This window comes from Paenibacillus sp. J22R98 (genome assembly GCF_059383835.1).
Map to the genome: position 1 here is coordinate 692,058 of NZ_JBXENW010000002.1, position 56,076 is coordinate 748,133.

At 50.7% G+C, this 56,076-nt stretch carries 57 protein-coding genes, 1 riboswitch and 1 other annotated feature (2 of these 59 running past the window's edge); of the genes, 36 read left to right on the forward strand and 21 right to left on the reverse strand.

What is annotated here, in order from left to right; all coding sequences use genetic code 11:
* From AC50Y3_RS08540 to AC50Y3_RS08550, 3 genes are all read left to right on the forward strand, one after another.
* A protein-coding gene (locus AC50Y3_RS08540; protein WP_494818343.1) for a carbohydrate ABC transporter permease crosses the window boundary here: on the forward strand, positions 1–656 show its 3' portion. 235 nt of this gene lie to the left of the window's left edge; only the last 656 of its 891 coding nucleotides appear in the window; its start codon lies off the left edge, out of view; its stop codon occupies positions 654–656.
* A 106-nt stretch (positions 657–762) separates the two neighbouring features.
* Entirely contained in the window at positions 763–2,346 is a 1,584-nt protein-coding gene (locus tag AC50Y3_RS08545; protein ID WP_494818611.1) for an ABC transporter substrate-binding protein, read from the forward strand.
* A gap of 99 nt (positions 2,347–2,445) precedes the next feature.
* Positions 2,446–4,524 carry a right-handed parallel beta-helix repeat-containing protein gene (locus tag AC50Y3_RS08550; RefSeq protein ID WP_494818344.1) on the forward strand — a complete coding sequence of 693 codons (2,079 nt, stop codon included), beginning with the start codon at positions 2,446–2,448 and terminating at the stop codon, positions 4,522–4,524.
* A 435-nt stretch (positions 4,525–4,959) separates the two neighbouring features.
* Here AC50Y3_RS08550 and sdaAA read toward each other — a convergent pair whose 3' ends face one another.
* The 3 genes from sdaAA to AC50Y3_RS08565 all read right to left on the reverse strand — a co-directional run bounded on the left by sdaAA (position 4,960) and on the right by AC50Y3_RS08565 (position 7,513).
* Positions 4,960–5,844: an L-serine ammonia-lyase, iron-sulfur-dependent, subunit alpha gene (sdaAA, locus tag AC50Y3_RS08555; RefSeq protein WP_494818345.1), complete on the reverse strand. Its 885-nt coding sequence runs from the start codon at positions 5,842–5,844 to the stop codon at positions 4,960–4,962.
* Positions 5,841–6,539, reverse strand: a complete 699-nt coding sequence (gene sdaAB, locus AC50Y3_RS08560) for an L-serine ammonia-lyase, iron-sulfur-dependent subunit beta (RefSeq protein ID WP_494818346.1) — start codon at positions 6,537–6,539, stop codon at positions 5,841–5,843. The genes sdaAA and sdaAB overlap by 4 nt, the downstream gene beginning before the upstream one ends.
* A gap of 119 nt (positions 6,540–6,658) precedes the next feature.
* Complete coding sequence (locus AC50Y3_RS08565; protein WP_494818347.1) at positions 6,659–7,513, reverse strand: AraC family transcriptional regulator; 855 nt, start codon at positions 7,511–7,513, stop codon at positions 6,659–6,661.
* Between the two features lie 86 nt (positions 7,514–7,599).
* On the opposite strand from AC50Y3_RS08565, the gene AC50Y3_RS08570 reads away from it, so the two are divergent.
* From AC50Y3_RS08570 to AC50Y3_RS08580, 3 genes are all read left to right on the forward strand, one after another.
* Positions 7,600–8,385 carry a sugar phosphate isomerase/epimerase family protein gene (locus AC50Y3_RS08570; protein WP_494818348.1) on the forward strand — a complete coding sequence of 262 codons (786 nt, stop codon included), beginning with the start codon at positions 7,600–7,602 and terminating at the stop codon, positions 8,383–8,385.
* Positions 8,386–8,413: 28 nt separating this feature from the next.
* Positions 8,414–9,433: a Gfo/Idh/MocA family protein gene (locus tag AC50Y3_RS08575; protein WP_494818349.1), complete on the forward strand. Its 1,020-nt coding sequence runs from the start codon at positions 8,414–8,416 to the stop codon at positions 9,431–9,433.
* A gap of 223 nt (positions 9,434–9,656) precedes the next feature.
* Complete coding sequence (locus tag AC50Y3_RS08580; RefSeq protein ID WP_494818350.1) at positions 9,657–12,491, forward strand: alpha-mannosidase; 2,835 nt, start codon at positions 9,657–9,659, stop codon at positions 12,489–12,491.
* Between the two features lie 65 nt (positions 12,492–12,556).
* Here the strand turns inward: AC50Y3_RS08580 and AC50Y3_RS08585 are convergent, their stop codons facing one another.
* Positions 12,557–13,399 (reverse strand): phytanoyl-CoA dioxygenase family protein, encoded by an 843-nt coding sequence (locus AC50Y3_RS08585; protein ID WP_494818351.1) that lies wholly within the window; start codon positions 13,397–13,399, stop codon positions 12,557–12,559.
* A gap of 158 nt (positions 13,400–13,557) precedes the next feature.
* Here AC50Y3_RS08585 and AC50Y3_RS08590 point away from each other — a divergent pair, with 158 nt between their 5' ends.
* Positions 13,558–14,496 (forward strand): helix-turn-helix domain-containing protein, encoded by a 939-nt coding sequence (locus AC50Y3_RS08590; protein ID WP_494818352.1) that lies wholly within the window; start codon positions 13,558–13,560, stop codon positions 14,494–14,496.
* A gap of 80 nt (positions 14,497–14,576) precedes the next feature.
* Here AC50Y3_RS08590 and AC50Y3_RS08595 read toward each other — a convergent pair whose 3' ends face one another.
* Both AC50Y3_RS08595 and AC50Y3_RS08600 read right to left on the reverse strand, forming a co-directional pair.
* Positions 14,577–15,434, reverse strand: a complete 858-nt coding sequence (locus tag AC50Y3_RS08595; protein WP_494818353.1) for a CAP domain-containing protein — start codon at positions 15,432–15,434, stop codon at positions 14,577–14,579.
* Positions 15,435–15,512: 78 nt separating this feature from the next.
* A complete protein-coding gene (locus tag AC50Y3_RS08600; protein ID WP_494818354.1) occupies positions 15,513–17,543 on the reverse strand; it encodes a beta-galactosidase in 2,031 nt (676 codons plus the stop codon).
* A 99-nt stretch (positions 17,544–17,642) separates the two neighbouring features.
* Here AC50Y3_RS08600 and AC50Y3_RS08605 point away from each other — a divergent pair, with 99 nt between their 5' ends.
* From AC50Y3_RS08605 to AC50Y3_RS08630, 6 genes are all read left to right on the forward strand, one after another.
* Positions 17,643–18,524: an AraC family transcriptional regulator gene (locus AC50Y3_RS08605; protein WP_494818355.1), complete on the forward strand. Its 882-nt coding sequence runs from the start codon at positions 17,643–17,645 to the stop codon at positions 18,522–18,524.
* 27 nt (positions 18,525–18,551) lie between these two features.
* A complete protein-coding gene (locus tag AC50Y3_RS08610) occupies positions 18,552–19,517 on the forward strand; it encodes an HNH endonuclease (RefSeq protein ID WP_494818612.1) in 966 nt (321 codons plus the stop codon).
* A gap of 115 nt (positions 19,518–19,632) precedes the next feature.
* Positions 19,633–20,331, forward strand: coding sequence for a CAP domain-containing protein (locus AC50Y3_RS08615; RefSeq protein ID WP_494818356.1), 699 nt, complete (start codon positions 19,633–19,635; stop codon positions 20,329–20,331).
* Between the two features lie 145 nt (positions 20,332–20,476).
* Positions 20,477–21,103, forward strand: coding sequence for a TetR/AcrR family transcriptional regulator (locus tag AC50Y3_RS08620; protein ID WP_494818357.1), 627 nt, complete (start codon positions 20,477–20,479; stop codon positions 21,101–21,103).
* Positions 21,104–21,182: 79 nt separating this feature from the next.
* Positions 21,183–22,322: an ATP-binding protein gene (locus AC50Y3_RS08625; protein WP_494818358.1), complete on the forward strand. Its 1,140-nt coding sequence runs from the start codon at positions 21,183–21,185 to the stop codon at positions 22,320–22,322.
* 66 nt (positions 22,323–22,388) lie between these two features.
* A riboswitch (cyclic di-AMP (ydaO/yuaA leader) is annotated at positions 22,389–22,593 on the forward strand.
* A gap of 109 nt (positions 22,594–22,702) precedes the next feature.
* Positions 22,703–23,485, forward strand: coding sequence for a 3D domain-containing protein (locus AC50Y3_RS08630; protein WP_494818359.1), 783 nt, complete (start codon positions 22,703–22,705; stop codon positions 23,483–23,485).
* A 47-nt stretch (positions 23,486–23,532) separates the two neighbouring features.
* On the opposite strand, the gene AC50Y3_RS08635 is transcribed toward AC50Y3_RS08630, so the two are convergent.
* A complete protein-coding gene (locus tag AC50Y3_RS08635; protein ID WP_494818360.1) occupies positions 23,533–24,447 on the reverse strand; it encodes a polysaccharide deacetylase family protein in 915 nt (304 codons plus the stop codon).
* 168 nt (positions 24,448–24,615) lie between these two features.
* Here AC50Y3_RS08635 and AC50Y3_RS08640 point away from each other — a divergent pair, with 168 nt between their 5' ends.
* Both AC50Y3_RS08640 and AC50Y3_RS08645 read left to right on the forward strand, forming a co-directional pair.
* Positions 24,616–25,575 (forward strand): alpha/beta fold hydrolase, encoded by a 960-nt coding sequence (locus tag AC50Y3_RS08640; RefSeq protein WP_494818361.1) that lies wholly within the window; start codon positions 24,616–24,618, stop codon positions 25,573–25,575.
* 15 nt (positions 25,576–25,590) lie between these two features.
* A complete protein-coding gene (locus AC50Y3_RS08645; RefSeq protein WP_494818362.1) occupies positions 25,591–26,250 on the forward strand; it encodes an SGNH/GDSL hydrolase family protein in 660 nt (219 codons plus the stop codon).
* A 91-nt stretch (positions 26,251–26,341) separates the two neighbouring features.
* Here AC50Y3_RS08645 and AC50Y3_RS08650 read toward each other — a convergent pair whose 3' ends face one another.
* Complete coding sequence (locus AC50Y3_RS08650) at positions 26,342–27,601, reverse strand: methyl-accepting chemotaxis protein (protein WP_494818363.1); 1,260 nt, start codon at positions 27,599–27,601, stop codon at positions 26,342–26,344.
* A 248-nt stretch (positions 27,602–27,849) separates the two neighbouring features.
* Between AC50Y3_RS08650 and AC50Y3_RS08655 the strand changes: the two genes are divergently transcribed.
* Positions 27,850–28,266 (forward strand): O-methyltransferase, encoded by a 417-nt coding sequence (locus tag AC50Y3_RS08655; protein ID WP_494818364.1) that lies wholly within the window; start codon positions 27,850–27,852, stop codon positions 28,264–28,266.
* Positions 28,267–28,335: 69 nt separating this feature from the next.
* Here AC50Y3_RS08655 and AC50Y3_RS08660 read toward each other — a convergent pair whose 3' ends face one another.
* The 3 genes from AC50Y3_RS08660 to AC50Y3_RS08670 all read right to left on the reverse strand — a co-directional run bounded on the left by AC50Y3_RS08660 (position 28,336) and on the right by AC50Y3_RS08670 (position 29,914).
* Positions 28,336–28,557 (reverse strand): alpha/beta-type small acid-soluble spore protein, encoded by a 222-nt coding sequence (locus AC50Y3_RS08660; RefSeq protein ID WP_494818365.1) that lies wholly within the window; start codon positions 28,555–28,557, stop codon positions 28,336–28,338.
* A gap of 93 nt (positions 28,558–28,650) precedes the next feature.
* Positions 28,651–28,977 carry a DUF1980 domain-containing protein gene (locus tag AC50Y3_RS08665; RefSeq protein ID WP_494818366.1) on the reverse strand — a complete coding sequence of 109 codons (327 nt, stop codon included), beginning with the start codon at positions 28,975–28,977 and terminating at the stop codon, positions 28,651–28,653.
* 16 nt (positions 28,978–28,993) lie between these two features.
* Positions 28,994–29,914: a permease gene (locus AC50Y3_RS08670; RefSeq protein WP_494818367.1), complete on the reverse strand. Its 921-nt coding sequence runs from the start codon at positions 29,912–29,914 to the stop codon at positions 28,994–28,996.
* A gap of 167 nt (positions 29,915–30,081) precedes the next feature.
* Positions 30,082–30,339 (forward strand) — a binding site (T-box leader).
* A gap of 98 nt (positions 30,340–30,437) precedes the next feature.
* On the opposite strand from AC50Y3_RS08670, the gene trpS reads away from it, so the two are divergent.
* Complete coding sequence (gene trpS / locus AC50Y3_RS08675) at positions 30,438–31,427, forward strand: tryptophan--tRNA ligase (protein ID WP_494818368.1); 990 nt, start codon at positions 30,438–30,440, stop codon at positions 31,425–31,427.
* A 43-nt stretch (positions 31,428–31,470) separates the two neighbouring features.
* On the opposite strand, the gene AC50Y3_RS08680 is transcribed toward trpS, so the two are convergent.
* Entirely contained in the window at positions 31,471–31,647 is a 177-nt protein-coding gene (locus AC50Y3_RS08680; RefSeq protein WP_494818369.1) for a DUF5325 family protein, read from the reverse strand.
* 117 nt (positions 31,648–31,764) lie between these two features.
* Here AC50Y3_RS08680 and AC50Y3_RS08685 point away from each other — a divergent pair, with 117 nt between their 5' ends.
* On the forward strand, positions 31,765–31,995 hold the full coding sequence (locus AC50Y3_RS08685) for an alpha/beta-type small acid-soluble spore protein (protein WP_494818370.1): 231 nt from the start codon (positions 31,765–31,767) through the stop codon (positions 31,993–31,995).
* A 182-nt stretch (positions 31,996–32,177) separates the two neighbouring features.
* Here the strand turns inward: AC50Y3_RS08685 and AC50Y3_RS08690 are convergent, their stop codons facing one another.
* On the reverse strand, positions 32,178–33,164 hold the full coding sequence (locus AC50Y3_RS08690) for a metal-dependent hydrolase (RefSeq protein ID WP_494818371.1): 987 nt from the start codon (positions 33,162–33,164) through the stop codon (positions 32,178–32,180).
* A 281-nt stretch (positions 33,165–33,445) separates the two neighbouring features.
* Between AC50Y3_RS08690 and AC50Y3_RS08695 the strand changes: the two genes are divergently transcribed.
* Positions 33,446–33,763, forward strand: coding sequence for a hypothetical protein (locus AC50Y3_RS08695; RefSeq protein ID WP_494818372.1), 318 nt, complete (start codon positions 33,446–33,448; stop codon positions 33,761–33,763).
* On the opposite strand, the gene gerQ is transcribed toward AC50Y3_RS08695, so the two are convergent.
* Both gerQ and AC50Y3_RS08705 read right to left on the reverse strand, forming a co-directional pair.
* Complete coding sequence (gerQ, locus tag AC50Y3_RS08700) at positions 33,720–34,238, reverse strand: spore coat protein GerQ (RefSeq protein WP_494818373.1); 519 nt, start codon at positions 34,236–34,238, stop codon at positions 33,720–33,722. The genes AC50Y3_RS08695 and gerQ overlap by 44 nt on opposite strands.
* Before the next feature lie 45 nt (positions 34,239–34,283).
* Positions 34,284–34,706: a cell wall hydrolase gene (locus AC50Y3_RS08705; protein ID WP_210656411.1), complete on the reverse strand. Its 423-nt coding sequence runs from the start codon at positions 34,704–34,706 to the stop codon at positions 34,284–34,286.
* A gap of 316 nt (positions 34,707–35,022) precedes the next feature.
* Here AC50Y3_RS08705 and cyoE point away from each other — a divergent pair, with 316 nt between their 5' ends.
* From cyoE to AC50Y3_RS08720, 3 genes are read left to right on the forward strand one after another with little or no spacing between them, the layout of a single operon-like run.
* A complete protein-coding gene (gene cyoE, locus AC50Y3_RS08710) occupies positions 35,023–35,883 on the forward strand; it encodes a heme o synthase (RefSeq protein ID WP_494818374.1) in 861 nt (286 codons plus the stop codon).
* Positions 35,884–35,894: 11 nt separating this feature from the next.
* Positions 35,895–36,515 (forward strand): SCO family protein, encoded by a 621-nt coding sequence (locus tag AC50Y3_RS08715; protein ID WP_494818375.1) that lies wholly within the window; start codon positions 35,895–35,897, stop codon positions 36,513–36,515.
* Between the two features lies 1 nt (position 36,516).
* Positions 36,517–37,443, forward strand: coding sequence for an AEC family transporter (locus AC50Y3_RS08720; RefSeq protein ID WP_494818376.1), 927 nt, complete (start codon positions 36,517–36,519; stop codon positions 37,441–37,443).
* Between the two features lie 45 nt (positions 37,444–37,488).
* Here the strand turns inward: AC50Y3_RS08720 and AC50Y3_RS08725 are convergent, their stop codons facing one another.
* The 3 genes from AC50Y3_RS08725 to AC50Y3_RS08735 all read right to left on the reverse strand — a co-directional run bounded on the left by AC50Y3_RS08725 (position 37,489) and on the right by AC50Y3_RS08735 (position 39,435).
* Positions 37,489–37,863 carry a DNA primase gene (locus tag AC50Y3_RS08725; protein ID WP_091221147.1) on the reverse strand — a complete coding sequence of 125 codons (375 nt, stop codon included), beginning with the start codon at positions 37,861–37,863 and terminating at the stop codon, positions 37,489–37,491.
* Between the two features lie 110 nt (positions 37,864–37,973).
* Entirely contained in the window at positions 37,974–38,102 is a 129-nt protein-coding gene (locus AC50Y3_RS08730) for a hypothetical protein (protein WP_494818377.1), read from the reverse strand.
* 127 nt (positions 38,103–38,229) lie between these two features.
* Positions 38,230–39,435 (reverse strand): MFS transporter, encoded by a 1,206-nt coding sequence (locus tag AC50Y3_RS08735; RefSeq protein ID WP_494818378.1) that lies wholly within the window; start codon positions 39,433–39,435, stop codon positions 38,230–38,232.
* 184 nt (positions 39,436–39,619) lie between these two features.
* On the opposite strand from AC50Y3_RS08735, the gene AC50Y3_RS08740 reads away from it, so the two are divergent.
* The 12 genes from AC50Y3_RS08740 (at position 39,620) to AC50Y3_RS08795 (ending at position 52,349) form a co-directional block, all read left to right on the forward strand.
* A complete protein-coding gene (locus AC50Y3_RS08740) occupies positions 39,620–40,075 on the forward strand; it encodes a hypothetical protein (protein WP_494818379.1) in 456 nt (151 codons plus the stop codon).
* Positions 40,076–40,135: 60 nt separating this feature from the next.
* Positions 40,136–41,317 (forward strand): transglutaminase domain-containing protein, encoded by a 1,182-nt coding sequence (locus AC50Y3_RS08745; protein WP_494818380.1) that lies wholly within the window; start codon positions 40,136–40,138, stop codon positions 41,315–41,317.
* Positions 41,318–41,342: 25 nt separating this feature from the next.
* The gene (locus AC50Y3_RS08750; protein WP_494818381.1) at positions 41,343–43,433 is read left to right on the forward strand and encodes a peptidoglycan D,D-transpeptidase FtsI family protein; all 2,091 of its coding nucleotides are present in this window, start codon (positions 41,343–41,345) and stop codon (positions 43,431–43,433) included.
* Positions 43,434–43,862: 429 nt separating this feature from the next.
* Positions 43,863–44,615, forward strand: coding sequence for a Cof-type HAD-IIB family hydrolase (locus AC50Y3_RS08755; protein ID WP_494818382.1), 753 nt, complete (start codon positions 43,863–43,865; stop codon positions 44,613–44,615).
* A 7-nt stretch (positions 44,616–44,622) separates the two neighbouring features.
* Entirely contained in the window at positions 44,623–45,099 is a 477-nt protein-coding gene (locus AC50Y3_RS08760; protein WP_494818383.1) for a DUF456 domain-containing protein, read from the forward strand.
* 19 nt (positions 45,100–45,118) lie between these two features.
* Entirely contained in the window at positions 45,119–45,841 is a 723-nt protein-coding gene (locus AC50Y3_RS08765) for a ThuA domain-containing protein (RefSeq protein WP_494818384.1), read from the forward strand.
* A gap of 21 nt (positions 45,842–45,862) precedes the next feature.
* Complete coding sequence (locus AC50Y3_RS08770) at positions 45,863–47,506, forward strand: putative polysaccharide biosynthesis protein (protein ID WP_494818385.1); 1,644 nt, start codon at positions 45,863–45,865, stop codon at positions 47,504–47,506.
* A 119-nt stretch (positions 47,507–47,625) separates the two neighbouring features.
* Positions 47,626–49,266: a copper amine oxidase N-terminal domain-containing protein gene (locus AC50Y3_RS08775; RefSeq protein WP_494818386.1), complete on the forward strand. Its 1,641-nt coding sequence runs from the start codon at positions 47,626–47,628 to the stop codon at positions 49,264–49,266.
* An 80-nt stretch (positions 49,267–49,346) separates the two neighbouring features.
* Complete coding sequence (locus AC50Y3_RS08780; protein ID WP_494818613.1) at positions 49,347–49,697, forward strand: thioredoxin family protein; 351 nt, start codon at positions 49,347–49,349, stop codon at positions 49,695–49,697.
* Positions 49,698–49,857: 160 nt separating this feature from the next.
* Positions 49,858–50,784 (forward strand): COX15/CtaA family protein, encoded by a 927-nt coding sequence (locus AC50Y3_RS08785; RefSeq protein ID WP_494818387.1) that lies wholly within the window; start codon positions 49,858–49,860, stop codon positions 50,782–50,784.
* A gap of 44 nt (positions 50,785–50,828) precedes the next feature.
* On the forward strand, positions 50,829–51,533 hold the full coding sequence (locus AC50Y3_RS08790) for a Cthe_2314 family HEPN domain-containing protein (protein ID WP_494818388.1): 705 nt from the start codon (positions 50,829–50,831) through the stop codon (positions 51,531–51,533).
* Between the two features lie 27 nt (positions 51,534–51,560).
* Complete coding sequence (locus AC50Y3_RS08795; protein WP_494818614.1) at positions 51,561–52,349, forward strand: SDR family oxidoreductase; 789 nt, start codon at positions 51,561–51,563, stop codon at positions 52,347–52,349.
* 86 nt (positions 52,350–52,435) lie between these two features.
* On the opposite strand, the gene AC50Y3_RS08800 is transcribed toward AC50Y3_RS08795, so the two are convergent.
* The gene (locus AC50Y3_RS08800) at positions 52,436–52,681 is read right to left on the reverse strand and encodes a NifU family protein (RefSeq protein ID WP_090578360.1); all 246 of its coding nucleotides are present in this window, start codon (positions 52,679–52,681) and stop codon (positions 52,436–52,438) included.
* A 90-nt stretch (positions 52,682–52,771) separates the two neighbouring features.
* On the opposite strand from AC50Y3_RS08800, the gene AC50Y3_RS08805 reads away from it, so the two are divergent.
* Entirely contained in the window at positions 52,772–53,044 is a 273-nt protein-coding gene (locus tag AC50Y3_RS08805) for a YuzB family protein (protein ID WP_090984765.1), read from the forward strand.
* 35 nt (positions 53,045–53,079) lie between these two features.
* Here AC50Y3_RS08805 and AC50Y3_RS08810 read toward each other — a convergent pair whose 3' ends face one another.
* Together AC50Y3_RS08810 and mqnE are read right to left on the reverse strand one after the other, a co-directional pair.
* Positions 53,080–54,147: an NAD(P)/FAD-dependent oxidoreductase gene (locus AC50Y3_RS08810; protein WP_494818615.1), complete on the reverse strand. Its 1,068-nt coding sequence runs from the start codon at positions 54,145–54,147 to the stop codon at positions 53,080–53,082.
* Between the two features lie 159 nt (positions 54,148–54,306).
* On the reverse strand, positions 54,307–55,410 hold the full coding sequence (gene mqnE / locus AC50Y3_RS08815; protein WP_494818389.1) for an aminofutalosine synthase MqnE: 1,104 nt from the start codon (positions 55,408–55,410) through the stop codon (positions 54,307–54,309).
* Between the two features lie 287 nt (positions 55,411–55,697).
* Here mqnE and trhA point away from each other — a divergent pair, with 287 nt between their 5' ends.
* A protein-coding gene (trhA, locus tag AC50Y3_RS08820) for a PAQR family membrane homeostasis protein TrhA (protein ID WP_475836169.1) crosses the window boundary here: on the forward strand, positions 55,698–56,076 show its 5' portion. 266 nt of this gene lie beyond the right edge of the window; 379 of the gene's 645 nt are visible here — the first part of the coding sequence; its start codon is at positions 55,698–55,700; the stop codon falls past the right edge of the window.

The following is a 56,076-nucleotide window of genomic DNA, read 5'->3' on the forward strand; positions in this document are numbered from 1 at the left end:
CGATTACGGTGATTGGTACCGTGATTGCGCTGCTGCTTACCGCGCTGACCGCGTACCCGATCTCTCGGCGAGATTTTCGATATAACCGCCCGCTTACTTTCTATGTGTTCTTCACCTTATTGTTCAATGGCGGATTAATCCCGTTCTATATGCTGATGACTCAATATTTGCATCTCAAAAACACGCTCGGCGCGCTTATCATCCCGCTGCTGCTCAGTCCCTACAATATTCTCATTATGAAGGGCTTCTTGGACAAGATCTCGCTTGAAATCATTGAATCTGCAAAAGTAGACGGTTCCAGCGAAACACGGATATTTGTCCAAATCATACTTCCCTTATCGACGCCTGCACTTGCGACGCTTGGACTGTTCATTTCTTTCGCCTACTGGAATGATTGGTTCACATCCTTGCTCTTTATTGATAACGATAAGTTTGTGCCGCTGCAGCTGCTGCTTGTTCGGATTTTGTCGCAGATCGAGTTTCTCGCCAATTCACCGCTGGCTGAAGCGGCAAGCAAGCTGCAATTTGCCAATTTCCCTACGCTGTCAGTTCGAATGGCGATGGCGATTCTGGCAGGTGGACCGATGCTCGTGATCTTCCCCTTCTTCCAGAAGTTTTTTGTGAAGGGCATCACAGTAGGATCCTTGAAAGGGTAACGGTATTTCTTGAGAGGGGGTGAGCAGGAAAGGGACTGTGAAGTTTGTTATTGCTTAAATACAAGGTATGGGGTTAACTAAAAACGGAGGTGTCTTTCAAGTGAAAATGAAATCATCGTCTACTGTGCTTAAATGGTGTTTACTACTTCTATGCTTCAGCATCATTGCAGCTTGCTCCAGCAATAACAACGGGAATAACAAGAACACGAATGCGAGTGAGAATACGGCTGCAACGGATACAACCAATACAACTACAGAACCGGCTGCGAACAATACGGCAGAAGAGCCGGCCAAAGAAGAGCTGCCGGAAGTTAAATTGACGTTCTACTATCCGAGTAACCCGCCAGGTCCGGATCAACAAGCCGTCAATGATGAAATCAATAAATATTTGAAAGAGAAAATTAACGCAACGGTTGATTTGAAGCCGCTTTCTTTCGATGAATACGATCCGAAGCTGAATACAATCATGGCTGCCGGAGAAGAATTCGATGTCGCATGGGGCTCCAAGTACTGGCTGCTCAGCTATCAAGCGAATATTGATAAAGGCGCATTGCTTGAGCTTACCGACGACATGATCAGTAAATATGCACCTGAAGCACGCGCCAATATTCCGGATAAATTCTGGCCGGATATGAAAGCCAATGACGGTAAAGTGTATGGCTTCCCGGTTTACCAGGTTGCAGCTAAAACGAAGAGTTTGGTCATTCAGAAACGTTTTGCCGACAAATACAACCTCGACGTGAGCACCATTCATACGTACAAAGACATCGAACCATTCCTGAAACAGATTAAAGAAGGCGAACCGGATGTTATTCCGTTCGGTATGGGCATGAACTCATGGGGCATCTATACAAGTCCTGACTGGGTTGGCACGGATGGATTGGCCGTTTCGTACAAGAAAGACGACCCGAACTATTCCATTTTGACAGGTGAAGAGCAAATCAATACGAAGAAAGAATACTACGAAACGATGCACAGATGGTATAAAGCAGGCTACATCAATGAGGATGCTCCGATTCTCAAAAACTTCGGGGATCTGGAGAAGAAAGGCAATGTCGCGGTCGGTATCGAATTTACAACTAAGCCGGGCGGCGAGATTGATGAAATGAACAATAATGGCGGCAATGAAGTCGTCTATGCTCCGATTTCCGACAGCTACTTCACGGGGATTGCCAGCGCTATGCAAGTCATCAGCAAAACAAGCAAAAACCCTGAACGCGCTTTGATGTTCATCAACCTGTTAAACACAGATAAATACCTGTACAACTTGATTTGCTACGGTATTGAAGGCAAACACTACACGAAGAAAGACGGCGACTACATCGAGCCGATCAAAGATTCCGGCTATGCGCCGAATGTAGACTGGGTATTCGGTAACCAGTTCAATGCTTACCTGAAAGCGCCGCAAACGCCTGATGTATGGCAAAAAACGATCGACCTGAACAACAGTGCCATGGTTGCGGCATCGTATGGCTTCTCCGTTAATCAAGATCCGATTAAATCAGAGCTTGCTAATACAAATGCGGTAAACAATGAATTTGCGCAAGCACTGGAAACCGGTGCTGTGGATCCTGCTGAAATTATGCCGAAATATATCGAGAAGCTGAAAGCGGCAGGTCAAGAGAAGATCGATCAGGAAATTCAGAAGCAATGGGATGAGTTCCTCGTGAAGCAAGGCTTAAAAAAATAATACGGATGATTAGTTAGTAAGAAGTAAAAAAGCCAAAGAGGCAGAGGGAGCAGTCGTGTACCTTTGCCTCTTTTTACATGGAACGGGAGGGCTATTCAGATGGAGTTGTTTGTTTCGGTTAAGAATGGCGCTGATGCCAACACGGGAGCGACTGCTGAGGCGGCTGTTCGAACAGTTGAACGTGCCAGAGAGCTGGTACGGATGAAGCTGGCTGAAGGCTATAACCAGGACGTTACCGTTTGGATTGGCGGAGGGCGGTACGAATTGACGGAACCGCTGCGTTTGGATGAACGAGACGCTGCCTCGGATGGCTGCACGGTGACTTATCGGAGTGCAGCGGGAGAGGAGGGGGCCACGATTAGTGGCGGTAGCGCGATCACGGACTGGGAGCCTTATGAAGGCAATATCTATCGTGCCCGGATTGGTGCCGGAAGCGCAATTCATACGCTCTATGAGAACGGTGAACGCGCATTGGCAGCCAGAAGTCCGAAGCAAGGCTACCATGTCGTAGCAGGCAAAGGAGAAGGCGATTCGAGAAGCGGTTTCCGATTTCATACGGATGAGATTCCGAGATTCAATGATGTTCCAGGCGATGCTCAGGTTCATATTTGGCCCGGGGAAGGCGAGTGGAATTGGTTCACCGAAACGAAAACGATCGACCGAATTCGCTGGGAGGAAGGTCTGGTTTCGTTTAAAGAGCCGGCACCATGGGGGATCGACCAGGGCTCGCGGTACAGGTTTCAAGGCGCTTTGTCACTCTTGACGGAGCCGGGAGAATATTACTTCGATTCGTCTAACGGTGAATTATATTATTACCCGAGGCAGCTGCCAATCGATGAGCAGCTAATTGTCGCTCCGGCCGTGAAGCGGGTAATCGAGCTGGTTGGAAGCTCGCCCGGCCACCCGGTGAAAGGCATTGTGCTGGAAGGTTTAACGGTGGAGTGCTCCGATTATGCACAGGAGTATCGCATGCCGGATAGCAACTGCGAGCATACGGAGAGCAGGCATGGACTCATTTATCTAGAAAATGCTTGCGGCATTTCAATACGGGGCTGCCGGCTTCGGAACAGCGGCTTCAGCGGCATCGTGCTGAACGGGTATTGTGAGAGAAATCAAATCACGGGCAATCTGATCGAGCACACCGGCTACAACGGAATTTATGTGATCGGCATCGCTCCCGGGGAAGGCGACTATGCTAGCGCTGAGCAGGCTAATGTGAGCAAAGGGAATCTGATTTCGAATAATTTGATCCGGTTTGGCGGTGAGCTGGTAGGTCACAGCTCCGGCATACAGCTCTATCAAAGCGGAAGCAATGAAGTGTCACATAACGAAATTCATGGTATGCCGAGGTACGGCATTTCACTGAAAGGCTTAAGGCAGGGAGCGATGGCTTCATCCTATTACGGAACGGAGGTTACGTGGGAGAATCATTGGCGTTTCACGCATACGCGGGATAATCTGATTACCCGCAATAACATTTGGGATGTGATGAAGGACAGTCAGGATGGCGGGATGCTGGAATCTTGGGGAGCGGGAACCGGCAACCGCATTATTGCCAATCGGTTTCATCACAGCGGTATCTATTTCTCCTTCGGCTTCTGTATTTATTTGGACGATGCTTCGGATTACTTCCATGTTTCGCACAACGTCGTCCATGATTTGTACAGCGCCGGCAGCGGCGTGCTGTGGTTCGTCATTTTCTCCAAAGGCATTGGCAACCGGATCGAAAATAATCTGCTCGTGCACAATGATGCGCGGGCTGCTTTCGGCACGCAAGAGATGGCAGGCGAGGAGAATCGAGAGATTACGATCTTGCGTAATCTTGCAGTGAACTCGGGCGATCAGCTGTACCATTTCGTCAATTGGAAGGATGATCGACTGCAGGAAGCGGACTTCAATCTCTATGATAATGGGGCAAAGGAGCTTACGGTAAGCGGAATCTACGGAGATGATAAAAGAGGGCTGGTACCTATTCCATGGGAAGCATGGCGCAATGTACTCGATGGGAAATTTGATGCGCATACCTTGAACGCGGATCCGATGCTGATCGCGGAAGGGGAAGGCGGCAATGTGCAATTTACGCTGGATCCCGCGTCGCCTGCCTATGGCCTTGGCTGGGAAGCGATCGATATGAGCAGCATTGGTTTAAAGGCGAGTTTTCCGCTTGCGCGGGATTGAGGCGGGCGTGGGGAGGACGAGAGTGCTAAGCCATGAGGCGGCGGGGAGTGGAGCTCGCCGTCCTTCGCCACGCTCAAGGTAACTTTTCGCCCGGCCTCACCGCACGAACGCTAACCTCACACCCGACCCTCACCACGCTAACGAATCGTGGGGGTCTTATTTTGGAGAAATAGGCACTTTCATTAATCTAACGAATAACAGAGGTCTTATTTGGACCGAAACAGGTAGAAATGCATGATTTTCGAGCGAATTAGACCTGTAGGATTCGTTAGAATTTCAAATCGATGTTTTTGGATCAAATAAGGCTCCTACGATTCGTTAGCGTGGAGATATCTAACATTGTGCTACCGAACAACTATCGACGACCGGAAATTGCCAAAAACCAGCGCTAGCCAACCACCATCGAAAAACATTGCACCAAGCAATTTACTGCGGTTACGGTTTCTTCTTATTCTTCAGATCGCTCATAATCTTTCGGCCTGTTGGGGTCTGAGCTAAGCCGCCTCCGGCTGTTTCGCGGTGGATCTCCGGCATGGCAGAGCCGACTTCGAGCATAACTTGAATGACTTCGTCAGATGGAATCACGCTGCGGACACCGGCAAGCGCCATATCCGCGGCAGCCAATGCCGTAACGGCGCCGAAGCCGTTGCGCACGATGCACGGGATTTCAACGAGCCCCCCGACGGGGTCGCAAATTAACCCGAGCGTATTCTTCAGCGCCAGGCCTACGGCATGAATCGCTTGCGCGGGTGTGCCGCCCCTAAGCTCCACAAGCGCGCCGGCCGCCATGCCGATGGCGGAGCCTACCTCCGCTTGGCAGCCGCCTTCGGCGCCGGAGACGAAGGAATTGTTGGCGATGACATAGCCAATGGCGCCGGCGGCGAATAAGGCATTGACCATTTCTTCGTCAGCCAGGCCAAAGCGCTCCTGGGTGCTGACGAAGACGCCGGGGATGATGCCGCAGGAGCCCGCCGTTGGCGTTGCGATGATGCGGCCCATGGAGGCGTTAACTTCAGAAACCGCGAGCGCATAGGCCATCGCATCGCTGGCTGATCCGCCGAGGCTCGGCTCGAGCTCTTGCCGCTTCGCCAGCACGCGCTGCGCATCAAGGCCGGTCAACCCGCTGCGCGAAGTGGTATTCTCATGCAGGCCGCGGCGAACGGCTTCTTTCATGACGCCGTAGTAGGCGTTCATTTTGGCGAACTCGTCCTTAGTCGACTTGCCAGACTCAGCGCTTTGCTCCTCCAGCATCAGTCTGCCAATGGAAAGTCCGCGCTGCGCGCACAGCTCGCCAAGCTCCGATAACGTCCGAAAATTCATGATGTACCCGTCCCCTCTGTTTGACTAAGATCTACGGTATAAATGGTTTGCACATGGTTGATTTGTTTGATTGTCTCCAGCAGCGGAGCGGGCAGAGCCGCATCCAGCTCAATGACCGTCAGTGCATCGCCGCTTCGGCCTTTGCGATCAACGGACATATGACCGATGTTGACGCTTTCCGATTTCAACAAGGAAGTCAGATCGGCGATAACCCCAGGGCGGTCAGCATGCCGGATAACGAGCGTCGGATAGTTACCGGTAAGCTTAACGGAAAACTCATTTAATTCGACGATTTCGATATTACCGCCTCCAATGGAGGTTCCTATCAACGATAGCTGCTGCGGGACAGGCTGATCGACGGATAAAACCAGTTTGACCGTATTGGGATGGGAGAAGAGTCCTTTTCCCTGTTCGAACGAAATAGCAACGCCTCGATCACTCGCGATATCGAGCGCCTGTGGAATGCGATAATCATCCGTGGCGAATCCAAGCAATCCGCTGACAATCGCTACATCCGTACCGTGCCCTTGATAGGTAGCGGCAAAGGAGCCATAGAAAATAATTTCTGCCTGATCCGGAACGCCGCCCAGAAGCTGACTGGCAACAAGTCCGATTCGGACTGCGCCAGCGGTATGAGAGCTGGAAGGTCCCACCATGGAGGGGCCGATAATGGAGAATACGTCTTTGAATCGCATGCGGGCAGCGACCTCCCGAGTAGTATGAATAAGGTGTAAACAGGCTGTTCGGACATAGGCTTACGCTATTGTTTCCAAGTAGAGCCCAGCGAACTCATTTCCAATTTAGTCCCGGGCGGTTAGCTCAGCCGATAGGCTGCGGGGGACACGCCGTACTTCTGACGGAACACGCGATAAAAATAAGAATAACTGCCGAAACCGCAAGTGACCGCGATTTGCTCCAAGGTCATGGTACTGTATTTGATGCGGTCGATGGACATGGATAATCGAACATTTTGGGTATACTGAATGATGGTCATGCCATAGCATTCCTTGAACAGATGGACGGTGCGCGATACGCTGAGGCGAGCACAGTCGGCAACCTCGGCAATCGTAAAGGATCGTGCGGCGTTCTCGTCGATGAAGTTTTTCATGCGTGTGGCGACGAAGGATTTCCCTTGAAACACCGACTGCGTTGTAATCGCGCGGTCAATGCAGAGGCAGAGCGAGCGCAGCAAGTAATCGGCCAGCTCGCGATCCTCTGCTTCAAAGCGCCGTTTCTCTAAGATAAGGGCCTGCCAGACCGACAGCCAGCGCTCATCCGGTACAACCTTTACCCGCTGAGGGCGATCCTTGCGGCTCCACCACTCGTCGAGCCAGCTCCCTCGGCAGATGACGTAGTAATCGCCGCTGGAGATCTCGGTTTGCGCTTCCGCTTCATCTTGCGTATGACTTGGCGCAATATTCAGCTGATAGTAATCACCGGGCTTGAAAAGCAGCAGATCACCGGCTTCAATCCGCTGCATATGTCCGTCGACGAGCGCTTCACAGCTGCCATCCACCTGCAATCGAAACACATAGGCGCGTAGTCCGTCCCGATTGATGATTTGAAAGGGCTGTGAATGATAGGAGTAATTGCAGCTCATAATTTCGGTAATCAAATGTCTCTCCCCATTTTGCAGCAAAATTGTACATGTCACTGTTATATAATACATCTACGAACGCCTCTATATCCACTATAATGATTGTCAGATTGGTCAACTAACCGGGCTTGACGCCGACCAGGCGTTCATCCGTCATCATGAAAGGAAGATCACTAGTGAAAATCGGATTACAATTGTTTACACTGCGTGACGATACAGCTAAAGATTTCAGAGGCACGCTTCGCCAAGTAGCGGCAATGGGCTATGAAGGTGTTGAATTTGCAGGCTACGGCGATATTCCGGCTGAAGAAATGCGCGACCTTCTGCAAGAGCTTGGCCTTGAAGCTTTCGGCAGCCATGTCGGCTTGCAGCAGCTAGAAGAGAACTTGGAAGAACAAATCCAATATCTTAAAACAGTCGGCGCACGTTATGTGATCTGCCCATGGTTATCCCCTGAGCAATTGGCTGGCGGAGAAGCGTTCTGGCGCGAGCTGATCGCGAAATTCGCAACTTTCGGCGCTCGTCTGCGCGAAGAAGGCCTGCAATTCTGCTACCACAACCATGACTTCGAATTTGCTGCGGAAATCGACGGCGAATATATTTTCGATGCGATGTACACGAAAGTGGATGCAGATCTGCTTAAAGTGGAAATGGACATCGGTTGGGTGCAATATTCCAATCAAGACCCGCTAGCTTATATTGCAAAATATGCTGGCCGTCTGCCTTTGCTTCATTTGAAAGACTTCCGCAAAGAAACTTCTGTAAACCATATCGATACGGTTGAGCTTGGCAATGGCGACCTTGCGCTTAACGATATTATCGACGCGGCTAACAAAGCAGGCGTGGAATGGCTGGTTGTTGAACAAGACAGCTGTGCAAACCCGCCGCTTGAATCGGTACAAACGAGCATGAACTGGCTGAAAGCAAACGGCCATAAAGCATAATTATGGATCAAAGGGAGAGTTACTCAACATGAAGAAAATTAAAGTAGCCGTTGTAGGCTGCGGTGCGATCGCTCAGCGCCGTCATATTCCGGAATACGCTGCTAACCCGAACGTAGAGTTCGTGGCATTCGTAGACCCCGTTATCGAACGTGCAGAAGAATTTGCAGAGAAATACAATGCGAAAGCATTCACAAGCTACGAAGAAATGCTTAGCGTAATTAAGCCGGAAGCAGTCAGCGTTTGTACACCAAACTATCTGCATGCTCCGGTTACAATTGCTGCGGCAAACGCAGGCGCTCACGTGCTTGTTGAGAAGCCGATGGCTTCCACAGACGAAGAAGCGGCTGCAATGATCGAAGCAGCCAGCAAGAACGGCGTTTACCTGATGGTTGGCCACAACCAACGCTTGATGCCTCCGCACGTGAAAGCGAAGCAGCTTCTTCAAAGCGGCGCGCTTGGCCGCGTGTTGACGTTCCGCACTTCCTTCGGCCATCCCGGTCCTGAAGGCTGGAGCGTAGACGGCAAAGGCAGCTGGTTCTTCCGTAAAGAAGAAGCGATTATGGGCGCTATGGGCGACCTTGGCGTACACAAATCCGACTTGATCCGTTACCTGCTTGACGATGAAGTTGCACAAGTAACCGGTTATATCGGTACGCTTGATAAAGAAGGTACGGATGTCGACGATAACGCAACTTGCTTGCTTCGCATGAAGAGCGGCGCAATCGGCACGCTTGTAGCAAGCTGGACGTACTACAAAGGCGAAGACAACTCCACTGTATTCTGGTGCGAGAACGGCGTGATGAAGATCGGTACCGATCCGAAGGATCAAATCATCGTGGAGCTTCGCAACGGCACAGTTGAACGCTATAACGTGGGTGCAATCAGCACAAACGATAAGCAAGAAACAAGCGGCGTTGTAGATGCGTTCATCGATTCGCTTCTGACGAACACCAAACCAAGCATCTCCGGCGAAGAAGGTCGCAAATCGCTTGCAGTTATTCTGGCTGCATTCGAATCCCAAGCGACTGGCCGCGTAATTTCTCTCTAAATTAGCACTTACACCCACGATGACCCGCAGGCAGCACACTTGAACATCAAAGTGACTGCTTGCGGGTCATTTTTTCGTCGGAACACGCTAAGATTACCTCATCATAGTTTAATAATTCCTAATTGTAGGCTTGGACTTGGAGCGCTATGCTAGGCTTGTGCCGTTTGTGTGCTGATTTCTTCATTTTTCTTCAAATCCATTTCAGAGAGGAAAGGAATTGAAAATGAACGAAACGAGAATTAGACGACTGATCGGACCGGAGCCGCACTCTTATTGGGATGACCTCGAAAATAGCGGCCGCAACGAATGGAATGACCGTATTCTCTCGCAGCTGGTATTCGCGCAGGAGCTGTCGAAGGTGAATGCATTAAAGTATGATGCGGTGATTGCAAGTACGCTTGATTACATAGAACAGCGCATCGCGGAGGATGGAGCCATCGTGAAGCAAGCAGCGCTTGAGGCGGAGCGTATGCTGGAAAGCTTAGCTGCCGATGCGAAAAGCTACGATGTGATCGCAGTGTCCCATGCGCATATTGATATGAACTGGATGTGGGGCTGGGATGAAACGGTTTCCGTTACCATTGACACGTTCCGGACGATGCTCAATCTAATGGAGGAGTACCCGGAGTTTACGTTCTCCCAATCCCAAGCCTCGATTTATCGGATTGTGGAGCAATACGCGCCTTCAATGCTGGAGGAGATTAAACGCCGAGTGAAGGAAGGCCGCTGGGAAATTACGGCGTCGCACTGGGTGGAAGCGGATAAGAACATGCCAAGCGGCGAGAGCTTAGCACGGCATATCCTCTATACGAAACGCTACCTTAGCCGCTTATTTGATATTGCGCCGGATAGCTTGAATTTGGATTTTGAGCCGGACACGTTCGGACATAGCCTGCAGGTACCGGAAATACTGGCGAATGGCGGTGTGAAATATTACTACCATTGCCGCGGTGCTGAAGGAGACCCGCTGACACGCTGGGAAGGTCCTTCCGGCAAATCGGTCATCGTCTACCGCGAACTGACTTGGTATAACGATTTTGTTCGTCCGGTCTTCACCTCTTACGTACCGGACATTTGCCGGAAAACCGGCTTGAATTCCTATTTGTATGTCTATGGGGTAGGCGATCATGGCGGCGGGCCGACTAGACGCGACTTGAATCGTCTGCGGGCGATGCAGGAATGGCCGATCTGCCCGACGATACGGTTTGGCGGTTATGCGGATTATTTCAAAGAGGTGGAGCGTGTTGCGGATCAACTGCCTGTCGTGAAAGGCGAGATGAATGTCGTCTTTACGGGCTGTTACACATCCCAGACACGTATTAAGAATGCCAATCGGGTATCGGAGGCTACGCTTAACGAAGCCGAATTGTTCAGCTCGGTAGCGGCGTCAGCACATGGGTCGGTTTACCCGGGAGCCGCATTCGAGGAAGCATGGCGCGGTGTCTTGTTTAATCAGTTCCATGATATCCTGCCGGGGTCCGGTGTTATCGAAACGCGCGAGCATGCACTGGGGTTGTTTCAGAATACGATGGCGATTGCCGGAACGAACCGAAAGCTCGCCTTGGAGCGAATCGCAGCCGATATCGATACATCGGAGATTGAAATCGGCCATACGGCCTCGAATACGGCGCAAGGCGCAGGTGTCGGCTTCGGGACGCGCGATTTTAAAATTACGCAGGTAGAACGCGGGGCCGGAAGTACGCGTATCGTCCATCTCTTTAATTCCTCGCTTCAAGCGAGAGAGGAAACGGTCGAGATTTTGCTGTGGGATTGGAAGAGCCCAATTAAGGCGATCGTCGTGAAAACCGCTGCGGGCGAGATCGTGCCAAGCCAGGTGCTGGATAGCGGCCGAAATGCCTATTGGTCGCATGATTACTTACGTTTGCTTGTGCGTGTGCAGGTTTCGGCATGCGGCTACAGTACATTGATCGTTGCTGAAGGCGAGGGCTACTCTTCGCAAATTGTTATCGCGGATCCGAGGGTCGACCGAGATGAGGATTATGTGCTCGAGAATGAGTTTGTTCGCGCTGTTTTTGATTCGAAAGACGCTTCAGTCATTTCCTTAATCGACAAACGCTCCGGCGAGGACTTGATCGATCCTGCCAGACCGGCAGGGTTATTCCGACTTATTCAAGAGGATCCGAGCAAAGGAATGGCGGCATGGTGGGTCGGCCGGTTTATGCAAATCGACAGCATTCATGAGCGGGTACTATTGAAAAAGACGGTATCCGGCGATCTGCGGCAAACGATCAGTTACGAAATGAAGTTCAAAGCCTCGTCGCTTCATGTTAGCGTTTCCCTTGATGCAGGCAGTACAAGCCTTGATTTCCATGTAGAATGCGACTGGCAGGAAGCGGGCAGCAGAGAGGCTGGTATTCCGCAGCTGCAGTTCCATTTCCCGATAGGTTATTCGAGCGATGCTTACAAGTATGATGTGCCGTTTGGGACGATTGTACGTGAAGCCAGAGATATGGAATTGCCGGGCAATAGCTTCGTGCAAGCACTGCGTAGCGATAATGAGCGCAAACCAACGCTGTTTATCGTGACGAGTAACAAATATGGTTTCCGTGGAACGGATAATTCGATGTCCGTCTCGCTTATTCGCGGATCTTACGAACCGGATCCCTATCCGGAGCTTGGCAATCATCATCGCATCAACCTGTCGGTCTGTATCGCGGAAGCATCGGCGTCAAGCCGCGATGTGATCGAGCAGGCTTACCGGCGCAACCATCCGATGAATGTGCTGTCAGGTACGAAACGACTGGGTTCAAAGCCGGCGGATGCGGGGTATGTGGAGCAGTTGGATGACGCAGTTGCGGTGTCAGCAATTAAAGTTCCGGAAGGAAACAGCGGGGCAAGCTGGATTATTCGCATGTATGAAGCAGATGGGAAACGCGCAACGGCTTCATTTAAGCTCTTTACAGGAGCGGTAAGGGCTTATGCGGTTGATGTAAACGAAAACCTGATTCCGGACGATAACGCTGTGACGCTTGCGGGCGATCGACTGAACGTGGAAGTAGCGCCATATTCGCTTGCTGCGGTACGCATCGATTTCTAAACGAACTCATAACTAAAGGCTAGCCCCGCAGCATCGAGATGATGCTTGAGGGCTAGCCTTTTCATTTATTTCTTATACACAAGCGGATTGAGCGGGGATACGGCAGGCTCACCTGCTTTGACGCCCGGGAACCACGACTTCAAATCGGATTCGCGTGCACTGCTGTCGGGATTTGCCATCGTATTCACGCCGTCAGCCACATAGATGATTGTCATGACTTCGCGCATTGTATTCGTTGGATTGCCCGGTGCGGAATGCAGTGTCCAGCCGGCATGGAAGGTTGCATCGCCTGCAGACATGGCGCCGTAGTTGGTCTTCGGAAGACCTTTGCCTTCAATATAAGAGCCGAGCGTCTTATGCGATTCGTCGGAAATCGCTTGACGGCTCATGTAGCCGGAAGTATGCGATCCATCGACGAAGGTCATTGAGCCGACTTCCTCGGAAATCGGTACAAGCGGCATCCACAATGTAATCGTGTTCGGCGTATCAAGCGGCCAATAAACTTGGTCCTGATGCCATGGCGTATGACCGCCGCCCGGTTCTTTGAACAACGCTTGATCGTGATAGATCCGAACGCCGTCGACACCCATAAGCTCAGCCGCGATTTTAGCGAAACGGCGTGCCATAACGAAACGTTTAATGCCTTCATTCATTTCCCATAGGTTGCAAATTTGAATGAATGCTTTGCCGTACGTATCGCGCTCTTCAACCGGTTTCGTATTGTAATTGTGCTGACGCACGGTTTGTTCGATAAGCGGCTCATAGAAGCTCATTTCATCGGGCGTCACAATGCCTTTTAGCAGGATATGCCCGTTCTTCTGATAAGAAGCGGCTTGCTCCGGCGTCAACGTATAATCGCTCTCAAGCTGCGGAAGCTCGGCGAGGTTGGATGGATTCGTAGTGGTCATCGTCAATTCTCCTTAGTACTGCTAAGATGCTTCTATTATAAAGCACTTCTTTAGCCGCTGACTTTGTTTCGATCTCTCAATTCTTTTGTCAAAAACAACTGCGTCTCGTATATAATATAAGCAAATCATACCCGATTGCGGTCAAGGAGCTGAGAGAAATGTACCTGTCCGAATTGATGGAAAAGCAGCCGATTGTTCCCTATATCCGTGAGAGCGATTATGCCGTACGGAAGCCGTGGTTATCCGCGGAACGGAAATTGCTTGATTATTTGCTCGTTTATTTTCAAGAAGGGGAGTGCGTCTTTCAAGTAGAAGGTGTCCCTTATGAGTTTCGCAGGGGAGATTTTTGTCTGATCCAACCGAACTGCTTGAACGTGCTGGAGGGGAAAACGAATACGATTACGCCGTTTGCCCATATGGACTTTTTTTACGATTCTCAACGCGAGGACCGATTTCCGACGCGAAGCGGTCAGATCGACCTGGAGCCGTATAGCCATCTCATTCAGCCGAGGCTGAACGACTTTCATGGCGTTTCAATCCCGGTCAGGCTGCGGCCGAAACATCCTATAGCGCTGCGGGACAAGTTTCTCGCGATGGTGGAGTGCTGGCAGCATCGCGATCCGCTTATGCAGCTTCGGGCACAATCATTAGGGACAGAAGTGATCCTTACCATTCTGGAGGATCATACGGACTTGAAGCAAACGGAGAAAGCAGCGCCTCAGCGAATGAACTGGATTACATCTTTCTTATCCTTGAATTTGGCGGAGCCGCTCACGGTCAGTGAGATGGCTGCGAGAGCGAATTTGTCGCCTTCGCGTTTCAGCGCGAAGTTCAAGGAGCAGCTCGGCGTTGCGCCGCACCGCTACTTGCTCCAGCTGCGCATTCACCATGCGCAGGAGCTGTTGACCGGATCGGACAACACCATTGAAGAGATTGCGGCGTACTGCGGCTTTGCCGATGTGCACCATTTTACGAAAGCGTTCAAGAAAGAAGTAGGGGAAGCGCCGGGCCATTATCGCAGCAATCGCAAGCCATTCAGCAGAGGGGAGCAACAAAAACAAGTGAATCACCGTTATGTTGATTCCAACCTGCGATAGAAGTAATAACAAACTAATTTAAAAACGCGAATCCTTCGTGTCGAAGGATTCGCGTTACTTGCTTTATATTGCTTAAGAACTTATGGCTTAATAAACTGCTGCGTCCAATACGGACTCATGCTGCCGCCGGGAGCATAACCGACGCCCAGTTGGGTGAAGTTCGCACTTAGGATGTTGGCGCGGTGACCCGGGCTGTTCATCCAAGCGGTCATAACCGCTTGTACGCCTTGCTGCCCGGCTGCGATGTTCTCACCGGCATAAGAGTAGTTAATGCCGAATTGTTTCATCATATCGAACGGACTGCCGTAGGTTGGCGAATTGTGATCAAAATAACCTTTGTCGCGCATATCATTGGACTTAGCTTGCGCGACTTTGGAAAGTGAAGCATTCAGCGACAGCGGCTGCAGGCCGGCTTTCGCACGCTCTGCATTGACCAGCTGCAGGATTTGCTGCTGGATGGAGGAGCTGTCCGCCGAGTTAGAACCGCCGGCATTACCTGTGTTACCAGCATTACCAGTGTTGCCGGTATTTCCTGTATTGCCGGTATTTCCTGTGTTACCAGTGTTTCCTGTGCCGGGTTTATAGCCGCCGGGATAGGTTACATTCGGATAGCCGGTACCCGGATTCGCCGCGCCGCCGCCGCCTGGATTCCAAGTACCGCCATAATAAAGCTGGTACCACGGAATATTGCCAAACTGATTGTTTTGGGCTCTCATCGTGCCCGGCTGAGTCGTCCGCAGCATTCTGTGACCTGTGTTCAGCGGCAGCAGGTCATCATTGGATTTGATGCTCAATCGCTGATGATTCAGGTCCGTTCTGCTTGCGGAGTGGTAAGTGTTGTTCGGAGTAACGTTGCGATCCGATACCCCATTGTAGATAAGAGCGCCAATGCCAAAAGCTAATACAATACCGAATAACGTACCAAAAAATCTTCTCATATGAGTATCAAGCTCCTTTCACACCAACTAATATGTTCAGCGGGGAAAGGAGCTATTCGATCTGCAAGCTAGGCAATATCAAGCAAATTGCTCAAGGATAAGGACATCGCGGCCATTAATGACAGCTTGCCCAGCGAATGTGTTTCCGGTAATGAGGTCGGTGCCGGACTCCGTACCAAGCTCGATCGTGACGGACTCCGAGTTGTGGTTTAAGACGAACAGATAGGCCCGATTATCGATCACCCTGCGAGTCACTTCAACACCCGGTTTCTTGCCAGGCAATGGAGCAATACCGTGCCGTTTGCACAATTCATCAGCGAAACCTTGCAGGAATTGCCCATCCGGACTGGAAGCGACATACCAGGCTTCTCCGCTGCCAAAAGTATTGCGAGTCAGCACAGGCATGCCCGCATAGAAATCATCGCCATATTCGGCGATAACTTCTGCGCCTTCGCTGTGGATGAGATCGCACAGCAATGTGCAGCGATACGTGCCTTGCAGTGAACCAAGCTTGTCTTTCATGATAATGGAGTTGCTGCTGTTCGGAAGCAGTGCATCGATCTCCTCGGCCCAAATGCCAAGAAGCTGGCGCAGCTCTCCCGGATATCCGCCTAACGTTACGATATCGTTCTCGTTCACGATTCCGCTGAAGAATGTCGTCACGAACGTCCCGCCGCTGCTGACAAAAGCTTCAATTCGCGAAGCCATGCCCGGTTTGACCATGTACATAACCGGAGCGATAACGATGTCATACGCGTAGAGATCGTCCTCGAAAGACACGATGTCCACTTGGTAGCCGCCATCGTAGAAGGCACGGTAATACTTATGAATTTCATCCACGTATTTCAGCTCAACGGTCGGACCGCTTGAATACTCGATTGCCCAGCGGTTTTCCCAATCAAACATAATGGCGACGCGGCTTGGCAGTCTTGACCCGAGCAGCTTCGTACCCATAGCGGACATCTCAGCTCCAAGCTGTGCGCATTCGCGGAATACGCGAGTATGTTCATGACCAACATGCTCAATGAGTGCGCCGTGGTATTTCTCACAAGCCCCGACAGAGCGGCGCAGTTGGAAGAACATGACGCTGTCCGATCCATGAGCGACGGCTTGATAGCTCCAGAGGCGCATGATTCCGGGACGCTTCAGCGTATTGTACGCTTGCCAGTTCTGCTGGCTCGGCGTTTGCTCCATCAATAGAAACGGTGCCCCGCCTTTGAGACCGCGCATCAGATCATGCGTCATCGCAACATAGCTGGATGGGGTATTCATGGACGGGTAATTATCCCAGGCAATGATGTCCATATGCTTGGCCCATTTGAAATAATCGATTTGCTTATAGGTTCCCATTAAGTTCGTTGTTACGGGAATATCCGGCGTATATGCTTTAATGGCATCATACTCCAGCTTATAGCACTCGAGCATGCTGTCCGAATTGAAACGGCTAAAGTCGAGCGAAATGCCTTGGAAACAGGTTTTGTCGTACGACCATTGCTCGGTGAGCGCGCTTGGCAGCACGATTTCGTCCCACTCGTAGAAGGTATGTCCCCAGAAACGAGTGTTCCATTGTTCATTTAGTTTGTCCAAAGTTCCGTATTTCTTCTGAAGCCAGCCGCGGAAAGCCACTTCACATTGGTCGCAGTAACATTCGCCGCCATATTCATTGGATACATGCCAAAGCAGCACAGCCGGATGATGCTGATATCGCTCCGCAAGCTTCGCGGCAAGTCGAGTGGAGTAAGTACGGTAAACTTCGCTGTTCGGGCAGGAGTTATGGCGTCCTCCGAATTTATGTTTCCGACCTTCGAAATCAGTACGAAGAATTTCGGGGTGCCGCTTAGCCATCCAAGCCGGATGAGCGCCTGTGCTCGTTGCCAAACAGGCATAAATACCGTTCGCGTGAAGCATGTCCATAATGCGGTCAAGGGTTTCAAAGTCATACGTATCTTCGCTTGGCTGGAGCATCGCCCAGGAGAAAACATTTACGGTAGCGATGTTCATGCCGGCAAGCTCCAGCATGCGCATATCCTCCGGCCAGATGCTGGAATCCCACTGTTCGGGATTATAATCGCCGCCATATAACATTTTGGGCAGTTTTGAAGTATCCATATTCGCAAATTCCTCCAATGAAGTGAATGATAACAGCTTTATTTTATGGTAAGATGCGGATAAGAGATATATAAAAAAGAATAGGCAGGATATGATAATATGGAACAGATCATCGAGCGGAATAAAGGGTTCATTGACGGTCAACAGCGCAGCCGGTATATGTTCACGCTGGGTGAGTACGAGCTGCCGCTTTATGTAGATAGTATTGGAATCAATCCTGACCAAGAGGCTGTGGACCGGACAAAGGGCTATCCGTGCTTTCATTGGCTGCAAACGATAGAGGGTGAAGGTGAATTTGAGCTGAACGGAATCAAGTATTCGCTTCCGCCAGGCAACGGTTCCCTGTTATTCCCGGGAGTACCTCATTTCTATGCGGCGAAACCGGGCAAGAAGTGGTCGACGATGTATGTGACGTTCGGCGGTGTGCTGGCAGCATCGATGCTGGCGTCCCTAGGGATCCGGCAAACGGAATGGCTGAATTGGAATGAAGACGCACCGATTACGTCACAATTAGAGATTATGATTGAACAAGCGCAGCATGACGAAGATCGGACAGGTCTGAATGCTTCCGCGCAGCTCTACCGGTTTCTCACGATGATCAAAATATATGGGCAAAAGGGCGGACGTTCCTCCGTATTCCAGCATCTCGAGAAGCTGGATCCGCTGCTGCATTGGCTGGATTTCCATTACGGCGATCCGGACATTAGCCTTACCGATATGGCGGAGCAGCTCGGAATCAGCTCCCGCTATTTAAATTCGCTATTTCGGCAAGCGTTTGGCATTACGGCTTACGCTTACTTGATTCGACTGCGGATGATTAAATCCAAGGAAATGATGAGCCTCGGCGACAAAAGATCAATTAAAGAAATAGCGCAATTGTCCGGCTATCGCGATCCCAGCCACTTTATTGCCGCGTTCGGCAAAGCGGAAGGGATTACACCGGAGCAATTTCGTAAGCTGCACGGCTTGACGACGACCTGATAAGGAAACGGAGCGGACGTGATTGAAATGGATATGAAGCCATGCACGGCATGCAAAATAGAGAAGCCGCTTACAGCGTTCACGAAACGCGCGGGCAGCAGCGGCAGGCGCGGGATTTGCCGAACTTGTCTGCGCAAGAGAAAGCGGCAGAATGCTGTAGGAGATGCAGCGTTTGACAGCATGGAAGAGGCTGTTCAATTTCTGCAATACGAAGACGAGGATGAACATGAAGAAGAGCAGGTATCGGAGCCTTACCTAACAGCCGAGGAAGATACTCCTGCTAAGCCGGCAAGGAAGCGCAAACGCCGCCGCAAGAAACGCAGTTCGGCGTCCAAGCTGCAAGCTCCAGCTAGTGTCCAGGACGGACAAGCTGCCTCAGCAGCTGCAGGAAACGATACCGGGCGAGAGCTGACTGATTCAGCTGCAGCACAACAACAACCTGTCGCTGCTGCTGTTGTCTCTGTCGAAGCCGCACCAACTGCAACGAAGCGGAAGCGCAAACGCCGCCACAAACGATCCAAAGCGGCGAAGATCAAAAGCCTGAAAGCGGAAATCAGCGCTGTTGAACAGGTTGCGGTGCGCCCGCCGGATCGGAACATCCATCCGATCAAAGGTGCTTTCTCCTACAAAACTTCGCTGCTGAATGATCGAGGTCGAGGACATATTCGGCTGCGCGGACACCGTGAAACAGGGAAACGCTGGTCGACCGATATTCCGACGGAAATGGCTGTTCGGATGGTGGAGGAAGGTGCCGCCGGCATTATCAATCCGGGCTTGATTCATAAGCTCTATACGAAGACGGATTTCCGGCTGCTGGTGCTGCAGCGCGACGATTATATTTGCAAGTATTGCGGTCGTTACGGGGACACGATCGACCATGTGCTGCCGAAGTCAAAGGGAGGTCTTTCTTCCCCTGCAAACTGCGTCTGTGCATGCGCGGCCTGCAACCTGAAAAAGGCCGATAAATTGGACTTTGTTTTCGATGATTTTTAACGTGCAAACGAACGGTTTCCATATTTTATGAGGTGTTTTTGCTATTTCCCCGTGTTAACATGAGTGGCGTCGAAAGGTCGGCACACACGATAACCATAACAAGGAGGAAATATTCATGAAGATGCAACCATTTCGTATAGGTGTAGCTAGCGTACTCGCAGCCGGTTTGATCGTAGCTGGAGGAGGAGCAGCCCTGCAGAAGGCAGAAGCAGCCACAGTGAACAGTTCCGTCTCGTATAAGGTTACGAGCAGCGACACGATGTACAAAATCGCAACGAAATACGGAGTCAGCCTAAGCAAGCTAATTGCGGCTAATCCAACGATCGCTAACCCGAATATCATTTGGGCGGGCATGACGATTAAGGTTCCGGTAACAACTACAACAGGTACTTCGAACAGTGGATCATCGAACACGAATACCAATACAGGGACAAGCACTACTGATAAGAGCACATTTGCCGCTCAAGTCGTTACGCTTGTGAACAAAGAACGTGCCAATGCAGGTTTGGGTACGCTGAAATCCGACACGCTCTTGACGAAAGTCGCTTTGGACAAGGCGAAGGATATGTATGCGAACAATTATTTTGATCATAATTCGCCAACTTACGGCTCGCCGTTTGATATGATGCGTGCTTATGGCGTTTCTTACTCTTATGCAGGTGAGAATATCGCGAAGGGTCAGCGTACGCCGGCAGAAGTCATGCAGGCATGGATGAACAGCCCGGGCCATAAAGCGAACATCCTCAGCAAGAATTTCAATAAAATCGGCGTGGCGTATTATAACGGCGAATGGGTACAAGAATTTACGTCCTAATATTATTATTTAGCAGTATAGCTAAGAGCAGCCGATCATCGGCTGCTCTTTTTTTGCATTAAAGTTGACGTTAGTATAACCATCGGTTATTCTGTGACCAATGGTTATCAAGCTAATCGAAACTAGAACATGAGGTGTTCCTCCTATGACTACAAGAAGACAACAATTAACGGAAGAGATGAAAGCCGCGATTCGTGCATCCGCGGCCGCTTTATTTGCAGAGAAGGGCTATTCCGCTGTCACGATGCGCGAAATTGCCAAAGCAGCAGGCTGCTCGCATACCGCCATTTATTTATATTTCAAGAATAAAGAAGAGCTGCTGCAGCAGATTGCGATTCCTTCGCTGCTCACGCTCGAACAGACGCTGCTGGATGAAATCGGGAAACCGGGCACAGCAGCCTTAGATAAACTGCTCGCCGTATGCAGCGAATATATTTTATTCAGCCTGACGAGCGGCAGTCTGCAGACGGTCCTGTTTATGTCCGCCTCGGTACGCGTAGACGAACTGCAGCCCGAGCTTGAAGTTAACGTCATTCGCAACCGGCTGTTCGCGCACATTATGAAGGTGCTGCGTATTACGGTCTCTGAAGGGTCTGAGGAGCCGAATCAAGAGGCAGCATTGAACAATGGACGGATCTTGTTTTATTATCTGCAGGGCTTTATAAGCACTTACAGCAACCATTCAGAACCTACAGATCAGCTCCTTGAGCGGACGCTGCCGATATTTAAGCAGGGGATTCAAACGCTGATTCGCGGAATGAAACAACATTAAAACTTTCTAACTGTGCAGGGTTTGCAAGAATTAGAGGCGAAATTCTTATGTAGACTTCATCACCCGGAGGGTATGAGACATGAGGCGTAAAGCCGTATATTGTAACAAGCCGCTTGCTGTGAAAGTGAAGCGTAAGCTCGGTAAAAGCAATCCATGTGTGGACGATGTCGATGCCAGATCCGACATGCACAATTACCAACGATTGATCAAATATTTGCCGGAACCGATTTTTGTACATGACGGGAACGACATTCTATTCGCCAATCAAGCAGGTCTTAAATTGCTGAATATTTCGGAAAGCGATTTCTCCACTGGACATATGAGCTTTCGTTACATACATCCCGATTACAGGGAGCGGTCCGCAGCGCGTGTGAAGGCGATTATGGAAACGGATGAGCCCAACGAGTTCTTGGAATGCCAGCTGATTGCAGAGGGCGGCGAGATTATCGACGTCGAGGTGTCCAGCACGCGTATTCGCAATTACTTGGATAAGGGCACTGTCGTGCAAAGCGTGTTCCGCGATATGCGTGAACGGAAGAAGGAAGAAGAAGCGCTGATTCAGTCGGAGAAGCTGTCGGTTGCCGGTCAAATGGCCGCGGGTATCGCACACGAAATTCGCAATCCGCTAACGTCGCTGATCGGCTTTTCGAAGTTTCTGAAGACGAAGATCGACAAGTATCATGAATACTTCGATATTATGCTGGTCGAACTGGACCGGATCAACTCCATCGTGCAGGAATTCATGGCGCTTGCCAAGCCGCAGGCGAACCAATTCCGTAAGCATGACTTGGTCAAAATCATTCAAAGCGTACTGACGCTGCTTGAAACACAGGCGATTCTGCGCGATGTACAGATCGTTTCGCGTGCGGACGCCATTTCAGCGGAACTGCTCTGCGACGAGAATCAGCTGAAGCAGGTGTTCGTCAATGTGCTCAAGAATGCGATCGAGGCCATGCCAAGCGGCGGTGTGATTACGATCGATATGAAGCTGCATCAGCAGAGCGAGCTGATCGTCGAAATCATCGATCAGGGGATCGGCATTCCGCAGGATCAGCTGCCTAAACTAGGCGGGCCGTTCTTTACTACGAAAGACAGCGGAACGGGTCTGGGACTCATGATCTGTTATCGGATTATCGAAGGCCATCATGGACGGATGGACATTACAAGCATTCCTCAGAAGGGGACAACGGTAAGCATCTTTCTTCCGCGAAATGTCTAGATCGTGGTAATTTTGAAAGCTGTTCCTGTATTTACCGGTAGGATTCGCCTTGCCGGATATGGTATTCTATTACGCGAGCCGAAACGTAACGTACGGGGGATCTTTTAGGGAGTGGCATCACTGCCCTCCGGCCTGACATTCCGCTGGATTGGAATGCAGTGCTGAACGCGCATCTGGCGCTGGGGTGAATCGCTTATTTCACGAAGCGTAGGGTTGAACTCCTCAATCCGAATCCGACAACTAACCTCGCAGGCCGCATGCGATAAGGAAGATTATGACACGCTGTTAAGCTGTGTGTCCTTCATCGCGATGACGGAATAAATCCGCACATGCAGTTCTGTGGATGATAGCCGTAAATCAAAAGGAGGCAATACAACTTGATGAAACAAGTATGGAAGAAAAGCGTTGTAATCGCAGCGCTCAGCTTTGCTGTTCTCACACACTCAGCAAGCGCAGCATCGACGTACAGTGCGAAAGACGGCGACACGTTCTGGGAGCTTTCCAAGCAATTCGGTATTTCCTTGCAGCAAATGCTGAAAGCTAATCCGATGATTGATCCCAACAACATCTATGCAGGGCTTAGCATCGTTATTCCGACTTCGCAAGTTGTGAAGACGACGACTGCGAAGGCAGCACCGATTGAGAAGGCAGCGAAAGCGAAAGCTGCACCTAAGGCAAAAGCAGCAGCTAAAGCAGCTCCGAAAGCGAAGGCTGCGCCGAAAGCGAAAGCCGCGCCAAAAGCTGTAAAAGCAGCATCTAAAGCAGCGGTAGGCAAATCGATGAAAATGACTTCTCTGGACAGAGAAGATGAAATCATCACGATCGGCAACAGCAATTATAACTATTCGGAAGTTGTACAAGCAAAAGCAAGCGCGTATACAGCGGCTGCATCGGAGAACGGCTCATGGGGCGCGGTAGACTACTTCGGTAACCCGCTTAAGCTTGGAACAATTGCAGTTGACCCGAACGTTATCCCGCTTGGCAGCAAGGTCTATGTTACAGGCTATGACCATGGCGGACTTCCGGCTGGCGGCATGATGGCTATTGCAGCAGATGCTGGCAGTGCCATCAAAGGCGATCGTATTGATATTTTCGTACCGCAATCGCAACAGCAAGCCAGCACATTTGGCTTTCAATACGTGAAAGTATTCATTCTTGAATAGTATATAGTGAAACGAAACGGCAGCCCGGTGGGGCTGCCGTTTTGTTATTATCGAGACCGGACACTCCGGGCTTCAGGTTTATTCAGCAGCTCAGGCAGCGTTACGATCTGATACCCTTTGCTGTGCAGCAGCCGGATGAGCCTTGGGAGTGCAGCGATTGTGCCCGATAAATCCTGGCCTTCCCCGCCGCCGGCATGCTGCAATATAATCGATCCGGGCTGCAGGGTTCTTTTGATATTGATCAGGATGCTGTTGCTGTCGAGACTTTTCCAGTCGACGGAATCCACATCCCAATTGACGACAATGTAGCCTCTGCGGCGCAGCCAGTCGACCTGCTGCGGAGTAATCTCGCCGTAGGGCGGTCGTATGAATTTGGGACTGTATCCGGCAAGGGGACGCAGGATCCCATCGGTTTGCCAAATTTGCTGCTCGAAGGCATAACGGGAAATGCGCGAGAACACTGCATGATCATACGAATGATTGCCTATAATATGGCCTTCTTTACGCATGCGCCGTACAAGAGCCGGGTGTTTCGCCGCGCGGTTGCCGACGACAAAGAAGGTGGCTCTTACTTTATAACGGGCAAGAATCTCCAGCACCTGTGGCGTGTAACGCGGATCAGGCACGTCATCGAAAGTCAGTGCTACACGACGTGATCCTCGCGGTCCCCAGACAACGAAAGAACCGGGAAATTGCTGCTGCAGCTTTACCCATGACATGGCGCTGCTGCGCTTCTTCCTGCGTCTCTGCTCGCTGTTGAAAGAAGGCTCTGCGTGTTTGGTACCGGTAGTAATCCCGTGTCCTTCATGTTCAGTTGCAGGCAAGGGGTCACTGACACCGCTGACGCGCGGGAAGTCGGCAGATGAGGAGTTGGCATCGTCAGCAAGCGACGAAGAGCCTACTAATGCGGTCCAGGCAAGCAGCAGCACTAACACCCGCTTTGTTACAGGCATCCCGAACATGTTCTTCGTCCCTCCGCTCCAAGCGAAAATGTACTGATATAACCGTGCAGTAACCTGTCGCTCTCATTTTGCCCTGCCATCCTTTGATCATGCATGAAAGATCCCTCTTTACACGGTTAGTCTCGAACACGTAACATGTAAGGGAATAAGTTGAAAAGGGGATAGAACATGCCAGCCATTGATATGCCGTTACATGAATTGAAAACGTATTCAGGAATCAATCCAAAACCTGCCGACTTCGATGCATACTGGGATCGCGCTTTAGCGGAGATGCACAAGACCGATGCTGCCGTAGAACTTATTCCCAGTGATTTCCAAACGCCGCAGGCGGAATGTTTCGATCTTTACTTTACCGGCGTCAAAGGTGCGCGTGTTCATGCGCAATACGCGCGTCCTCGGAACGCGGCAGCGCCACACCCCGCAGTGGTTCAATTTCACGGCTATACCGGCCATTCCGGCGATTGGACCGAGCGTCTTGCTTATATATCGCTCGGCTATTCCGTGTTCGCGATGGATTGCCGCGGTCAAGGCGGTAAGTCAGAAGACACCGGCAGCGTAAAAGGCAACACCCATCATGGCCACATCATCCGCGGACTTGACGATGAACCGGATCAGCTGCTATTCCGCCACATCTTCCTCGACACGGCTCAGCTTGCGGGCATCGCGCTGAATATGCCTGAGGTCGATCCAAGCCGAGTTTATGCCATGGGAGGCTCGCAAGGCGGCGCCTTGACGATCGCGTGTGCAGCGCTTGAGCCGAGAGTAGCCAAGCTTGCGCCCGTATTCCCATTCCTCAGCGACTATAGACGCGTATGGGAAATGGATCTGGCGAAGGACGCGTATCATGAGCTGCGTACTTACTTCCGTCATTTCGATCCGCAGCATGAGCACGAGGATGAAATTTTCACGAAGCTGGGTTACATAGACATTCAGCATTTAGCAAACCGGATTCAAGGCGAGGTGCTGATGGGCGTGGGCCTGATGGACACGATCTGCCCGCCTTCCACGCAATTTGCGGCCTATAACAAGATTACATCGAAGAAGCGTCTTGAAATTTTCCCGGACTTTGGCCATGAAGGGCTGCCGGGCTTGAATGATAAAATTATGCAGTTTTTCTTAGCGGAATAGGGGAGGTTGACGATCATGTTGTTAGAAGTGAAAGATAAGCTTGTTATGATCGGAGATTCCATCACGGATTGCGGCCGTGCGCGGCCTGTTGGAGAAGGGCTGTTCGATGCCATTGGCAAAGGATACGTCGGCCTTGTCGATGCCTTGTTGACAGCAGCTTATCCGGAGCGCGGTATTCGCGTTGTGAACGTCGGAACAAGCGGCAATACCGTGCTTGATTTGAAGGCGCGCTGGCAGACGGATGTGCTGGATCAGAAGCCGGATTGGCTCTCGATCATGATCGGCACCAACGATGTATGGCGTCAATTTGATACGCCTCTTATTACAGAGTCTCATGTGTACCCGGAAGAGTATGCGGCAACGCTGGAGGAACTCGTCATTCAGACAAGGCCGAAGCTGAAAGGGCTTGTTCTGATGACGCCTTTCTACCTTGAACCGAATCCAAACGATGCGATGAGAGCTCAGATGGATCGTTACGGCGCAATCGTACGCGAAATTGCAGCTAAACATGATGCACTATTCGTGGATACGCAAGCTGCCTTCAACCGGGTGATGGAGCACATCTACCCGGCTACAATCGCATGGGATCGCGTTCATCCGAGTCAAGCAGGCCATGCCGTGCTAGCAAGAGCTTTCCTGCAAGCAGTCGGTTTCGATTACTCGCAAGGGCTATAATCCTGTTATTACAACAAAAAAAACCTCCCGATCTACCAGCGAACGCTGGAGCGGGAGGTCTTTTATTATGTTCATATAGCTATGTATCGCATTAGATTTTGAAAATCGACATCGTACGCTGCAGCTGCATGACCGTCTGCTGCATCTTCTCGGTTTCCGTAACAACGGCTTGCACGGAGCCGATTTGATCATTCATCGAAGCCGAGACTTGCTCTGTGCCGGCTGCGGATTGCTGCGTGATTGCCGAGATGCTTTGGATGGCGCTTGAAATTTTGCGGGCGCTCTCCATCATTTGATCACTCTCGCCGGAGAACTGCGCAATTTGCTCGGTAATAAATTCAACGCTCGTTACGAGCTCCGTGAATATCACTTCAGAATCGCGAAGCATCTTCATTTGGAGCTGAACAACTTCTTCGTTAACTTTAATGTTCTGGATGGCCTGTTTAACGCCGGTATCAATGCTGCGAACCAGGTTAAACACTTCCTTCGTCGAAGATGTGGATTCTTCGGCGAGCTTACGGACTTCCTGCGCAACGACTGCGAATCCGCGGCCATGCTCACCGGCGCGTGCCGCCTCAATGGAGGCATTCAGCGACAACAGGTTCGTTTGTTCCGCCAAGTCGGAGATGGTGCGGGTAATAGCCGAGATACCGGCCGCTTTGCGTGCCAGCTCTTCGATCGCTTCAGAAACCTGCGAGGTTGCCTCAACGTTGCGGGACATCCCGGTCGACTGGCTTTCGACAGCTTGCCGTCCGCGTTCAACCAGCGATAACGTCTGCTCAGAGCGTTCGTTCATCACCTTGGTGGAGTGAGCGTAAGAGGACACCTTGTCTTCAATCTCGCGGATGGAGTCAGCCATGTCGCCGACATCCTCGGAAATTTGATTCGCCCCGGTTGCAAGCTCTCCGGCAGAAGCGGCTACTTGCTCCATGACTTTCTTCAAATCAATATTTTTATCAAAAATGCTGCGGCTTGTATCGTTGACGATTCGTGAAATAGTCGAGGTTTCTTTCAAAATATCGCGGAGCTTGTCCACCATACTGTTGAAGGAATGGCCGAGCTCACCCAAAGACGCGGAGGAGGATACATCGACCTTCTGCGTGAAATCGCCTTTCGCGATACCGAATGCGATCGAGGTCATTTCATCGATCGATGATGTAAGCGCTGTCTCGATAACCCTGACAAGAGGGAACGTAGCAGCTGCGGCAAGTACAATGATGACTAATCCTAGTATGAGACTTCCGCCAGTAAGTGCAAGGCCAAGCAATAGCGCGATGGAAAATGTGGCAACAATCGTGTAACAGCCGACAAGGAGCTTGTTTCGGATAGATAAGGAATGGAACCATTGCATCGTGGAAGCTCTCCTTTATATGGAATAGTTATATTATAGCACCACAGTACTTTTTGTCTATATTCGTCTATACCGGTATGAATATGTCGAAAGAACGAGATCCATTTGTAAGGTAGATGTCGAAAGAACTAAAATTTTGTAATGTTTTTGTATAATTATTATTGTGCGAACGAATATCTTGTCATATAATGGGCCTATTGGATGACTTGGAAAAATCATCTAAATAAGGATCGCGGAGGCGGAAACCTATGAATTTGGATACAATGCCTTTAACTCGTCAAGTGGACTTCGTCTTTAAGCAATTGGAAGAGGAGCTTCTTCACGCTCAAGCAGGAACTGTAATCATTCAAATTCGAAATAACGTGGTCGGTAAATATGGCATTCGTCATCATCCGATTGAAAGCCGAAACGGCCACATCGGTCAGTCAGAGCAGGGTATGACGCATGAACAGGTACAAGCCTTCAGGCAGATGGCGATCGATTCCATCAAACTGAAGCGGAACTGGACCCATGGCGAAATTATGTATGATTTCTCGGTACGCTCGGGCTCCTCTAATGCATGGTCAGCCAGCATCATGTTCGAGAGTAATTACAACATGGCGAGCAGCATGTTCCGGTATACGCCTAAATTTGCTCAGCATGCTTTCCGGGATTCTCCTTCATAGCACACAGCAAAAAGCTGCCTCGGCACTCTGGGGCAGCTTTTTATTTGCCTAAATTCGGCGATTTAACGATTAACGCGAAGATCTGCCAGCAAGTTGCATTTCTGCAATTTCAACAAGTTTGCGAGTAATGTTTCCGCCGATATAACCAGCATCACGAGTTAACATGTCGCCATAGTATCCGTCTTGCGCAAAAGAAATGCCAAGACTTCTTGCTACTTCATATTTCATTTGATCAAGCGCTGCGCTAGCCCCAGGTACGACCAACGAACCACTGCTGCGGTTGGAAGCCATCGTAATCACCTCCTTTGTGTACCCTTAGTATGGATTCGCTGGAAGCTTTTATACGAAAAGTTTGGCATTATTTAGAATGTAATTTTTTCCAATTTACAGGATGAAGCCAAGCGCAAGCGGAAGCAAGAACAAACCATAATAGAAGATATTTGCGAGCGTAGAGGAAGAAGGATCATGGTTGCAGTCACATGCGGCTGCATCAACGCCGCTCCAGCTGTCCCATGCGGAATGAAGCTGGAAGATGGCCGTTGCGAAGAGACCCATCGCAGCAAGCTTCACATAGAGGCTAAGGGCAGGCTCCACATATTGAAGCAGGCTTCCTGTTCGAACCAAGAAGATAATGAATATACCGAAGCAAGTCAGAATGCAGCATCTGACCAGGTGGTGGACGACGGCTCTGCGCTGCGCGGTTGATAACATTTTCTACGCCTCCTTATTATCGGAATATCAGTTTCTCCGTCACGATGGATAAGAACCATATTGCAGCTACCAAGTATAAACTGATCGCGATAATCACCTTGCTGCGGAATGCTGAGAAGAGCATCAGCAAGCTCTTCACATCGACCATCGGACCGAACACCAGAAACCCGAGAAGCGCGCCGGGACCCAAGATGCCATGAAACGACGAGGCGACAAAAGCATCCGAGGTGGAGCAAAGCGACAATGCGAATGCGGCGCCCATCATGAAGATATTCGCTGCAGCCGGGTGCTCGCTGAACGAGAGCAGTACGCTCTGATCAACTGTCGATTGCACAATGGCCGTTAGGAAAGCGCCGATAATCAAAAATTTGCCGATATCAAAGAACTCATCGGAGGCATGGTTGAAGGTAGCGTGAATACGTTCTCGGAAGCCGCTGTTCAAGCTGCCGTAATTGTAATTATGGCCGTAGGCGGACTCACCGGAGCGGCCTCCTGTAAACGAATGCATACCGAGCTTAAGCGGATTGCGCTTCATGAAACGAACCATGAGCAGTCCTAGCAGCATGCACACCACGAAAGCAAGTCCAATCCGAGAGTAGGCCATGGATGGCTGGGAGCGGAAGGCGCTCAGCGTCGAAGCAAACACGATGGGGTTAATGATTGGACCGGCGAAAATAAAGACCATTCCGATATAAGGAGGCATTCCTTTGCGAATCAGCCGCCTCACCACGGGAATCATGCCGCATTCGCACAAGGGGAGCAGCAATCCGAGCAAGCAGCCGAATAAGACGCCAACAAGCGGATGGCGCGGCGTCATTCGCGCAATCATCGCGTCCGAGACAAACACCTGCAGGAGCGCGGAGAAGAATACGCCAAGCAGAATGAAGGGGAAGGCTTCTATAATGATGCTGATGAATATATGCTGGAAATCATGCATGGCAATTCGAGGTCTCCTTTCGGGCGAGGAATAGGCCAGGCTATTCCCTACGTTACAAGGTATGCTTGAAGTGAGCCAAGCAGGACAGCCGCCCGGAGACATTTTTAACAATGAACAAATGGGCGCAGAGCGCTCTTGACTTTTCATCCGGAGGGAGTATAATTCACGTAAATGCAATGATGGGAAGAAGTAAGCGGGAATTGATGCTTCAGAGAGCCGGTGGGTGGTGCGAACCGGTGCATGCGTCCGACTGCCGAATGGATCCTTGAGCAGAGATGAGGAAAGCGGTTCGAATGGACCTGCCGTATGCGTCTTCGTTTCGCTTCGCGTTAGGAAGCTTGAGGTTTACAGAGCAGAGCGCACTTGACGTACGCAAACGCTGCTTGTAAACAAATTAGGGTGGCACCACGGTCCTCGTCCCTTGCGGCGGAGGGCTTTTTTTGCGTTCAATTTTGTCGATTCAACGAGGGTCACAACAAAGTGATTTCAACCAAACCAATCCAACATAAGGGAGGAACCGACTATGCCACGCGTATTATCCGGCATTCAGCCAAGCGGTCAATTGACACTCGGCAACTACATCGGTGCGATTCAAAACTTTGTTAAACTGCAGGAAACCCATGAATGTTACTTCATGGTCGTAGACTTGCATGCGATTACGGTGCCTCAGGAGCCGGCGGCGCTCAGAGAGCAGACGGAATCGGTTGCGGCGCTGTTCATCGCAGCAGGCATTGATCCGGCTAAGGCGAGCGTATTCGCGCAATCTCATGTATCTGCGCATGCGGAGCTGGGCTGGTTGTTTACGACGCTTGCCTATATGGGTGAGCTGGAGCGGATGACGCAATTCAAAGACAAATCAACAGGCAAGGACTCCGTCGGTGCCGGTCTATTCGTTTATCCGACGCTGATGGCTGCCGACATTCTCATGTACAATGCGGACCTCGTACCGGTTGGCGACGATCAGAAGCAGCATCTGGAGCTTACGCGCGACCTGGCGCAGCGCTTTAATCAACGTTACGGCGAGATGTTCACCATTCCGGAGCCGTACATTCCGAAAGTTGGCGCACGCATCATGTCGCTCGATGACGGCACGAAGAAGATGAGCAAAAGCAATCCGAACCCGGCCAGCTACATCGCGCTGCTGGATCCGCCTGATGTGATCCGCAAGAAAATCAGCCGTGCAACAACCGATTCCGGACGCGAGGTAAAGTTCAATCCAGCCGAGAAGCCGGAAGTCAGCAACCTGATGAGCATCTACTCGCATTGTGCGGGGCTTACACTTGATGAAATCGAAGCGCGCTACGAGGGGCAAGGATACGGGGCATTCAAGAAGGATCTGGCAGAGCATGTTGTTGCGAAGCTTGAGCCGCTGCAGCAGCGTTATGCGGAAATCCGCAGCTCCGGTGAAATTCATGAAATTCTGAAACAAGGCGCAGAGCGCGTGTCGGTCATTGCCGATAAGACGCTTCGCGATGCGAAAGAGAGAATGGGCTTCCTTCTGCCTCGTTCTTAAGTTTCCTATATTGTAAGAAGCAAAACGCCGCAGGCAAGGGACTTTACCCTTGATTGCGGCGTTTCATTTTGGCATTTACGACAAATCCGGCACCGATACTGCAGATGGTTAATATGAACATCAGCACGGCAAGCCATCCATTATAGCTAATGGAAATAGCTGTCGCGCTCATGAGCAATACCGAAAAAATCGCGAAAAACAAGGCCATTGGCTTCGACATTCGAGCACTCTCCTTAACCTTATAAAATTGTTTATAAACTTTAGCATATTCTTCTCGCAAACGAATCATAATAAGTTTGCAACACACCATCGTAAGAGATGAAAGGAGAAATTCCACATGGCAGGACAACAATCTCGTAGCAGCAATACGCTGGTCGTACCGCAAGCAACCGCAGCGCTTCAACAAATGAAGTTTGAGGCAGCGCAAGAGTTGGGTATTCAAATTCCTTCAGACGGCTACTATGGCAACGTCTCGACTCGAGACGCAGGTTCATTGGGCGGATACATCACTCGTAAACTCGTCCAAATTGCGGAACAGCAACTATCGGGTCAATCCAACTTCCGCTAGAACGCTGCTAAGCAACAAATAATTACCGAAGAGTAACAGTCAGAAGCTCAAGGGCAGCCTTGAGCTTCTGCTTTGTGTGTCTGCGCGACCGAACGTACTTATTGTTTCTTTCGAATAAGCTTCTTAAACTAAACAAACATGCGAAAAGCCTCTTCTATTGTGCAAGAAGAGGCTTCTCTAAGTCAATACGTATTCATTCTCAGCCGCTTCTGCAGCCGATCCTCGCTTAACCACCCGACATAAGAGCCTAACGTCTTAAATTCGGTATCCATCAGCAGCACCCCGACAAAAGGATATTGCTTGCGATGACGATAGCGTACATCCGACCAGCGCACCTCATAGCCCCAAGGATGCTCCTGCACCTCGGCGCAGGCGAAGGAGGTGAAGTAGAGAAAAGCACGAATGGAATGATCGTTCTTGGACTTCTCCACTGCCGGATGGTCAGAACATTTCGCCCGGTCCATCCAGCGCAGCTTGCCGTTCCGGTAGTCACCGATTAAGAAGGAGTCGTCGGGGCGGCGTTTCACGACATTCCAATCATATAAGGATATGGTTGGAATCAGAATATAACGGTCTCCGGCTTCATGCACGGTATCGATGCGCACGAGCTGTTTCTGCAGTGCGTGATGGGCTGCCGTACGCCAGCAATAATAGACAATCAAGAAGGCGTAGAGCAGCGGGAATACAATTTGCGGATTACCGATCTTAAGCCCCCACATCACAATCGCAATGAGATGAGCCAAGAAGATAACCGGGTCGAAAATATGGATAATGTTCCAGGAAATCCATTTCTGATTAAATGGCCGCATGGCCTGCGTACCGTACGTATTGAACAAGTCTACGAATACATGGACGACGACCGCGAGCAGTACCCAGCCGCCGAGATGAAGCCATGGAAGCTGAAAGCGAAAGATCGTTTGCAGCAGCAGTGTGATCAGCGCGGCCCAAATGCCAATGGCCGGCAGGGAATGTGATGCGCCGCGATGGTTTCGAATGTAAGCCGCATTGCTCTTGAATCGAAGCAATCCGTCGAGATCGGGAGCTTGCGAGCCAAGCACTGTGCCGATCAGAACGGCGGCATAGAGCGTTTGGTCGGAGGCGACGACCGGATCGACAGAGGCGAGCCCCGCGAGTCCAAGTCCCATGACCAAATGCGTTCCGCTATCCATACAGGGAACCTCCTCGTGTTAGCATATGCCTTGGTGTGGAAATGCACAATTTGTGTCAATATAAGAAAGTATAAGTGTCTCACCTTATACTAACCTTATATCTCACCGGAATGAAACACGTTGCACCTCCAAGAGGACGGCGGCAGCCGTTTCACTTCGATACTTTTATATGTACGCTTAAGTATTTTCCGAATCGTGGGCGATTATAACTAAATATTTGTTAACGCCGAAATGGGCCGCATTACGCTAACTAAATTTACTGTCGAAGGGAATAACAGTACATGTATATCTGTTTTGTAGAATATCATATCGCACCTGAAAATGAAGCCTTGTACCGACGCTGGATATCGGACAAGCCCGGCAACGGCGAGGCGTTCAAGCTGTATGAAGGCACGGATCAGCCGCTGCTCTTCGTCGAAGTATGGGAAGCGGCGAGCGAAGAGGAAGCGCTGCACATCAAAAAAGAACGCTGCGGGGAGCGTTCTTCTTGGCATGAGATGTCGCAGTGGGTGCCGGGCGGCAGCCCTAAAGTCCACGCATGGACCTTTAAACCGATTAGCGGCCTGTCGGCACCGGCGCCACCGGCGTCGTATTTGTAATGGTTTGGCCGTTAAACGTGTACTCGTAGTTGATCGGGCCATCGAATGTAACGTAATCGAGATTAAGCGTAAGCAGTAAGTAACGCATTCCTGTCGACGGATCGCTGATGATGATATGATCGCGTCCGGCGGCTTCGATGATACCGCGGAATACTTTGGCGTTCCATTCCCGGTTGTTCTCGTACGTCATATAAAAGGTAGCCATTTTACCGCGGTTCATCCGCAGAATATTCTCTACATAAGACTCTTCACTCGCCGGGATTGTAACGACATTACCGCCGGCCGGTGTAACGAATGAACCGCTTGGTACCATTGGCGGAGCCATAGAAGCACCTGCTACGAAAGGCGTTGGCACCGGTGTAGGCATTGGTGTCGCTGTCGGATGCTGGTAGTAGCCGTAGCCATACCCTCCTCCCGGAAACCCTCCCGTATTTGCTGGACTAACCGCTGTATTGTACCCATAACCGTTTGACATAAGAATTAATTCCTCACTTTCGCTTTATCAACTTTAAAGGGATCATTAATAAACTGCCGGACACTCGCTCTGTTTCGGAGAATAGAAGCAATGTGCCTTGAATTTACCAACGAGCCTCTGATCCCACCATGTTGGAGGGCAGCTGCCGGCCGGACGGAAGTACCATAATGAGTTCGTTGAAGGCCACAGGCGTTCACCGTTTATGACGCGCTTGGCCAGCGCGATCTCATTGTCTCTGGCAGCTTGATAGAAATAGCCTTTCTGCGTTGCTTCGAATCCCCCGGGGCTTTGGTATACCATCTGTTGAATGGTGCGAATGTTTTTGAAGTCGATACAGTTACCCAGCACACGGTTGACACCAACATTACCTACCATCAACATGCCCTGGTTGCCTTCGCCTTCAGCTTCAGCGCGGAGGAGCCTTGCAAGCAGTTTGACTTCTTCGGAGTTGGATTTAATAGCTGCCATATCGCCTGGATTCCACTTCCTTTCGATCAACTATAAGCAAGTATTCGTACTCGCCATACCTTGCTTATATTGCTGAGGGAAGAAACTTGCATCGCCACAAGAATGGCGAAAAGCCGTTTCTTCTTGCGGTGGGCCATTGACCACATTGATAGTGTATTGAGAAATGGGCAAAATGGTTCCATAAGGTGTCAAATTCATGAACAAGAACCGCGAACATTGTCAACAGCTTGTTTTTTCGGTATGATAAAGAACGATTTTAAAACAAAAAAGATGGGTTAATTTTCACTCATAGGCATTGGAAGCGGGGAGACTGGCTGTGTTTAAAGAATATGTGGCCCTGACAAAACCGAACCTAGTACGATTGAATGCTTTCGCGGGGTTTGGCGGGTTTTGGGTCGCTTCCAAATGGGATATTGATTGGTTGCTGCTGCTCTACATGCTGATAGGATCGGTACTCACGATGGCTTCGGCATGTGTCATTAATAATTACTGGGATCGTGAGCTGGACAAGAAGATGGAACGCACGAAGAATCGCGCGCTTCCGACCAATCGACTGAGTCCGACCAACGTTTTGGTGTATGGTATCGTACTTGGGATTGCAGGCGTTACCGTGCTGTTCACCTTGGTGAACCCGATTAGCGGCTGGCTTGGATTGCTTGGGTTTTTCGTGTACGTCGTTATTTACACCATGTGGCTGAAACGCACTTCGACTTGGAGCACGTCCATTGGCGGCGTTTCAGGCGCGATGCCTCCGGTAATCGGCTATTGCGCTGTAACCGGCGTTGTAGATGAAGGCGCATGGCTGTTGTTCGCATTGCTGTTTCTGTGGCAGCCGGCTCATTTCTGGTCGCTTGCGATTAGACGGGTGGAAGAATATCGTGCGGCAGGTTTTCCTTTGCTGCCGGTCGTCAAAGGCGTTCATCGCACGAAGCTGCAAATGAACCCATACATTCTGCTGTTGATTCCGACAGGAATTTTGTTCTTCACTTATGGCTACGTTGGTTATGCGTTTCTCATCATTTCGCTTCTTGGCGGGGTGCTCTGGCTGGTACATACCTTGATCGGACTGAAGGCACAGGATAACAACAAGTGGGCGAAAACGAATTTCATTATTTCCATTAACTATTTGATGATTGTATTTCTAGTCATGATCGTCGATACGAACGGCATCGGTTAGGAGGGCGATTCATGCCTATTGTACGCAAATACGGATTTACGATTGCTGTGCTGGCGCTATGTTTGGTCATGGGACTTTACTTATATCTCTCGTCAACGAAGGAAGCAAGGCCGAATTTAGACCAGAATTTGAAGGCGCCGAACTTTCAACTGACGGATTTGGATGGCAAGCAAGTAACGCTTGATGATTCGGACGGCAAAGTACGCGTCATCTATTTCTTCTATGCGAACTGTCCGGACATCTGCCCGCCGACGACTTATCTGATGACGCAGGTGCAGGATAAGCTCAAGGAGAGCGGATCATTCGGCAAAGACGTAGAATTCATGTCGATTACCTTCGATCCGAAGCGTGATACGGCAGAGGCGATGCGGAAATTCGCCGGGAAGTTTGACATCGATACGAGCGGCTGGAAGTTCCTCCGCGAAGACAGCGAGGAACAGACGAAGCAGCTGATGAAGGACTTCGGACTCGGACTTATCAAGGATGAGGCAACAAACTTATTCACGCATACGGACACGATCACGTTCGTGGACCGCAAAGGCGTTGTGCGTAAATATTTAACGGGCTCGATCGACGAAACGCAAAGTCCGGAGAAGATTGTTAAAGTCATAGATGCATTGGTTGAAGAGTAGCATGGTCATATTCTTATCGATATTATGGAACAACATCATCCCGTTGTCAGTCATGATTGCTATAGGCATCACGCTGCATCGGGTTTTTTCTTTGGACATCAAAACCTTATCCAAGCTGAACTTTTACTTATTTTCGCCGGCTATTATTTTTAAATTATTGTATACGACGGAAGTAACATTGAAATCGGCGATGACCGTCCTGCTGTTCTTCGTCGTCTTTATGGGGCTTATGTATGCTTCTGTGGAAGCGGTCATTCGGCTGAAGGGAATTGCCGGGGGACGGCGCGGGGCGATGCGAAACAGCGTGCTGTTCTATAACAGCGCGAACTACGGCATACCGCTTAATGAGCTTGTGTTCGCTTCTAATCCATACACGCTCTCGATCCAAGTGCTGATCATGATGCTGCAGGCGCTGCTGCCGAACACGTACGGCATCTACAGCGTCAATGCGCATCGAATCAGCGGCAAGGAGATAATACGGACGATTCTCAAGCAGCCGGTCATCTATGCGATCCCGCTCGGGTTTCTGATGCGAGGCTTTCATATTCCGATCCCGCATGCTTTATCCGTACCGCTTGATTATTCGGCTAATGCGTTTATCGGCACGGCGCTTGTTACCCTTGGCGTACAGCTGGGGAGCATGAAGTTTTCCGTTCACAGCTTCATGGTGAAGGAAGTGCTGATCTCATGCAGCATGCGGCTCTTGCTCGGACCGCTATTGGCCTTTGTCGTGGTGTGGCTGCTTGGACTGGAAGGGCTGATGGCACAGGCGCTCATTGTATCCTCAAGTGTCCCGACCTCACTGTCCAGTGTTCTGCTCGCAGTGGAATTCGACAACGAGCAGGAATTTGCTTCGCAGGCCGTGCTTGCCTCTACCGTACTAAGTATCGTAACTGTTACGCTTGTGATCTTCGTATTGAACGTTTAGCTTCTTGCAATTATAGAATTCGATTACCTTAGAACTTAGTAGAACTTAGAATCCATCTTCTTTACTCCATATGGCGGTGCCTTGAGCAGGATACACGATGTATTCCTCGAGGCCCGCTTTTTCTAATTGTTCGATTAAGTACTCCTCTGGCGTCTTCTCCACGCCGGGAAATCCGCGCCGCGTATGGATATGGTCCGCATCCGGGAATGCATCCCGCAGCATGCCTCTGATTCGTCTGCCGGAAGCATCATTATCGGTGAAAATGTACGCGTGACGGTCACCGACCTGTCTGCGCAGCTTCTCGATTTGATTGACACCTGGGGTGCCCATCGTGCAGAAAATCGGAGTCTCCTCCGCAAGCACCCGGCGCAGCCGGCTTCTGTCGTTCTTGCCCTCTACAATGATGGCGATATCATCCATCGCAGTCCTCACCTCTTTCCACCATCTTATAATATTGTATACCAACTTGAAAAACGAAAAACGGCTTGCCGATTGGCAAGCCGTTATGTCCGTGATCTAGGAGGTGTGGATTAATACCAACCGCCACAGCCGCAAATTACAATGACCAGCAGGATGAAAAGCACCAGGATGGAACCAGCTGAGGTAAATGCGCCATGATGGCCATGTCCTCCGCGTTCAGCATCTACGAATTGAGACATTGTGAATGTCACCCCTCTTTCGCATGATGTCTAACAGGGCGTTTGGGGCTCTGCTTCACTGAGTAAAGCATTCTAGCCTCTTGCCACACTGTAATGTATGCCCCTGAGTGATAACAGCCCTGTGCAACTACCCAGTTCCGGAAAAATGGGCGCTGGAGCTTGATCCACCGGCTTTCGTAGGCGAAGCATAGAACGGGAGCACGCAAACGGCGATCATGAGGCTGAGGAATGCGATATAGTAGGGCGAGATAAATTCGCGCAGCTGCCCGGCAAGCATCGGACCCATGAAGGCGCCAATGGAGAAGGCGATGGATAAGATCGAGAACATGCGGCCATATCGGGTTCCGCCGCTTCGTTCGATGAGGAGCGAGGATAGCGCCGGGAATATGACGCCCTTGGCCATGCCGACGAATAGCAGCAGAACCATGAACGGGAGCGGGACACCGGCTGCGATGGCAAAATAAGTGAGCGCCAGCATGAAGGCTCCCCACAGCGAGCGTAGAAATGGCGATAGCTTGTTGAGAAACAACATGCTGAGCGTGAACAAGGCGCCGAGGCTGACAATGGAGAACAGCAGCCCTGTCGTCATCATTCCTTCCTTCGTGGTCGACATGAGCGGCAGCTCGAAGGAAAGGATGCCCTGTGCGCAGCTCATCGCAATCGGCAGAATGAAGATTAGCCATGGTATGGGAGGCGGCGCCTCCTCTTTCCCTCCCCGCATGCCAAGCGCCTCGGCATTCGTTTGCGCTGCCAGCGCTTTGGACTCCGGCGTTGTTGCTTTCAGAGGCGCTAATTCGCGGATGAAGAACAGTGCGCATACTGCCGTTACAATAAGAATCCAGCCGAGCACGTTGAAAGCCGTCGTGAAGCCGATCTGCGCAACGAGATAAGCGCCGACCGCTGGCGAGATGACCGATGCGACGGTGTGCACCAGGCCATTGCCGGCCATGAGCTTGCGCTGCCGGATTTGGCTTGTGGCAATGCGCGCGAGCAGCGACATGCAGGCTGGGGATAGAAAGGCGAGCACGAAGCCGCTGATCGAACGGAGGACCAGCAGCTGCCAAGGATTCGTCACCATGGCTTGCAGCAGCAGGATGCCGCCTGCCGCGGCAAGGCTGAAGACGATAAACAATCGGCTGCCGTAGCGATCGACTCCATAGCCGGCTATGAGATTGCCCGGCAGATGGGTGATGGAGTAAAGTCCCATCATCAGTCCGATGAAGGACGGCGCTGCGCCGATCGACACGGCAAATGGGGTTAAGATGGGATACTGGGCATGTAAATCAAAGAACGCCACAAACAGAAACAAATAAAGCCAAATCGCAGTTTTCACGGGAATCCTCCTTCGGATTTGCATAAACGCGCAGCGATATCCATGTGGACAGTATGTTACTACTTGTACGCTTGGCCGGGCTGTGATATGTCTCGGAGGCCCACTTGGTTTACGCTTGTAGGGTCATGGGTTATAATGTTTTGTATGTAGACTTTTTGGCGGGTATAATGGAGGAGACCAATCGATGGGCTTGGATTTTAACTATGATTTGGACACGTATGTACAATTCTTCAAGGACAAATGGCTGTTTCTGGTTATAGCGCTTGTTGTGCTGTTCATCGTCGTTCGTATTGTAAAGACGGTCGTGAAATGGCTGATCGTTGTGGCTATTCTTGCCGGCGTCGTATTTTATAGCGGACATTCGCTTGAAGAATTGAAGAATCTCGGATCCGAGCTCGGTACGAAGGTAGCGGACAGCGTGAAGCAAGAGGCGATCTCGGCGATGGCCGGCGAAGCGCAGGATGCTACGTTTACGACGAACAGTGACGGAACGTTTACGGTGAAGACGAAGAACCTGGAGCTTAACGGCACGCCGGGCGAGAAAGAAGTGAAAGTGGCCTTCCGCGGTACGTCGCTTGGCACTTGGAAGATCGATGCGACAATTCAATCCTTAATTGATCAAGCAAAGAAGAACGTCTAGACAAGGGCTGATTGAAGGACAAGCCTGATTGCGTTTAGGCGAAAGGAAGGAGGCTTCATCATGAATGCTTGGGTCGCTCCCTTATTGAAACCGGAACCGGTCGCGCTCATGGTGCTGATTATCCTGCTTGGCTCATTCATTCAAGGCATGAGAAGAGGTGCGTCGGGATCCGCGAAGCACCTTTTCTTTTTTATTTGGCAAGCCGTTTCGGTCGTAATTGCACTTGTGCTTGCCGGTAGAGGTGCTTCGCGGCTATCTCCGGTAGTCCGTGATTGGCTGGAGGCCAGACACATTATCGTGCCGAAGGAAGAGCTCAGTGCAGTGAAAGAGTTATGGTACACGGTAGTAACCAGCTTGCGAGATTTTGAGCTGCTGCGGTTCGGTGTGCTGTTTCTGGTGCTTTATTCGCTTGTCCGCTATTTGCTTCGCCTGCTTGAGCCGCTATGCTACATGCTCTATGATGCGCTGATACAGCCGGCGAACCATGCGGATCGGGTGAGTCGGAGCAGCAGGACTTCCGCTTACGGCAAGCTCTCGGGAACAGCGAGTAGGACAACCGGGGCATTGATCGGCGCTCTGCTTGGCGGCGGACGAGCGTTTCTTGTCATTGCCGTGTTGTTTGTGTATGTCACGCTTGCTCCTCATGCATTAGGAGCGGACGCGATTCGGGCTTCGGCAATTTACAATAAGACAGCTGCGGAGCTGCTGGACCCGGTGGCCGGCGATGTGTTGAAGCGCGGACCGGTTATTACCGATGCGGTTCAAGCTGAGTTTCGCCGTGTGCTGCAGCGCAAATATGAGGTCATCGATGCAGCGGTTCCTGCCAACATTGAGGCAGCCGCGGCAGAAGTGACGAAGCATTCGAATAATGACGAGGCGAAAGCGCGGGCACTCTATGACTGGATTGGCTCGCGGATTGCATATGACTGGGATAAAGCCAATAATTATGTAGAGCAAGGGGTTTGGAAAGAACAAACGCCAACTGAAACTTTTGATACCCGAAAAGGCGTCTGTATAGATGTGGCTAGATTATATGCTGTGATGGCGCGTTCGGTGGGGCTTGATGTGCGGGTAGTTACAGGACTCGGCGCAACGGGTAACGGTAGTTATGGACCCCATGCTTGGAATGAGGTGCGTTTGGCAAGCAGCGGCGCTTGGATACCGCTAGACGCAACATGGGCCTCCTCAGGCGATTGGTTTAACCCGGCAGGGTTCTCGAGCACGCATATAAGGGAAACTTGACCGTGTAGAAAGGAGATTTATAGTGGTGCAGGATGATCCGCAGAAGCGGGAGATTGTGAACCGGCGAAATTTTTCGTTCCGGTTGAACTTATTCTTTTTTGCTACGTTTTTTGTGTTCAGTGTACTTATTGTTCGGTTAGCTATTTTGCAGTTTGTAGAAGGGCCCTCTCTGCGTGAGGAAGAAGAGAAGCGGGGCTCGAAGGATGTCCTAATCCCGCCGATTCGCGGCAATATTTATGATTCGGGCGGTGCGCCGATTGCTTATTCCACGTCAACGCAGTCGCTCCACTACAGCATTGAGCCGGGAACGAAGAAAGCAGATTCTATCGCGATGGCCCAGAAGCTGTTTGAAGTTTTTCAGAAATACGGCAATGCGAAGACCGCGGTGACATTAGAACAAATTATTAAAAATATGGACTTGGATTACAAGAAAAATACGGTTACCGTCCCTAGGCGCATCAAGAGCGGGCTGACTCAGCAAGAGATCGCCTATTTCATGGAGAACCGCGACTTGTATCCGGGGATCGATATCGTTGAGGAAAGCATTCGTCATTACGATACGAGCAAGTTTGCCGTCCAATTGGTCGGCTACTTGAAGAAATTCGGCGGCGGGGCAGAGAACAATCTGTATAAGGACCGTGCCAAAACCGACGATCCTCGCCTGAAATATTTGCAGCAGGAGGATGTCGGCTACGACGGACTCGAGTATATGTTCCAGGATGTGCTGCGGGGCAAGAACGGATTGAAGACTTATCCGGTTAATGCTGCAAGCCGTGTTATTGGACCACCGGTCATTACGAAGCCGGATAAAGGCGACAACGTGTATCTGACCATTAACCGCCACGTTCAGGAAGTAACGGAACAAGCGATTATGGATCAGCTTCATTTTCTGCAGACTACGCCGGATCGTGAGCGGCATGAAGATAATGCGAAAACCGGTTATGCGGTAGCGATGGAAGTGAAGACCGGTAAAATCATTGCGATGGCCAGTATGCCGGATTACGATCCGAATATCTGGGAAGGCGGCACGATCAGCAAGGATGATTATGACAGCATCCAGTACGTGCTGCAGAACGGGACAATCAGTTCGGTCATCGGCCCTTACAGTGATCCGAAGGAGCAGCGCAAGCATCCGTCTTCGGTTGTCTTCTTAGGCTCGACGCAGAAACCGCTGTCGGTTCTGATCGGTTTGAATGAGAAGCTGTTTACGACGACTACATCTTATACGGATACAGGCTCCTTCTACTACGGAAGAGCAGGCTCGACGCGTCGGCGGATCGGGAATGCCAAAGGGCATGTGTACGGAAGATTGGATCCGGCATCGGCGATTTCCCATTCCTCTAACCCCTTCATGGCTCAAATGGTCGGGGACGCCCTCTACCGCAAGAATCCGAAGGACGGCGTAGAAATCTGGGATTCCTATGTGAAGCAATTCGGTCTTGGCGTAGATACGGAGAGCGGGCTCCACAACGAGAGCAGAGGCGTTATCGGTTACTTCCATGAGAAGGAGGCTGCCAGCGTCCAGTCCGCGCTTATTCTGGCTTCCTTTGGCCAGATGGGGCGTTATACGACGCTGCAGCTCGCACAGTACGCAGCAACGCTTGCGAGCCACGGCAAACGGATGAAACCCCAGTTTGTAAAAGAAATCCGCGATGCCGACGGCAAGGTTGTCCAGAGCTTCCAGCCTGAAGTGCTCAATACGATCAATTTCCCCGACAAATACTGGGATGAAATTGAGACGGGGATGCTGAATGTTAGCGTGACCGAGTTCAACAACGCGCCGTACAAGGTGCTCCGCAAAACAGGAACATCCCAGCAGCAGGTAAGCGGAGCGACGGTGGAGAACTCCGTGTTTATCGCGTCTGCTCCTGCAGAAGATCCGGTCATTGCGGTAGCCGTTGTAATTCCGGAAGGCGGCTTCGGTGCATTCGGAGCGGCTCCGGTTGCGCGTAAGATGCTCGATGCTTACGACGATGCGATCGGCCTGAACGGTGTGCCGAAGAAGCCGAAGGTGCCGGCGGCGCCACCGACGACGGGGACTACCGGAACTACAGGTACCGCCGGGACTCCGGCTGGCACGACTGCGCAGAACGGCAAGACGAATACTACTCCATAATGTTGCTGTTCCATACGAATATAAGGGGTTGTCCCGAAGTCAATTTGGCTTCCGGGGCAGCCCTTTTTATGTGGTCCGCAAGTTGCACGAGAGAAACATTTTTGCATAAGATAAAACATGAAAGGATGCCATCCATTACCGCAAGGGGGGATCCATATGCGCCGTTCCAAGAAGCACGCCGCCATTCGCCGCCTGCTTTATGCTATTTTATTGCTAACCGGTACACTTCTGGGGATTTAACAGCAAGATGGAACACAAATAGCACAAGATTGTATAACGCGTTTACGTGCAGGACTCACTATAATTAGAAAAGGTTCCAAATGCGATTGCCGCCGCCTACAGGGCAGGTTTGGATTCTGTTCAGAATGTGCTAAAATTGGTACATTGATCGCTTGCAGCAGCTGCAGTTCGTTTTATAGGGAGGGCTTCATGGGAACAATCAAGCTAGTCGCACTCGATATGGATGGAACATTGCTTAACGATCGGCAAGAGATTAGCGGTGAGAATGCGAAATGGATTCACAAAGCGCTGGATGCCGGCGTTACCGTTTGTTTTGCGACCGGACGAGGCTTTCCGAGCGCGCTGCCTTATGCAGAGCAGCTGAACCTGGAAACACCGATGATTACGGTGAACGGTGGGGAAATTTGGAAACGTCCGCATGTGCTTCATAAACGTACCTTGATGTCGGCATCTACGTTGAAGCGGCTTCATCAGGAAGCATTGAAGTATCCGGAATGCTGGTATTGGGCCTATTCCACAATGGGCATCTACAATAAGGAACAGTGGATCGACCCTGCCGGCGATTATGAGAATCATCATTGGCTGAAATTCGGTTATCATACCGAGGACGCGACGACGCGCGAAGCCATTCTGAGAGAGACTTCAAGCTGGGGCGGGCTGGAGATTACGAATTCCTCGCCGTGGAATCTGGAGATGAATCCGGAAGGGGTATCGAAGGCTTCTGCCATTCGTGAACTGTGCACGCTGCTTGGCATCGACATGTCGCAAGTAGCGGCGATGGGCGACAGCTTAAACGATATCGCAATGATACGCGCAGTCGGCTTAGGTGTTGCGATGGGCAATGCGCAGGATGAGGTCAAGGCGGCGGCGGATATCGTAACGGTGCATCACAATGAGGATGCGGTTGCGCGCGTGATTCAGGACTATGTGCTGAGGGGATGAGTACAGCATGGAGATAGCCGGTTGGATCTTAGTTATCATCTTGTTTGTGATTGGTATGGCCGGAGCCATTTATCCGATTCTGCCGGGTGCGCTTGCGATCTACGCGGCATTCTTCGTTTATGGCTTCTTTATCTCGTTCTCTCCGTTTGGGTTCTGGTTCTGGACGATCCAGTCGTTGATTGTCATTGCGCTGTTCATAGCGGATTATGCCGTCAGTGCTTGGGGCGTCAAGAAGTATGGGGGCTCCAGAGCCTCGGTTATTGGCAGTACAATCGGACTGATCGTCGGTCCGTTCGTCATTCCGGCCTTTGGTATCATTCTTGGACCGCTGCTCGGCGCAGTAATCGGTGAGCTGTTTACCGGCGCGAAAGTGGACAAGGCTCTCAAAGCGGGACTTGGTGCGGTAGTTGGGTTGTTTTCCAGCATGGTCGCCAAATTTATTATGCAAGCGGCTATGATTATTATTTTTTTCATTTGGATCTAATTAGAGGAGGCAGACGAAGTTGATTAAAGTTACAGTATGGAACGAGTTTATGCATGAGAAAACGAATGAGGCCGTTATTAAGGTTTATCCGGATGGGATTCACCAAGCTATTAAAGCAGGTATCGGCACGGACGGTTTCGAAGTAGCGACAGCTACATTGGAACAGCCAGAGCACGGTTTGACTGAAGAAGTGCTTGCGAATACAGACGTTCTGATCTGGTGGGGCCACATGGCTCACGATAAAGTGGAAGACGAGATCGTTGAGCGTGTACATAAACGCGTTATGAATGGCATGGGGCTGATCGTGCTTCACTCCGGTCACTTCTCCAAGATCTTCAAGAAGCTTATGGGTACAGGCTGCGACCTGAAATGGCGCGAAGCGGATGAGAAAGAACGCATCTGGACGGTTAACCCGGCTCACCCGATCGCAGCAGGCCTTCCGGAGTATTTCGAAATGGAGCGCGAAGAAATGTACGGCGAGCACTTCGACATTCCGCAGCCGGATGATCTGGTATTCGTCAGCTGGTTCGAAGGCGGCGAAGTATTCCGCAGCGGCTGCACATGGCACCGCGGCCAAGGTAAAGTGTTCTACTTCCGTCCCGGTCACGAGACGTACCCGACTTACTACAACGAAAATGTTCTTCAAGTCATCAAGAACGGAATCCGCTGGGCAGCGCCATCGCATGCCGGAGCGCCGGTTCGTGGTCACCATCAACCGCTTGAAGTTATCAAAGCGAAATAATGTTTGCGGTCAGGAGAACAAATGGTTAAAAAAGATTCTTTAATCAAAGGGACTATCATCCTCGCAGCGGCAGCGCTGGTCGCCCGGTTTCTCGGGATCTTCCAGCGCATTCCGCTGGATTATATGACAGACAGTCAAGGCGGCGGTTACTTTACCGTCGCTAATAATATTTATTTAATGCTTCTTATAGTAGCAACCGGAGGCATCCCAAGCGCAATCAGCAAAATGGTCTCGGAGCGTTACGCGCAAGGCCGCCCGGATGAGGCGAAGCGGATTTACAAAGCTGCGCTTTTATTCGGTTCGATTACCGGTGTAGTGATCACGGTGCTGCTTATTGTGTTTGCGCCGTTCTATGCGACGCATATCGCTGAGAATCCGGGGGCCGATCTGGCTGTTCGCGCCATCGCACCTGCACTGCTGTTCTTCCCGATCATTGCGATGATGAGAGGTTACTTCCAAGGCCGTCAGCTTATGGCAGCCGGGGGCATCTCTCAAATCATAGAGCAGGTTCTTCGTGTTATTACGGGGATCGGACTAGCTTATATCGTTCTGGCATGGGGCTGGGGACAGAGCTGGGTTGCCGCTGCAGTGACATTCGGCAGCGTTTTCGGTAGTTTGGGCGCTTTCTGCGTGATGCTGTATTACGCAAGGAAGCTGCGCAGACATGATGCGCTTGAGAAAGCTGCGGCTCCTGCGACTGGGTCGAGTTCGGCTGCTCAGCCGGGTCGTACATCGCTTTCATTCAAGAAGATCTATAAGGAAATGTTCCGAATATCAGTGCCGATCGTCATTACCTCGATGACTGTGCAGTTTATTTATGCCTTCGACTCCTCGTTATTCATGAAGCTGACGCACGGCTATTACAACGTCGCCGACGCGCGTCAAACGCTGGATTGGCTTGGGTTAAAGGCGCAGGCACTGGCAGGCATTCCGCCGATTCTGGCGATAGCGCTAAGCCAATCGATGATTCCGGTCATATCCGCCGCGTATTCGGTGCGTAATATGACGGAGGTGGAGCGTCAGGCATCTCTCGTTATGCGTATCGTAGTCTTTACAGGCGTGCCGGTTGCGCTCATTATGACTATCGCCGCTACGTCAATTAACGGCTTGCTCTTTGCTAGTACGGGCGGTAGCTTGGCCATTGCGGCTCTGACGGCAGGCACGATTTTTCAAATTACGATGATGACGAGCAATACCATTCTAACGAGCATGAACAAGCCGCACATGCCGATGCGTCATGCCTTAATCGGTATCGTCGTGAAGGTTGTGACGAGCCTGGCTCTGGCGCCGTTCATGGGTGTTTACGGTTTGATCCTGTCATCCACGATCTGCTTTATGACAATCGCCTCGCTCAATTTCCGCGCGATCCGCAAGGAAATTACGCTCTCTATTCTTGGGCAGCGTTGGACTGGCTACGCCATTACGATTGTTGCGGCATCAGGGATAGGCTGGCTCATCGATTATTTATGCAGGCACTATATCAGCGGCATTCCCGCTAAACTGACCTTTCTGATTTCCTGTATCGCTGCAGGAGGCATTTCGTTCGGACTTTATGTCGCGCTGCTTGTGCTGCTTCGTGTCGTGAAGGCCGAAGATGTAAGGCAGTTCCCGGGTCCGCTGCGCAAGCTGTTAAACCCGCTGATGCGAGTAGCTTCGCGTTCCTAGGCCGCTGGATTGTTATTCCCACAACTTCCTCTTCATGGTAAAATTGACTTTAGTCTTTTTTACCTTGGAGAGGAGTTTTTTTATTGAAGAAGTGGCCTAGGTTGTGGAGAAATTCATGCTTGCTGCTATTATCGCTTCTCGTATTGGTTATGGCCGGATGCCAGGCTCTAGGCGGCGTGGATTTCAATGCCATGCTGAAGCAGTCTTTGAAGGTTACCTCGTATGAAGGCAGTCAGACGGTAGAGTTCAAGCTGCTGTTGAAGGAAAATGCGCTGGAGGATGCTGCGGGCGAAGAGAAGGCCGTGCTTGACTTGCTGTCTTCGATCAAGCTGCAGCTTGATCATGTGATGATGGTACAGGCCGGTGCCATGTCCGTTACAGGTAAGTTGTCGCTAGGGGAGAAATCCATTGCATTTAACGCTCAGATGGATGACAAGCTAACGGTGATTGACCTTGAAGGGGCAAAACATCCGATTGTATTACATATGGCTAACCTTACTACTCCGGCTGTTCCGGCGGACAAAGCTGAACTTGATCTTGATACTGGTACGGAAGCGCAGCTGACGGAAACCGTTAAGCAGATGATGGATGTCGCAGGCGACTACGCCATTCACAATTTGCCGAATCCGAAGCATCTATCCGTCAATGTCGGGCAAGAGCAGGTCGCCGGCGAAACCGTGAGCGGCATGAACATTCATGCGGAGCTGACAGGTCTAGAGCTGTGGGATTGGGCCAAATCCTACGTTGAGGCGCTCCTTAGTGACAAAGCAGGGCTGAAAGAAATGCTCACCCAATTGCTTGAGCTCGTTCAAAGTCAAAGTGAAGCCCTGAAATCTACCGGTGCAGAGAGCGTATTCGGTTCGCTGCCTGAAGAAGAGATCGATGGGGAGAGCGTTCAGGAAGCGACCGACAGTGTAGTGGAAATGCTCACAGAGCTGAAGGATGAAATCGCAAAGACGGAGTTGAACGAACATGAGCAGCTCAATCAGATCTTTACCAAAGACACGTATGTGAAAGGCGATCTGTTTATAGACAGAAAGCTCGATATTCGCAAGTCGGTGATCGAGGCATCGATTAAACCGGATCTTGCAGCATTAGAAGCGGCTGATCAGGCAGATCGGGAAGCCGCAGAGTCAGCAGTCGGAGCTGCTGACGGGGAGGAAATGTTTGCAGACGTTAATATTGGAGAACTGGAAGAGTCCACTCCAATAGAAGGCATATGGCTCAAAGTGACATCGGATCGCTGGAATGTGAACGGCAGCGTGACGCCGGTTAAGCCGGTTGCACCTCGGCTTTCGATCGATGGCGAGCGACTGATGGAGATGGAGGGTTACGAGGTGCTGCGCACACTCGAGCCGGATTCCGTCTTATACAGCCTCCTCCGCGACCAAGGGCATATGAATAAACAAACAATCAAGATGTATGCCGAGTACAGTGCGAATCCGCCGATTATTACGCCTGACGGCATAACGCTGATTCCGCTTCGCCAAACCGTTAATGGATTGCATGCAAGTATTCGGAAGGAAGCAGGCACACTAGTTGTATACGATGATGCCACCGGATCAACGCTAGGGATGAAAACGGGCAGCGGTAGTGTTACAGTAAACGGAAAGAACGTAACTTGGAGCTTTCCGCCAACGGTCATCAATGGCGTCACCTATGTGCCGGCACGCGATTTCGCGAAGGCACTTGGTGGAACGCTGCAATGGAGTTCAGACGAATATGAAGATGACTATCTAATCATTTCGCGCGAGCTATAACGGTTAGTTTGCAGTTTGCTTGAAGTTTCGAAGGCGATGAGTAATTAAGGCTTTCACTTTGAAAGGAGTACGGAATGACTATGCAGATGATTACAACGGAACAAGCTTTTCGAGATGCCGTAATCCGCGAAGATCTCGTAACGGTTGCGGTTTTCAAGACGACCTGGTGCAAGGATTGCCATTATATTGAGCCATTTATGCCTGATATCGAGAGCAGCTATGGGGACCGCATTCAATTTCTGCAAATTGACCGCGATGATTTGCCGGATCTTTGCAGCGAACTGAACATTCTCGGCATTCCAAGCTTTATCGCGTTCAAGAAAGGGCAGGAGCTAGTTCGTTTCGTGAGCAAGCTTCGCAAGTCTCGAGAGGAAATCGAGCAGTTCCTGGATCGTGCCGTACAAGTGGCCGAGGCGCTTCCAAGTTCATAACGAAACCCCGGGTCCGGGAAGCCCGCAATGTGTCCAAATCGGCGCAGAGCGGGCTTTTCTGCCTTGGAGTGAGGGCTGCCTGTGTTCACAGTTTGAACATGGTATTTGCCATCATAGTTCGTTATAATTGGAGGTGATTCTTTCCGGAAGTTAGGTGGATATGTTGAATTCTAACCGATATCGTGCACTTGCTATTGTAACGTGCATAGGGATGTTTTTGGTGTTGATCGCCGGCGCGCTTGTGACGAATACAGACTCCGGTCGCGGTTGTGGAACGGATTGGCCGCTTTGTAACGGCAAATTTATACCGGCGTATACGATCGAATCGTTAATCGAATATTCGCATCGATTGATTAGCGGCGGCATCGGCTTGCTTGTGCTTGCAACGTTCATTGCAACGCTGAAGTGGTACCGCAAATACAAAGAGCCGATTATTTATGCGTCAGGCTCGGGTTTTTTCACCCTGTTGCAGGCTTTGCTCGGCGCTGCTGCGGTCGTATGGCCGACGACGCCTGCCGTTCTGGCTCTTCACTTCGGGTTCTCCATTATGGCGTTTATGTTTACGATGCTTCTCCTCTTATGGACAGGGAGGATGAAGAGAGGCGAGCTGACGGACAAGCCTGCCGCTCGTGTACCGCAATCCGTGTTTTACTTGTCATTGGCTATACTGATTTACAGCTATTTCGTTATTTACCTTGGTGCCTTCATTAGGCATACGGATTCAGCAGGCGGCTGTATTGGATGGCCGCTTTGCAACGGCGACCTTGTTCCTGATATGGAAGGTGCCACACGGTACGTCTTCATTCACCGCGTTGCTGCTGCATTGCTGTTTGTTTTGATTACCTGGTTAATGGTTCATGTGAAGCGGGTCGCAAGCAGCAACCAAGCGCTTCGTAGTACAGCCGTGCTTGCATTCGTGCTTGTCGTCAGCCAAGTATTGAGCGGTGCGTTGCTTACGGAGACGATCGGCAATGAAGATTGGTTTGTGTTCACAAGCATACTGCACAATATCATCATATCGATCTTGTTCGGGATACTGTGCGACTTTATGATTCGTGCGTGGAAGTGGCGCGAAGGACGGGGTTAATGCATTTCTAAGAAGACAAGTTGTAACTTCGGGAGGACTGCCTAATGCTTAGAATGCTGTTTGGTGAACCGCCGCGTGTCTTGGATGGAAAGATGCTTGAAACCGTGCAGGCGATGGAGCAGTACGCTGCAGCGCTTCATAAGCTGATTGAGCAGAGTCATGATGAGAATCACAAACTTCGCAAATACGAAATTTACACGCTTGGTCTTATTTCTTCGCTGGATGAGCTTGAGCAAAGTCAATATGCAGCCCGCAAATTCAGCGCCATGATTACATCCGCTTCCTATTCGGATATGTCGCCGGAAGAGCAGTTAAACTATCACCGCTACGTGTACTTTGACAAGAATGCCTTCATCCGGCTGTTCTCGCTGCTTGATAAGCTGGGGACGCTGATGAACGACTATCTGGGCTTGCAAACGGAACGCGTTAAGCCTCATTTCTCCTATTTCACTGTCTTGCGTACGATGGTGCAGCGGAACGCTTATTCAGAGCTCGCGCTGCCTCTTTACGAGCTCAAAGAGCTAACGAAGCCGACGATGAACCGAATCCGCAAACGGCGGAATACGGAGATCCATTTCATGAATTCGGAAATGCAGGATGATTTAAGACAAAGCCATGATTCATATTCGTACCCGCACCAACTGGAGAATATTACTCAGCAAATGGGTGATCTGGATGAAATGATGGATATGGTGCTGGACACACTTAAGCTGACCTTTCACCATGCTTATCGTCAGATGAGAAAATGATCGGAACTTGGGAGGGTGCCCATGGAGCTGAAAGGACGAACGGCTTTAATTACAGGCAGTGCAAAGGGTTTAGGCAAAATGACAGCCATCTCGCTCGCTCAAATGGGCTGCGACATCGTGCTGAACTATAAATCAAGCGAGCAGGAGGCGCTCCAGCTCGCAGAGGAAATTACGCAGCAATTCAGCGTCCGTGCAACCGCTATCGGTGCTGACATCGCCGTTCAAGACGACGTAGCGCGCTTGGCGGCAGAAGCGCAGGCTTGGTCGCAAACCGGGAGCATTGATATTCTGATCAATAACGCCGGCCCATTCATTCGAGAGCGACGCTTGTTCGCGGATTATACCGCAGAAGAAGTGATTGGCTTAGTCAACGGCAATTTACTTGGCGTGATGCTGCTCGATCACCACTTGCTCGCAGGGATGCGTAACCGGCAGTGGGGACGTATCATTCACTTTGGCTTCGGTCATGCCGGAGAAGGCCGGGCATGGCCTCACAGAGCCGTCTACGCGTCGGCTAAGACGGGTCTCGTGTCTTTCACAAAGACGCTCGCTGTCGAAGAGGCAGGCAATGGCATTACGGTTCACATGGTTTGCCCGGGCGATATACGCGGCGTGAACAAGGAGCGGACAATCGCAGAGGTTGCCGGGGAGCAAGATGACGAGTCGCCGAGAGGGCGTCCCGGAAGCGGAGAGGATGTCGCCCGCGTCATTACGTTCTTATGTTTACCGCAATCGGATTATTTGACAGGCAACATCGTCGATGTCACCGGCGGCTTTGATCCAATCAAAACCTCCATTAAAACTTCATCCAATTAAAACAAAAGAGTCTTGCCATAACCGCCTAACAGGCCGGATACTGGCAAGACTCTTTATTGTAAATAATGGGTGAAGAGGTTAAGAGATTAGAATACTTGCATAACCTCTTGTACGCCTTCGACTTCTTCAAGCAGAGCGCGTTCAATCCCTGCTTTAAGTGTAATTGTCGAGCTTGGGCAGCTGCCGCAAGCACCCACCAAACGAAGTTTTACGATGCCGTCCTCTACGTCGACGAGTTCAACGTCGCCGCCGTCGCGCTGCAAGAACGGGCGCAGCTTGTCAAGAACATCCAAAACTTCATCGTACATTGTGCTTTGTGCATTTTCACTCATTGCAATCCACTCCTTTCTCCCCTATTATAGTACAAAGCAGAGCAATTGAAAATGGATATCAACCACTCAAGGCTAGGTGAACGAATAAAAATGTTAAAAACTATGATTGAATTTTGTGCTAGCAATATGCACCATGGCACCGACCGACTCATGAAAAAGCTAGAGGAAAATCCGGATTATGATGTCATCGAGTACGGATGCCTGGGCAATTGCGGTGAATGTTATTTGGCTCCATTTGGTCTCGTGAATGGGGAGATCATCGCCGGCGAAACCATTGAAGAGCTGGAAGAGCTAATGATGAAGGCCATTGTCAAGCAACAAGCTGACCGTGAAGCATTAGATCGGCTTATCGATGATATGTAACCCATACTATTAGTTAGGTTCCATATCTTACTAGTTTAGCCGAAATGATGCTTCGACATCCATAAGACACCGCTCTTTAAAACACGCGGTACGCGGCCCATCAGCGGCGTACGGCCCATGAGACCGAAGCCGGCTTTCTTACCAAGCGAGCCAAGAACGCCTTTAAGCTTGATTTTGCCTAGCTTAGGTGTCTTGCCGCTCCAGATCGCCTGCATGACTTCTGCGACTTGCTTGCCTTGTCCTTCAGCGGCTTGTGCGCTTGGGGAGAACGGCAGGGAGGCGCAGTCGCCGACGATGAATACATCGTTGTAATCCGGCAGCTGGTGGTGCTCGTTAATGATAAGACGACCTTGGGCGTCTTTAGGCAGGTTCATGCGCTGAACAAGCGCTACGGGTTGAATACCCGCTGTCCAAACCGTTACATCGGATAGAATAGGGCTTGGATTGTTCTGATCATACAAGCAGCCTTCTTCAAGCTTATGCAAGGATACATGTCCCCGCATTTCCACTTCATGCTCGATAAACCACGAAGAAACATATTCCTGCAGCTTACCAGGGAATGCTGACAGGATGCTCGGTCCGCGATCGATAATGCGGATGTTGAGGTCAGGACGACCTTCGCGCAGCTCGGATGCAACTTCTACGCCGCTCAAGCCACCGCCAACAATCGTTACTTGTCCATATGGCTTCACATCGTTAAGAGCCAAATACGTCTTACGCGACCCGGAGAACGTCTGAATACTGTTGGAATACAGCTCCGCGCCATCAATGCCATGATATTTGTCCGTACAACCAAGTGCTACTACGAGCCACTCGTATTCAAGCGGATCTTGACCGGCAAGCTGGATATGCTTCGCATCCAGATCGATATCGGTTACTTCGCCGTAAGTGACGATTAGACGTGGATCCGAAGGGAAGGCAACGCGCAGATCAATATCTGCAGCCGTTCCCGCAACTAAAGAATAATACTCCGTTTTCAACCCTTGAAACGGCATACGGTCAATAAGAACGACGATGGTGTCGTCCGGAAGTTCACCCTCCAGCAAGGAATGGGCGACTGTAAGACCTCCATAACCGCCGCCAAGAATGACAAAACGCTTCATCAAAATCCCAACTTTCTTTGTGTGCATAAAATCTTCTGCATTTCGTAGTTTTTTGCGGCGCCGGAAGCCGGCGTCCGCTGTTTGCTCTTACCCGTAGTATACGCCTCTGCGACTTAAGCCATCAGTGCTTGTCTTATCCAAAGCTATGGCAATACCTGCTTATTCGAAAACCTTCACTTCGTTGTAGAACGTATCGCGTTCAACCGGAATACGACCGGCACCCTTAATGAGCCAGATCAAATCTTCGCGTGTAATGCCTTCAGGCGTAAGCGCGCCTGCCGCATGGCTGATCCGTTCTTTCACCATTGTACCGTGCACGTCGGATGCGCCCATTGTAAGCGCAACTTGCGTCAGCTGTGTGCCGATGTTGATGAAATACGCTTTAATATGCTGGAAATTATCAAGCAGCAGACGGCTGATCGCAATAGCCTTCAAATCGTCAAAGGCGGAGTTGCGGCGGCGGATACTCGCTTTCGGGCTGATCGGCTGCATGGAGAGCGGGATGAACACTTGGAAACCCTTCGTTTCATCTTGAAGCTCACGAATTTGAAGCATATGGTTGACGCGATCTTCGGTTTTCTCGACAGATCCGTAGAGCATCGTTGTGTGCGTGCGCAGTCCAAGGTTATGTGCAGTGCGGTGTACCTCAAGGTATTGGGAAACATCAGCCTTGTCTACGCGCATTTTTTTGCGGTATTCATCAGACAGAATCTCCGCGCCGCCGCCGGTTAAGCTCTGAAGGCCGGCTTTCATCAGCTCTTGAATAACTTCTTTATAGCTCAGGCCGCTAATCCGCGAGAAAAAGTCGATTTCCGCAGCGGTATACGCTTTGAGCGCAACATTCGGGAAACGATCATGCAACGCTTGAAGCGAATCAACGTAGTATTGGAAAGGCACATGCGGATTGTGGCCGCCGACGATATGGAATTCACGTACATCGGGATGAATATGCTTCTCCACATATTCGATCATTTGTGCGCCGGTAAGCGTGTAAGCACCTTCTTGTCCTTCATCTTTGCGGAAGTTGCAGAACGCACAATGAGCTTCACAAACATTTGTGAAGTACAGGCTCATATTTTCGATAAAATAAACTTTCCGTCCGTTTTTCTTCAAGTTGACTTCGTTCGCCATTTGACCGATGGTGAGCAAATCGTCGGAACGATATAGAAATTCTCCATCTTCCCGAGTGAGACGTTCGCCAGCACGAACTTTCTCGACTATGGCTTGCATTCGTGTAGCATCTGTAGGTATTACGACATTCATAAGAGTATCCTCCCAGTCCGCCGGGCACTCATTTACAGGTCCGGTGTATAATGTATAAATTGAAAAAAAACAACATTGTGAAAAAAATTACTTACCCTAACTCCAAAAACCCCACACAAATAACTTCCCTTATTATAAACCTCATCATGAAGAGCGGCAACTATTAAGTCATGCCAGAGGACCTAATGGATGGAAGCAAGCGGAGGCGGTTTCCTTTTGATGTCGTGTAATATGGGTTACAATAGGGAGCAACGAGCAAAACAGTTCAATCAGAATGAGGTGGTTTCATGGCGAATACATACACGTATTCACGTAGGGAAGAAGTGGCCAACGCAATCACGCATGGCTTAGGTGCTGTATTAAGCGTGGCAGCGCTGGTGCTGCTAATCGTGTTTGCCGCAATTAAAGGAAATGCTTCGCATGTGGTCAGCTTTACGATTTATGGCTCTATGATGCTGCTGCTGTATATTTCGTCTACACTCGTCCATAGCTTTCCGGAAGGGAAAGCGAAGAACGTTTTTGAAATTATGGATCATTCCTGCATTTATTTGTTTATAGCCGGAACGTACACGCCGATCGTGCTTCATATCGTGCAAGGCGCAGCAGGTTGGACGCTATTCGGCATCGTATGGGGACTCGCATTGTGCGGCGTAGTGTTCAAGGCAT

What these genes read in the sequence shown, in the direction of transcription:
- AC50Y3_RS08630 (WP_494818359.1), top strand. Translation starts at nt 22,703, where the DNA reads ATGAAACAAGTATGGAAGAAAAGCGTTGTAATCGCAGCGCTCAGCTTT.
- AC50Y3_RS08685 (WP_494818370.1), top strand. Translation starts at nt 31,765, where the DNA reads ATGGCAGGACAACAATCTCGTAGCAGCAATACGCTGGTCGTACCGCAA.
- AC50Y3_RS08670 (WP_494818367.1), bottom strand. Translation starts at nt 29,914, where the DNA reads ATGCATGATTTCCAGCATATATTCATCAGCATCATTATAGAAGCCTTC.
- AC50Y3_RS08620 (WP_494818357.1), top strand. Translation starts at nt 20,477, where the DNA reads ATGACTACAAGAAGACAACAATTAACGGAAGAGATGAAAGCCGCGATT.
- AC50Y3_RS08595 (WP_494818353.1), bottom strand. Translation starts at nt 15,434, where the DNA reads ATGAGAAGATTTTTTGGTACGTTATTCGGTATTGTATTAGCTTTTGGC.
- AC50Y3_RS08760 (WP_494818383.1), top strand. Translation starts at nt 44,623, where the DNA reads ATGGAGATAGCCGGTTGGATCTTAGTTATCATCTTGTTTGTGATTGGT.
- AC50Y3_RS08800 (WP_090578360.1), bottom strand. Translation starts at nt 52,681, where the DNA reads ATGAGTGAAAATGCACAAAGCACAATGTACGATGAAGTTTTGGATGTT.
- AC50Y3_RS08635 (WP_494818360.1), bottom strand. Translation starts at nt 24,447, where the DNA reads ATGTTCGGGATGCCTGTAACAAAGCGGGTGTTAGTGCTGCTGCTTGCC.
- AC50Y3_RS08705 (WP_210656411.1), bottom strand. Translation starts at nt 34,706, where the DNA reads ATGGCAGCTATTAAATCCAACTCCGAAGAAGTCAAACTGCTTGCAAGG.
- AC50Y3_RS08610 (WP_494818612.1), top strand. Translation starts at nt 18,552, where the DNA reads ATGGATATGAAGCCATGCACGGCATGCAAAATAGAGAAGCCGCTTACA.
- AC50Y3_RS08550 (WP_494818344.1), top strand. Translation starts at nt 2,446, where the DNA reads ATGGAGTTGTTTGTTTCGGTTAAGAATGGCGCTGATGCCAACACGGGA.
- gerQ (WP_494818373.1), bottom strand. Translation starts at nt 34,238, where the DNA reads ATGTCAAACGGTTATGGGTACAATACAGCGGTTAGTCCAGCAAATACG.
- AC50Y3_RS08770 (WP_494818385.1), top strand. Translation starts at nt 45,863, where the DNA reads ATGGTTAAAAAAGATTCTTTAATCAAAGGGACTATCATCCTCGCAGCG.
- AC50Y3_RS08680 (WP_494818369.1), bottom strand. Translation starts at nt 31,647, where the DNA reads ATGTCGAAGCCAATGGCCTTGTTTTTCGCGATTTTTTCGGTATTGCTC.
- AC50Y3_RS08640 (WP_494818361.1), top strand. Translation starts at nt 24,616, where the DNA reads ATGCCAGCCATTGATATGCCGTTACATGAATTGAAAACGTATTCAGGA.
- AC50Y3_RS08745 (WP_494818380.1), top strand. Translation starts at nt 40,136, where the DNA reads ATGAATGCTTGGGTCGCTCCCTTATTGAAACCGGAACCGGTCGCGCTC.
- AC50Y3_RS08575 (WP_494818349.1), top strand. Translation starts at nt 8,414, where the DNA reads ATGAAGAAAATTAAAGTAGCCGTTGTAGGCTGCGGTGCGATCGCTCAG.
- AC50Y3_RS08650 (WP_494818363.1), bottom strand. Translation starts at nt 27,601, where the DNA reads ATGCAATGGTTCCATTCCTTATCTATCCGAAACAAGCTCCTTGTCGGC.
- AC50Y3_RS08720 (WP_494818376.1), top strand. Translation starts at nt 36,517, where the DNA reads ATGGTCATATTCTTATCGATATTATGGAACAACATCATCCCGTTGTCA.
- sdaAB (WP_494818346.1), bottom strand. Translation starts at nt 6,539, where the DNA reads ATGCGATTCAAAGACGTATTCTCCATTATCGGCCCCTCCATGGTGGGA.
- AC50Y3_RS08715 (WP_494818375.1), top strand. Translation starts at nt 35,895, where the DNA reads ATGCCTATTGTACGCAAATACGGATTTACGATTGCTGTGCTGGCGCTA.
- AC50Y3_RS08660 (WP_494818365.1), bottom strand. Translation starts at nt 28,557, where the DNA reads ATGGCTTCCAACCGCAGCAGTGGTTCGTTGGTCGTACCTGGGGCTAGC.
- AC50Y3_RS08740 (WP_494818379.1), top strand. Translation starts at nt 39,620, where the DNA reads ATGGGCTTGGATTTTAACTATGATTTGGACACGTATGTACAATTCTTC.
- AC50Y3_RS08695 (WP_494818372.1), top strand. Translation starts at nt 33,446, where the DNA reads ATGTATATCTGTTTTGTAGAATATCATATCGCACCTGAAAATGAAGCC.
- AC50Y3_RS08810 (WP_494818615.1), bottom strand. Translation starts at nt 54,147, where the DNA reads ATGAAGCGTTTTGTCATTCTTGGCGGCGGTTATGGAGGTCTTACAGTC.
- AC50Y3_RS08725 (WP_091221147.1), bottom strand. Translation starts at nt 37,863, where the DNA reads ATGGATGATATCGCCATCATTGTAGAGGGCAAGAACGACAGAAGCCGG.
- AC50Y3_RS08655 (WP_494818364.1), top strand. Translation starts at nt 27,850, where the DNA reads ATGAATTTGGATACAATGCCTTTAACTCGTCAAGTGGACTTCGTCTTT.
- AC50Y3_RS08805 (WP_090984765.1), top strand. Translation starts at nt 52,772, where the DNA reads ATGTTAAAAACTATGATTGAATTTTGTGCTAGCAATATGCACCATGGC.
- AC50Y3_RS08730 (WP_494818377.1), bottom strand. Translation starts at nt 38,102, where the DNA reads ATGTCTCAATTCGTAGATGCTGAACGCGGAGGACATGGCCATCATGGC.
- AC50Y3_RS08755 (WP_494818382.1), top strand. Translation starts at nt 43,863, where the DNA reads ATGGGAACAATCAAGCTAGTCGCACTCGATATGGATGGAACATTGCTT.
- trpS (WP_494818368.1), top strand. Translation starts at nt 30,438, where the DNA reads ATGCCACGCGTATTATCCGGCATTCAGCCAAGCGGTCAATTGACACTC.
- AC50Y3_RS08615 (WP_494818356.1), top strand. Translation starts at nt 19,633, where the DNA reads ATGAAGATGCAACCATTTCGTATAGGTGTAGCTAGCGTACTCGCAGCC.
- sdaAA (WP_494818345.1), bottom strand. Translation starts at nt 5,844, where the DNA reads ATGAATTTTCGGACGTTATCGGAGCTTGGCGAGCTGTGCGCGCAGCGC.
- AC50Y3_RS08780 (WP_494818613.1), top strand. Translation starts at nt 49,347, where the DNA reads ATGCAGATGATTACAACGGAACAAGCTTTTCGAGATGCCGTAATCCGC.
- AC50Y3_RS08665 (WP_494818366.1), bottom strand. Translation starts at nt 28,977, where the DNA reads ATGTTATCAACCGCGCAGCGCAGAGCCGTCGTCCACCACCTGGTCAGA.
- AC50Y3_RS08785 (WP_494818387.1), top strand. Translation starts at nt 49,858, where the DNA reads ATGTTGAATTCTAACCGATATCGTGCACTTGCTATTGTAACGTGCATA.
- AC50Y3_RS08565 (WP_494818347.1), bottom strand. Translation starts at nt 7,513, where the DNA reads ATGTATTATATAACAGTGACATGTACAATTTTGCTGCAAAATGGGGAG.
- AC50Y3_RS08645 (WP_494818362.1), top strand. Translation starts at nt 25,591, where the DNA reads ATGTTGTTAGAAGTGAAAGATAAGCTTGTTATGATCGGAGATTCCATC.
- AC50Y3_RS08600 (WP_494818354.1), bottom strand. Translation starts at nt 17,543, where the DNA reads ATGGATACTTCAAAACTGCCCAAAATGTTATATGGCGGCGATTATAAT.
- AC50Y3_RS08580 (WP_494818350.1), top strand. Translation starts at nt 9,657, where the DNA reads ATGAACGAAACGAGAATTAGACGACTGATCGGACCGGAGCCGCACTCT.
- AC50Y3_RS08585 (WP_494818351.1), bottom strand. Translation starts at nt 13,399, where the DNA reads ATGACCACTACGAATCCATCCAACCTCGCCGAGCTTCCGCAGCTTGAG.
- AC50Y3_RS08590 (WP_494818352.1), top strand. Translation starts at nt 13,558, where the DNA reads ATGTACCTGTCCGAATTGATGGAAAAGCAGCCGATTGTTCCCTATATC.
- AC50Y3_RS08790 (WP_494818388.1), top strand. Translation starts at nt 50,829, where the DNA reads ATGCTTAGAATGCTGTTTGGTGAACCGCCGCGTGTCTTGGATGGAAAG.
- AC50Y3_RS08605 (WP_494818355.1), top strand. Translation starts at nt 17,643, where the DNA reads ATGGAACAGATCATCGAGCGGAATAAAGGGTTCATTGACGGTCAACAG.
- AC50Y3_RS08570 (WP_494818348.1), top strand. Translation starts at nt 7,600, where the DNA reads ATGAAAGGAAGATCACTAGTGAAAATCGGATTACAATTGTTTACACTG.
- AC50Y3_RS08690 (WP_494818371.1), bottom strand. Translation starts at nt 33,164, where the DNA reads ATGGATAGCGGAACGCATTTGGTCATGGGACTTGGACTCGCGGGGCTC.
- AC50Y3_RS08625 (WP_494818358.1), top strand. Translation starts at nt 21,183, where the DNA reads ATGAGGCGTAAAGCCGTATATTGTAACAAGCCGCTTGCTGTGAAAGTG.
- mqnE (WP_494818389.1), bottom strand. Translation starts at nt 55,410, where the DNA reads ATGAATGTCGTAATACCTACAGATGCTACACGAATGCAAGCCATAGTC.
- AC50Y3_RS08545 (WP_494818611.1), top strand. Translation starts at nt 763, where the DNA reads ATGAAATCATCGTCTACTGTGCTTAAATGGTGTTTACTACTTCTATGC.